This window comes from Mediterraneibacter sp. 210702-DFI.3.120, assembly GCF_020561005.1.
Taxonomy (GTDB): domain Bacteria; phylum Bacillota; class Clostridia; order Lachnospirales; family Lachnospiraceae; genus Mediterraneibacter; species Mediterraneibacter faecis.
This window is the reverse complement of sequence record NZ_JAJCNG010000009.1, coordinates 1-57,671: the sequence shown is the minus strand read 5'-3', so window position 1 is coordinate 57,671 and position 57,671 is coordinate 1. Positions and strand designations below refer to the sequence as shown.

At 37.1% G+C, this 57,671-nt stretch carries 51 protein-coding genes and 2 pseudogenes (1 of these 53 running past the window's edge); 46 read left to right on the top strand and 7 right to left on the bottom strand.

Annotated elements, in window-relative coordinates:
• The 22 genes from LI162_RS06530 to LI162_RS06420 form a co-directional block, all read left to right on the top strand.
• Positions 1 to 1,113 carry the 3' portion of an NAD(P)/FAD-dependent oxidoreductase gene (locus LI162_RS06530; RefSeq protein ID WP_227156104.1) on the top strand. It extends 813 nt beyond the left edge of the window, so 1,113 of the gene's 1,926 nt are visible here — the last part of the coding sequence; the start codon falls outside the window, past its left edge; the stop codon is at positions 1,111 to 1,113.
• A gap of 105 nt (positions 1,114 to 1,218) precedes the next feature.
• Positions 1,219 to 3,225, top strand: a complete 2,007-nt coding sequence (gene bilR / locus LI162_RS06525) for a bilirubin reductase, long form (RefSeq protein ID WP_227156103.1) — start codon at positions 1,219 to 1,221, stop codon at positions 3,223 to 3,225.
• A 141-nt stretch (positions 3,226 to 3,366) separates the two neighbouring features.
• Positions 3,367 to 3,909 (top strand): hypothetical protein, encoded by a 543-nt coding sequence (locus LI162_RS06520; protein WP_227156101.1) that lies wholly within the window; start codon positions 3,367 to 3,369, stop codon positions 3,907 to 3,909.
• Between the two features lie 171 nt (positions 3,910 to 4,080).
• The gene (locus LI162_RS06515; RefSeq protein WP_015529793.1) at positions 4,081 to 5,178 is read left to right on the top strand and encodes a glycerol dehydrogenase; all 1,098 of its coding nucleotides are present in this window, start codon (positions 4,081 to 4,083) and stop codon (positions 5,176 to 5,178) included.
• Between the two features lie 285 nt (positions 5,179 to 5,463).
• On the top strand, positions 5,464 to 5,886 hold the full coding sequence (queD, locus tag LI162_RS06510; protein ID WP_227156099.1) for a 6-carboxytetrahydropterin synthase QueD: 423 nt from the start codon (positions 5,464 to 5,466) through the stop codon (positions 5,884 to 5,886).
• On the top strand, positions 5,887 to 6,537 hold the full coding sequence (gene queE / locus LI162_RS06505; protein WP_227156098.1) for a putative 7-carboxy-7-deazaguanine synthase QueE: 651 nt from the start codon (positions 5,887 to 5,889) through the stop codon (positions 6,535 to 6,537).
• Positions 6,538 to 6,558: 21 nt separating this feature from the next.
• Positions 6,559 to 7,242: a 7-cyano-7-deazaguanine synthase QueC gene (queC, locus tag LI162_RS06500; protein ID WP_227156088.1), complete on the top strand. Its 684-nt coding sequence runs from the start codon at positions 6,559 to 6,561 to the stop codon at positions 7,240 to 7,242.
• An 11-nt stretch (positions 7,243 to 7,253) separates the two neighbouring features.
• Positions 7,254 to 7,736, top strand: coding sequence for a preQ(1) synthase (queF, locus tag LI162_RS06495; protein WP_015529797.1), 483 nt, complete (start codon positions 7,254 to 7,256; stop codon positions 7,734 to 7,736).
• Positions 7,737 to 7,972: 236 nt separating this feature from the next.
• A complete protein-coding gene (locus tag LI162_RS06490; protein WP_015529802.1) occupies positions 7,973 to 8,170 on the top strand; it encodes a helix-turn-helix domain-containing protein in 198 nt (65 codons plus the stop codon).
• A 70-nt stretch (positions 8,171 to 8,240) separates the two neighbouring features.
• Entirely contained in the window at positions 8,241 to 8,780 is a 540-nt protein-coding gene (locus LI162_RS06485; RefSeq protein ID WP_117497163.1) for a hypothetical protein, read from the top strand.
• A gap of 216 nt (positions 8,781 to 8,996) precedes the next feature.
• Complete coding sequence (locus tag LI162_RS06480; RefSeq protein WP_227156087.1) at positions 8,997 to 11,918, top strand: DUF3427 domain-containing protein; 2,922 nt, start codon at positions 8,997 to 8,999, stop codon at positions 11,916 to 11,918.
• Positions 11,919 to 11,928: 10 nt separating this feature from the next.
• Positions 11,929 to 12,330: a (deoxy)nucleoside triphosphate pyrophosphohydrolase gene (locus tag LI162_RS06475; protein ID WP_117497159.1), complete on the top strand. Its 402-nt coding sequence runs from the start codon at positions 11,929 to 11,931 to the stop codon at positions 12,328 to 12,330.
• 537 nt (positions 12,331 to 12,867) lie between these two features.
• A complete protein-coding gene (locus LI162_RS06465) occupies positions 12,868 to 13,482 on the top strand; it encodes a M48 family metallopeptidase (RefSeq protein WP_227156085.1) in 615 nt (204 codons plus the stop codon).
• Positions 13,479 to 14,075: an SAM-dependent methyltransferase gene (locus LI162_RS06460; protein WP_227156083.1), complete on the top strand. Its 597-nt coding sequence runs from the start codon at positions 13,479 to 13,481 to the stop codon at positions 14,073 to 14,075. Before LI162_RS06465 ends, LI162_RS06460 begins: the two co-directional genes overlap by 4 nt.
• 90 nt (positions 14,076 to 14,165) lie before the next feature.
• Entirely contained in the window at positions 14,166 to 15,695 is a 1,530-nt protein-coding gene (locus LI162_RS06455) for a putative DNA modification/repair radical SAM protein (protein ID WP_227156081.1), read from the top strand.
• Positions 15,695 to 16,462 (top strand): TIGR03915 family putative DNA repair protein, encoded by a 768-nt coding sequence (locus tag LI162_RS06450; protein ID WP_227156078.1) that lies wholly within the window; start codon positions 15,695 to 15,697, stop codon positions 16,460 to 16,462. Before LI162_RS06455 ends, LI162_RS06450 begins: the two co-directional genes overlap by 1 nt.
• 103 nt (positions 16,463 to 16,565) lie before the next feature.
• Complete coding sequence (locus LI162_RS06445; RefSeq protein WP_227156076.1) at positions 16,566 to 17,483, top strand: 5'-nucleotidase; 918 nt, start codon at positions 16,566 to 16,568, stop codon at positions 17,481 to 17,483.
• 38 nt (positions 17,484 to 17,521) lie between these two features.
• Positions 17,522 to 18,556: an alcohol dehydrogenase gene (locus LI162_RS06440; protein WP_015529808.1), complete on the top strand. Its 1,035-nt coding sequence runs from the start codon at positions 17,522 to 17,524 to the stop codon at positions 18,554 to 18,556.
• Between the two features lie 319 nt (positions 18,557 to 18,875).
• Positions 18,876 to 20,396: a putative basic amino acid antiporter YfcC gene (yfcC, locus tag LI162_RS06435; RefSeq protein WP_054751303.1), complete on the top strand. Its 1,521-nt coding sequence runs from the start codon at positions 18,876 to 18,878 to the stop codon at positions 20,394 to 20,396.
• A 32-nt stretch (positions 20,397 to 20,428) separates the two neighbouring features.
• On the top strand, positions 20,429 to 21,577 hold the full coding sequence (gene iadA / locus LI162_RS06430; RefSeq protein ID WP_227156074.1) for a beta-aspartyl-peptidase: 1,149 nt from the start codon (positions 20,429 to 20,431) through the stop codon (positions 21,575 to 21,577).
• Positions 21,578 to 21,718: 141 nt separating this feature from the next.
• On the top strand, positions 21,719 to 22,669 hold the full coding sequence (locus tag LI162_RS06425; protein ID WP_055165207.1) for an alpha/beta hydrolase: 951 nt from the start codon (positions 21,719 to 21,721) through the stop codon (positions 22,667 to 22,669).
• On the top strand, positions 22,666 to 24,483 hold the full coding sequence (locus LI162_RS06420) for a DUF6320 domain-containing protein (RefSeq protein ID WP_227156072.1): 1,818 nt from the start codon (positions 22,666 to 22,668) through the stop codon (positions 24,481 to 24,483). The genes LI162_RS06425 and LI162_RS06420 overlap by 4 nt, the downstream gene beginning before the upstream one ends.
• Positions 24,484 to 24,607: 124 nt before the next feature.
• Here LI162_RS06420 and pepT read toward each other — a convergent pair whose 3' ends face one another.
• Positions 24,608 to 25,834 carry a peptidase T gene (gene pepT, locus LI162_RS06415; protein ID WP_227156070.1) on the bottom strand — a complete coding sequence of 409 codons (1,227 nt, stop codon included), beginning with the start codon at positions 25,832 to 25,834 and terminating at the stop codon, positions 24,608 to 24,610.
• Positions 25,835 to 26,037: 203 nt separating this feature from the next.
• Between pepT and LI162_RS06410 the strand changes: the two genes are divergently transcribed.
• On the top strand, positions 26,038 to 26,508 hold the full coding sequence (locus LI162_RS06410; protein ID WP_117826920.1) for a GNAT family N-acetyltransferase: 471 nt from the start codon (positions 26,038 to 26,040) through the stop codon (positions 26,506 to 26,508).
• 129 nt (positions 26,509 to 26,637) lie between these two features.
• Here the strand turns inward: LI162_RS06410 and hcp are convergent, their stop codons facing one another.
• Both hcp and LI162_RS06400 read right to left on the bottom strand, forming a co-directional pair.
• Positions 26,638 to 28,242: a hydroxylamine reductase gene (gene hcp / locus LI162_RS06405; RefSeq protein WP_227156068.1), complete on the bottom strand. Its 1,605-nt coding sequence runs from the start codon at positions 28,240 to 28,242 to the stop codon at positions 26,638 to 26,640.
• A gap of 21 nt (positions 28,243 to 28,263) precedes the next feature.
• Complete coding sequence (locus LI162_RS06400; RefSeq protein ID WP_227156066.1) at positions 28,264 to 28,983, bottom strand: ATP-binding protein; 720 nt, start codon at positions 28,981 to 28,983, stop codon at positions 28,264 to 28,266.
• A gap of 98 nt (positions 28,984 to 29,081) precedes the next feature.
• Here LI162_RS06400 and LI162_RS06395 point away from each other — a divergent pair, with 98 nt between their 5' ends.
• From LI162_RS06395 to LI162_RS06330, 14 genes and pseudogenes are all read left to right on the top strand, one after another.
• The gene (locus LI162_RS06395) at positions 29,082 to 29,774 is read left to right on the top strand and encodes a Crp/Fnr family transcriptional regulator (RefSeq protein ID WP_118143074.1); all 693 of its coding nucleotides are present in this window, start codon (positions 29,082 to 29,084) and stop codon (positions 29,772 to 29,774) included.
• Positions 29,775 to 29,842: 68 nt separating this feature from the next.
• Complete coding sequence (locus LI162_RS06390; RefSeq protein WP_227156064.1) at positions 29,843 to 30,334, top strand: HD domain-containing protein; 492 nt, start codon at positions 29,843 to 29,845, stop codon at positions 30,332 to 30,334.
• A gap of 81 nt (positions 30,335 to 30,415) precedes the next feature.
• On the top strand, positions 30,416 to 31,288 hold the full coding sequence (locus tag LI162_RS06385; RefSeq protein ID WP_227156062.1) for a damage-control phosphatase ARMT1 family protein: 873 nt from the start codon (positions 30,416 to 30,418) through the stop codon (positions 31,286 to 31,288).
• A gap of 336 nt (positions 31,289 to 31,624) precedes the next feature.
• Entirely contained in the window at positions 31,625 to 32,293 is a 669-nt protein-coding gene (locus tag LI162_RS06380; RefSeq protein ID WP_227156060.1) for a class I SAM-dependent methyltransferase, read from the top strand.
• Positions 32,283 to 32,984, top strand: a complete 702-nt coding sequence (locus tag LI162_RS06375) for a transglutaminase-like domain-containing protein (protein ID WP_227156058.1) — start codon at positions 32,283 to 32,285, stop codon at positions 32,982 to 32,984. The genes LI162_RS06380 and LI162_RS06375 overlap by 11 nt, the downstream gene beginning before the upstream one ends.
• Before the next feature lie 42 nt (positions 32,985 to 33,026).
• Positions 33,027 to 33,908 (top strand): LysR family transcriptional regulator, encoded by an 882-nt coding sequence (locus LI162_RS06370; protein WP_227156056.1) that lies wholly within the window; start codon positions 33,027 to 33,029, stop codon positions 33,906 to 33,908.
• 125 nt (positions 33,909 to 34,033) lie between these two features.
• The gene (locus tag LI162_RS06365; protein ID WP_155203121.1) at positions 34,034 to 34,504 is read left to right on the top strand and encodes a flavodoxin; all 471 of its coding nucleotides are present in this window, start codon (positions 34,034 to 34,036) and stop codon (positions 34,502 to 34,504) included.
• Between the two features lie 28 nt (positions 34,505 to 34,532).
• Positions 34,533 to 35,299, top strand: a pseudogene (locus LI162_RS15915) (carboxymuconolactone decarboxylase family protein).
• A 53-nt stretch (positions 35,300 to 35,352) separates the two neighbouring features.
• Positions 35,353 to 36,351: an alpha/beta hydrolase gene (locus tag LI162_RS06355; protein ID WP_015529826.1), complete on the top strand. Its 999-nt coding sequence runs from the start codon at positions 35,353 to 35,355 to the stop codon at positions 36,349 to 36,351.
• A 17-nt stretch (positions 36,352 to 36,368) separates the two neighbouring features.
• On the top strand, positions 36,369 to 36,899 hold the full coding sequence (locus tag LI162_RS06350) for a flavodoxin family protein (protein ID WP_198425544.1): 531 nt from the start codon (positions 36,369 to 36,371) through the stop codon (positions 36,897 to 36,899).
• Between the two features lie 176 nt (positions 36,900 to 37,075).
• Positions 37,076 to 37,312, top strand: coding sequence for a toprim domain-containing protein (locus LI162_RS06345; protein WP_227080247.1), 237 nt, complete (start codon positions 37,076 to 37,078; stop codon positions 37,310 to 37,312).
• A gap of 105 nt (positions 37,313 to 37,417) precedes the next feature.
• Positions 37,418 to 37,753 (top strand): hypothetical protein, encoded by a 336-nt coding sequence (locus LI162_RS15755; protein ID WP_319017048.1) that lies wholly within the window; start codon positions 37,418 to 37,420, stop codon positions 37,751 to 37,753.
• A gap of 45 nt (positions 37,754 to 37,798) precedes the next feature.
• Positions 37,799 to 38,887 (top strand): hypothetical protein, encoded by a 1,089-nt coding sequence (locus LI162_RS06335; RefSeq protein ID WP_196021830.1) that lies wholly within the window; start codon positions 37,799 to 37,801, stop codon positions 38,885 to 38,887.
• A 20-nt stretch (positions 38,888 to 38,907) separates the two neighbouring features.
• Complete coding sequence (locus LI162_RS06330; RefSeq protein ID WP_196021832.1) at positions 38,908 to 39,441, top strand: hypothetical protein; 534 nt, start codon at positions 38,908 to 38,910, stop codon at positions 39,439 to 39,441.
• Positions 39,442 to 40,040: 599 nt separating this feature from the next.
• Here the strand turns inward: LI162_RS06330 and LI162_RS06325 are convergent.
• The gene (locus tag LI162_RS06325) at positions 40,041 to 41,357 is read right to left on the bottom strand and encodes an IS110 family transposase (protein WP_196021834.1); all 1,317 of its coding nucleotides are present in this window, start codon (positions 41,355 to 41,357) and stop codon (positions 40,041 to 40,043) included.
• A 369-nt stretch (positions 41,358 to 41,726) separates the two neighbouring features.
• Between LI162_RS06325 and LI162_RS06320 the strand changes: the two genes are divergently transcribed.
• From LI162_RS06320 to LI162_RS06280, 9 genes are all read left to right on the top strand, one after another.
• Positions 41,727 to 45,332, top strand: coding sequence for a hypothetical protein (locus LI162_RS06320; protein ID WP_226900556.1), 3,606 nt, complete (start codon positions 41,727 to 41,729; stop codon positions 45,330 to 45,332).
• An 89-nt stretch (positions 45,333 to 45,421) separates the two neighbouring features.
• Positions 45,422 to 47,881 (top strand): NACHT domain-containing protein, encoded by a 2,460-nt coding sequence (locus LI162_RS06315; protein WP_226900554.1) that lies wholly within the window; start codon positions 45,422 to 45,424, stop codon positions 47,879 to 47,881.
• Positions 47,874 to 48,293: a hypothetical protein gene (locus tag LI162_RS06310; protein WP_118001177.1), complete on the top strand. Its 420-nt coding sequence runs from the start codon at positions 47,874 to 47,876 to the stop codon at positions 48,291 to 48,293. The genes LI162_RS06315 and LI162_RS06310 overlap by 8 nt, the downstream gene beginning before the upstream one ends.
• Positions 48,262 to 48,654 (top strand): hypothetical protein, encoded by a 393-nt coding sequence (locus LI162_RS06305; protein ID WP_118001178.1) that lies wholly within the window; start codon positions 48,262 to 48,264, stop codon positions 48,652 to 48,654. Before LI162_RS06310 ends, LI162_RS06305 begins: the two co-directional genes overlap by 32 nt.
• Before the next feature lie 2 nt (positions 48,655 to 48,656).
• Positions 48,657 to 49,709 carry a radical SAM/SPASM domain-containing protein gene (locus LI162_RS06300; RefSeq protein ID WP_196021923.1) on the top strand — a complete coding sequence of 351 codons (1,053 nt, stop codon included), beginning with the start codon at positions 48,657 to 48,659 and terminating at the stop codon, positions 49,707 to 49,709.
• A 152-nt stretch (positions 49,710 to 49,861) separates the two neighbouring features.
• Positions 49,862 to 50,029 (top strand): type II toxin -antitoxin system TacA 1-like antitoxin, encoded by a 168-nt coding sequence (locus LI162_RS06295; RefSeq protein ID WP_118001180.1) that lies wholly within the window; start codon positions 49,862 to 49,864, stop codon positions 50,027 to 50,029.
• A 4-nt stretch (positions 50,030 to 50,033) separates the two neighbouring features.
• Entirely contained in the window at positions 50,034 to 52,052 is a 2,019-nt protein-coding gene (locus LI162_RS06290) for a HaeIII family restriction endonuclease (protein WP_156734041.1), read from the top strand.
• A gap of 13 nt (positions 52,053 to 52,065) precedes the next feature.
• On the top strand, positions 52,066 to 52,530 hold the full coding sequence (locus LI162_RS06285; RefSeq protein WP_156734038.1) for a hypothetical protein: 465 nt from the start codon (positions 52,066 to 52,068) through the stop codon (positions 52,528 to 52,530).
• Positions 52,531 to 53,198: 668 nt separating this feature from the next.
• The gene (locus LI162_RS06280; RefSeq protein WP_227156054.1) at positions 53,199 to 54,575 is read left to right on the top strand and encodes an Abi family protein; all 1,377 of its coding nucleotides are present in this window, start codon (positions 53,199 to 53,201) and stop codon (positions 54,573 to 54,575) included.
• A 134-nt stretch (positions 54,576 to 54,709) separates the two neighbouring features.
• On the opposite strand, the gene LI162_RS06275 is transcribed toward LI162_RS06280, so the two are convergent.
• From LI162_RS06275 to LI162_RS15910, 3 genes and pseudogenes are all read right to left on the bottom strand, one after another.
• The gene (locus LI162_RS06275) at positions 54,710 to 55,495 is read right to left on the bottom strand and encodes a DUF3800 domain-containing protein (protein ID WP_226900697.1); all 786 of its coding nucleotides are present in this window, start codon (positions 55,493 to 55,495) and stop codon (positions 54,710 to 54,712) included.
• A gap of 82 nt (positions 55,496 to 55,577) precedes the next feature.
• Complete coding sequence (locus tag LI162_RS06270; protein WP_227156052.1) at positions 55,578 to 56,873, bottom strand: relaxase/mobilization nuclease domain-containing protein; 1,296 nt, start codon at positions 56,871 to 56,873, stop codon at positions 55,578 to 55,580.
• A pseudogene (locus tag LI162_RS15910) lies at positions 56,822 to 57,163 on the bottom strand (MobC family plasmid mobilization relaxosome protein). The gene LI162_RS06270 and the pseudogene LI162_RS15910 overlap by 52 nt, the downstream one beginning before the upstream one ends.
• Positions 57,164 to 57,671: the final 508 nt, after the last annotated feature.

Below are 57,671 nucleotides of genomic sequence, written 5' to 3'. Positions count from 1 at the left end.
ACATCACCGGCACCGCATGCACACGCAAGTGAGGAGATCAGAGAGCATGTGAACATTCCGGTATCTACAGTTGCAAGAATCAATGAACCATGGGTAGCGGAAGAACTTATCGCAAACGGAAAGACAGATATCTGTATGATCGGTCGTCCGAACCTGTGTGACAGTGAATTTGTTAATAAAGCTGCAGAAGGAAAAACAGATGATATCCGTCCATGTATCGGATGTGGACGTTGCCTGACAGGAATCATGTTCGGTAATCCGATCAGCTGTACAGTGAATCCATCAGTAGAGTCTGACGAGATCAAAGAAGCAGACGAGAAGAAGAAAGTTCTTGTGATCGGTGCAGGTCCGGCAGGAATGGAAGCGGCTTATGTTGCCAAGAAACGCGGACATGAGGTTGTTCTCTGCGAAAAGAGTGGTGAGTTCGGAGGACTCTTAAAACTTGCAGCAGTTCCAATCGCCAAGCAGGAACTTTGTAAAGTAATCAAATTCATGGCACGTCGTCTGAAAAACGAAGGAATTGAAGTTCGTATGAACTGCGAAGTAACACCGGAAATGCTTGCGGGAGAATTTAAGGATTATGAGGTTGTCTGTTCTACAGGAGCAGTTCCGAAAGAAATCCCTCCATTCAAAGTATTTAAGCAGACAATGACAGCTGATGACGTTCTTGCCGGAAGAAAATATCCGGGAAGAAAGATTGTTATTCTTGGAGGCGGATCGGTCGGATGTGAGACAGCAGATTATCTTGCACCACTGATTGATGACATGTTCCCTGCAAACCGTGACATTACAGTGATCGAGATGACGCCATCACTGATGCCGGGTGAAGGCGGAGCAGCTAAGAGCCAGCTTACAATGAGACTCAAGAGAAAAGGTGTGAAGATTGAACTGAACAGTCAGGTGACAAAGGTTGATGAGACTACGATCACTTATGAGAAAGACGGACAGGAATATCATATCACAGATGCGGATACACTGATCTTTGCAGTCGGTTATGCACCGAACAAGGTAGAGACTACAGAAGAGAGAGTTCATTTTATCGGAGACTGTGATAAAGTCGGAACTCTGAAAGATGCAATTGCTGCAGGACATAAACTTGCAGAAGAATTATAATTGCTACTAAAAGAGGTGTCAGCAAATGCTGACAAAAATTATGCATGAAGTCTCAAGTATGTTAATTTGAAAGACATTAAAAATAAAGCAGAACGGAGAAAAAAGATGGGGAATAAATTATCAGAACCAATTAAAGTTGGAAATCTTACTTTTAAAAACAGAATCATGTTTCCACCGCTCACAACAGGATATGAAGAAAGAGATGGATCGATTGGGGAGAGAAGTCTGAATTTCTATGAAAGACTTGCGAAAGGTGGAGCAGCATATGTTGTTATCGGAGATGTAGCTCCTGTAAGAACAGCTTCACCGACACCAAAGCTTTATGATGACAGTCAGATTCCAGTATATAAAAATCTGGCAGATACATTACATAAGTATGACTGTAAGCTTGCACTTCAGTTATTCCATCCGGAGTATGATGTTCCTGGAGTTGGACGCATGATCATGGAGGCAGGTATTGCAAGACAGGCTGCGGCAAAAGCACAGGCAGAGGGAAATGCGGAAGAAGCAAAGAAACAGATGGAAGAATGCGACAGACTTACGAAAGGCGCTTATGCAAAACTTCATCATGATATGCAGCATTTTGTAACAGAGGCAACTGTTGAGCAGTTAGAAGATATTAAAAACAGTATCGCTGCATGTGCAGCAAAGGCGCAGAAAGCAGGAATCGATGCGATTGAAGTACATGGAGATCGTCTTCTTGGTTCCCTTTGTTCAAAAATTCTGAACCATAGAGAAGATCAGTATGGAGGAAGTCTTGAGAACCGTACAAGATATGCACTCGAAGTAGTAGCAGCAATCAAAGAAGCTGCACCGGATCTTATGATTGAGTATAAACTGCCAATCATTACAGTAAATCCTGATGGATCACTTCGTGGAAAAGGCGGACTTGAGGCAGAAGAAGGAATCCGGTTTGCAAAGATGCTTGATGAGGCTGGAATCGATATGATTCAGGTTGCTCAGGCGAACCATACAGGAAACATGGGAGATACAATCCCGCCGATGGGAGATGTTCCGTATAACTGGACACTTCCGGTAGCCAGAGAAGTGAAAAAACTGGTATCCGTTCCGGTTGCAACAGTTGGTCGCGTTGTCAGCTTAGAAGCAGGAGAGAAGATCCTCGAAGACGGAGATGCCGATATCGTAGCTTATGGACGTTCCATGCTTGCAGATGCAGATATTGCCAATAAAGCTATATCCGGAGAGTGCATCAGAGAATGCTTGAACTGTAATAAAGGATGCGTAGATGCAATTCAGGGACGTAAATACATTTCCTGCGTATTAAATGCAGAGAACGGAAACGAAGGAACTATATTTATCAAACCTGCAGACGAGAAGAAAAAGGTTGCAGTTGTAGGTGCAGGAATCGCCGGACTTGAGGCAGCAAGAGTTGCAGCAAAACGTGGACATGAAGTAACCGTATTTGAGAAATCAGATAAGATTGGTGGACAGATCCATCTGGCAGCAGTTCCGCCAAGAAAGAGCGAGATTTTAAGATCTATTGAATATTATGAGAAGATTCTACCAGAACTCTCTGTGGATGTGAAATTAAATACAGAAGCAGATAGCGAAGAACTCAATAAGTTTGATCATGTAATTCTTGCCATCGGTGCGCATAACATGGATCTTCCAATGTCTGTTACAGACAGCAATGTTGTTTCTGCCTGGGATGTTCTTGCAGGATGCGAAGTGAGTGGAGCATGTGCAGTACTTGGCGGAGGATTAGTTGGAACTGAAACAGCAGAATTCCTTGCACAGAAAGGTCTCAAAGTAAGCATTGTCGAGATGCTGGATCAGATTGCAACAGGAGAATCCGAGACAGTAATGCCACTGATCAAAAAAGACTTTGAAGAACACGATGTAAAAGAGTATGTGAATACAAGAGTGAATTCCATCGAGAATAATGTGATTCATGCTGTGAATACAAAAGACGAGTCAGAGGTTACAATTGAAGCTGATACAATTGTGAATGCACTCGGGTCTAAGAAGAATCTCTTCGACGACAGTAAGCTGACAGTTCCATTTGTATATGTTGGAGACTGCAGCGGTGAGAGAACAGCAGATATCTCAGCAGCAATCCGCAGCGGATATCAGGCTGGAAATGAAATCTGAGAATTTTTAAATTTTATTCAGTGAGAAAATAAGTAAAATACAGGGTGATGCTGTAAACAGAAAATCTGTAGACAGTATCACCCTGTTTCAGTTATAATAAAATAAAATTTTTGTTATAAAAAATGAAAATGGAGCAAGGCTATGATAAACAAAGAACTATTTTATAAAGTAACATTAATTGATTGTAACGGAAAAGAATTGGAAGTTGCTAAATTTCTGCAGATTTTAACAGGAATGGAAAAAACAGAAACAAGAAGAATTGTAGCGAGTTTACCGTGTGTTTTGTATGAAGAGCTTGACGGAGAGGCGTGTTCTTATATTGAGGAGGCACTGGATTTCTATACAGCAAAATATAAGTTTGAATCAGTCGGTGATGAAAAAGAAGTGTATGAAGTAGATCCATCGGTGTATCCTTCAAAACAGGTGGTCGCGCTTGGAAGTATGGTTGATTACATCGGAAAGAGGTCAGAGTTTGTAAGCATCGCGAGAAAATATGACTTCCCGAAGAATGTGAGCCTGAATGATACGCCATTCTTAGTAAAAGATGGTTTGGCAGAAGAACAGGCAGTGAACCTGCGGCAGGATCTTCGCAATATGGGAATGTTTGCGCTGATTATGAGAAGTGGGGCAGAAGTCCAGCAGGTGAAGAAGAGGGGATTTTTAGCAGGGGTGTTTGCACGTTGAGATGAATAAAAGGGTTGTTTGATACAGACAGCTGTGAGTAGTGATTATATAGCCGATTTCTTACAGAAAATTCAATTGGATTTTATTGACACTTTTGCTGAGAAGGACTACAATATCTTTAGATTGTTAATTTAATAACATACAAATAAGGAGTTTAGGAGGCAGACAAAAATGGCAAATATTTTATGTAGTCCAAGCAAATATGTTCAAGGTGCAGGTGAGATGAAAAAGCTGGGTGAATATGCTCAGAAGTATGGTAAAAAAGCACTTGTACTGATCACAGAGTCGGGGTATAAACGTATTGAAGACGTTCTCAAAGTTGGATTTGAAGGATATGATATTGAACCAGTGTACGAGTATTTCAACAGAGAATGTAGCAAGACAGAAATTAATCGTTTGGTAGCCGTTATGAATGAAAAGGGCTGTGATGTTGTTATTGGTATTGGCGGAGGAAAGATCCTTGATACTGCGAAAGCAGTTGCTTATTACAAAGAAGTACCGGTACTGATCTGTCCGACAATTGCATCTACAGATGCGCCATGCAGTGCACTTTCTGTTATTTATACTGATGAAGGCGTATTCGAAGAATACTTATTCCTCCCAGCTAATCCAAACATGGTTCTGATGGACACAGAAATCATTGCAAAATCACCAGTCAGACTGACAGTTTCCGGAATGGGTGATGCACTTGCAACTTATTTTGAAGCAAGAGCCTGTCAGGCTAGCGAAGCAACAACTTGTGCTGGTGGAAATGTTACTATGGCAGCGATGTCACTCGCAAAACTGTGCTTTGATACATTGATGAATGAAGGTGTGAAGGCAAAACTTGCTCTGGAAGCAGGAGCCTGCACAAAAGCTGTTGAGAAGGTAATTGAAGCTAATACATTGCTTAGTGGGATCGGATTTGAGAGTGGCGGTCTTGCAGGAGCACATGCAATCCATAATGGATTCACAGTTTTGGACGAGTGTCATCATATGTATCATGGAGAGAAAGTTGCATTTGGAACAATCACACAGCTTGTTCTGGAAGACATTCCGGCAGAAGAACTGGAAGACATTATAGATTGGTGCATTGAACTGGGACTTCCTGTTACATTAAAAGAACTTGGTATTACAGAAGTGACAGACGAGAAGCTTATGGCAGTTGCGACAGCAGCCTGTGCAGAGAATGATACACTTCATAACATGCCATTTGAGGTGACACCTGAGACTGTATGCGCAGCAATTAAAGCAGCAGATGCTTACGGAAGATATTTCCTGGGAGAATAGAATATAGGAAATAGGACACCATTTCGTTAAAATAGAAAAACCAATTTGACAAACTGATTTTCTGTGGTATAATTTTCATGCTGTGAAAAACAGCCGACAGTTCATTTGTACCTTCCTGTCGAAAAACAAAACCAGGGCTAGTTAAGAAGATTCTAGGCTCTGCGTGCAAAGAAGTACGCAGAGCTTTTTATATTCAGGAAATATTTTCCATATATATAAAACGCTCCGCTTAGGATACACAGCTCTTAAAAGGTACATACATTTCAAATACAGGAGAGTTGAAATATGTATTATTTGCAAACAAAAGCCAGTTTTGACGCAGCGCATTTTTTATGGAAATACGAAGGAAAATGCAGAAATATCCACGGACATCGTTGGAATGTTGTTGCAAAAATCAAAAGTCAGGAGCTGGAGCAAGAAGGACAGACACGAGGAATGGTAGTGGACTTTGGTAATCTGAAAAAGGATCTGAAAAAACTTTGCGATTCCTTTGATCATAGTCTGATTTACGAGACAGGATCACTGAAAGCAAAAACAGTAGCTGCACTTCAGAATGAGGACTTTCATCTGGAGAAAGTTTCTTTTCGTCCTACGGCAGAGAATTTCGCATATTATTTCTACAAGGAATTAACGGAATTGGGATATGAGGTTCATTGTGTGGAAGTATATGAGACACCGAATAATTGTGCGGTTTATGAGGAAGAGTAGATGAAAGTAGTAGAAAAATTCACCAGTATTAATGGGGAAGGCACACGGGCGGGAGAATTGGCAGTCTTTGTTCGTTTCAAAGGATGCAATCTGCGTTGTAGCTATTGTGATACTATGTGGGCCAATGAACCGGATTGCCCATATGAAGAGGAACCCCCGGAAGAGATTTTAAATTATGTTTTAGGAACCGAAATTCGCAATGTGACACTTACAGGTGGAGAACCGTTACTGCAAAAAGACATTAGAGAATTGATCCACCTTCTTTTACAAGCCGGCTTACAGGTCGAAATTGAGACAAATGGCGCAGTTGATTTGTCGGCATTTTGCGAAGAACGACCGATATTTACAATGGATTATAAGTTACCGTCAAGTGGGTGCGAAGAATATATGATACCAGAGAACATGGAACTGCTAGGAAAAGATGATACTGTAAAATTTGTGTGCGGCAGCCAGGAGGATCTGTTAAAAGCATTGGACGTGATTCAGACTTATGATCTGACAAACAGGTGTCATGTGTATCTTAGTCCTGTTTTTGGATCCATAGAACCAGTGCAAATTGTAGAATTTATGCTGAAACATCGGTTGAATGGTGTGCGTCTGCAGATTCAGATGCATAAAGTAATCTGGGATCCCAATGAACGGGGCGTATAAATAAGTAGTGAGGTGATGGAGATGAAAGCATTAGTTCTCTTTAGTGGAGGAATTGATTCAACAACGGCATTAGGACTGGCAATCAAAAAGTACGGGAAAGACCAGGTGATTGCACTCTCGGTTTCCTATGGACAGAAGCACGATAAAGAAATCAGGGCTGCAATAGCAGTTGCCGAATATTATGGCGTGGAGCATCTGTTCCTGGATTTAAGCAAGATATTTCAATATAGCAACTGTTCACTGCTTCAACGGTCTACGGAAGAAATTCCGGAGGAGAGTTACGCAGAGCAGATTTCAAAAACAAATGGCGATAAGCCTGTAAGTACATATGTACCGTTCCGGAACGGATTATTTCTTTCTTCGGCAGCAAGTATTGCACTGAGCAAGGACTGTGGAGTGATTTATTATGGAGCTCATGCAGATGATTCTGCTGGTTTTGCTTATCCGGATTGCTCACCGGTATTCAATCAGGCAATGAATGAAGCAATTTGGGAAGGTTCCGGACATCAACTGAAAATAGAAGCTCCTTTTGTAAATGTATCCAAAGCCGAAGTAGTACGGATTGGATTAGAACTGGGAGTTCCGTATGAATTGACATGGTCCTGTTACGAAGGTGGAGAGAAGCCTTGCGGAAAATGCGGAACATGCATTGATCGCACAGCAGCATTTCAGGCGAATCACGTAGAAGACCCTGCGTTGAGATAGAGGAGGAAGCAATGAGAGAAAAGGAAAATTTAACATTATTGGGAAATCAGCAAACAGAATACCGTATGGATTATGATCCGTCTGTATTGGAGGCATTTCAGAATAAACATCCTGAAAACGATTACTTCGTCAAGTTCAACTGCCCGGAATTCACAAGTCTGTGCCCAATCACCGGACAGCCAGATTTTGCAACGATCACGATTTCCTATGTTCCAGACGAACGTCTTGTGGAGAGTAAATCCTTGAAATTGTATTTGTTCTCATTCCGAAACCATGGAGATTTTCATGAAGATGTGATCAATATAATTATGAAAGATCTTGTCAAGCTTCTTGAACCAAAATATATAGAAGTCTGGGGGAAATTCCTTCCACGTGGAGGTTTGTCCATCGATCCGTATTGTAATTATGGAAAGCCAGGTACCAACTGGGAGCAGGTTGCCTGGAATCGTATGAGTAATCATGATATGTTTCCGGAGAAAATTGATAATCGATAAAAGATAACGGAGCAGAGGAAACGTGCTTTGCTGATATCAGTTACAGGAGCACATGTTATATTAATGACAGGACGAAAAGCCTTGATTTACAAGGAGTTCGGGCCTGTCTTTTCTATTTCATAAAAACATATGGGCGAAAATATGATGAGAGGTGAGATGGTAGTTGATTGACAACATAGCATATATTTGGTACTATCAAGTAACGCAGTGCGTTATTTAAATGGGAGGGTTCAATCATGAGCAGAGGAAAAGAAGTAAAAGAATTAAGAGAAAAAATGGGAATGAACAGACGTGAATTTAGTGACTACTATGGGATTCCGTATCGTACCGTTCAAGATTGGGAAGCAGAGAAAAGAGAACTTCCAGAATATCTGTTACGTTTATTAAAGTATAGAGCAGAAACGGAATGTCGAATAAAACGAATGGATGATTAGGACTGAATATTATTTTTTTAATAATAAATAACGCATTGCGTGTATTTGAGTGAAGCAGAAGGAGGTAGACGTGGAAAGAAAAGTAAATGTAATCGAGGATATAGATGGAAAGAAAACGGTATTTATTCATGACATCATATTCAAAGGGAAAAGATCTGTAAAATGGGAGGATGTTGAAAAATATCTAAAACAATATGTAGGAGATATCTACACAATTGATGACAGCAATGATGCAGTTTATATTGGAACAGATTTACCGGATGAGTATACTCATTCAAATTATACACATATTTTAAAAGGAGCAAATGCGAAGGCAAAAGCTAATGCCGCACAGGGATTACCAGAATTGATTGAAATTGCAGCCGGAAAGAAATTTACTGAAAATTATAAAGAAAAACATACTATAGATGCAATGTATGGTTGGTATCGTTATGAGTCAAGATTTGCTTTGCCAGTGTTTAATGAAGTTGGGGAAATTGAAAGATATAATGTTTTTAATGTAATAATGGTTATTCGACATGCAAAAGATGGTAAAATGTATCTGTATGATATAATGAACATAAAAAAAGAAACGAGCACCCTTTTCCAGTCCGAAGACATTACTCAGTAAAAAACCCATTTCTTAGCTACGATTGTACCCCCATAGTAGCAAAAAGTCAATAAAAAGAAACGAATATATTTTGGAAATCATTTCACAATTAAATAATCTACCCATTCTAATCCATGCACTTTATTTCCACAGATAAACGTATGTATGATATAATTTGAGTTAGTACGTTAAATGATATTGTTGAAATTATAAACGATTACAGTGGAGGTGATTCAGATGGCAGTAAAGGCTAATCACGATATTTCTTCAGGTTTAGATACGGCTTTTATTAATTCAGCAATCAACTCAAATTTGGCATATAGGCCTGAGTTTGTTTCTAATGACTACACGCAGGGGAAAAAAGTATCTGTTGCAATTGAGCGAGAGCTTCGCCATTGTGATGCTTTTTATATTAGCGTGGCATTTATTACCGAAGGTGGACTGGCACCGTTAAAGCAGGTACTTGCTGAATTACGCGATAAAGGTATACCGGGAAAGATATTAACGACAAGTTATCTGACATTTACAGAACCGAAAGCATTAAAAACTTTAGCGGATCTATCGAATGTTGAAGTGCGAGTATATGATTCTACAGATGAAGGTGCATCTGGGTTTCATACGAAAGGATATATTTTTAAAGAAGAAGAGATTTACCGTTTTATCGTAGGAAGTTCCAATATGACAGCGTCTGCATTTTCAGTGAATAAAGAGTGGAATACGAAACTTGTTTCAACTTCTGATGGTGAACTACTGAAGCAAATGATGACGGAATTTAATGCTCTTTGGAATAGTAAACATACACTTGCAGTAAAAGACTTCATTGAGGATTATGAAGTAAGATATAGACTTATAAAAGAACAGAAGAAAAATGCTGCTAAAGAGCAAATGGTTGATCTTCAAGCATATAAGTTACAGCCGAATAAAATGCAGGCACGATTTGTAAGCAATTTTCGTAAATTATTAGAGAGCAATGAACACAGAGGACTTTTAGTCAGTTCATGTGGTAGCGGAAAAACCTATGCATCTGCCTTTGCACTTAGAGAAACAAAACAGAAAAAAGTGTTGTTTTTGGTGCATAGAGAACAAATTGCAAAACAAGCTTTGAAGAGTTATAAGCGTGTGTTTGGTAGTAATAGAACTTACGGATTATTATCTGGTACAGAAAAGAGTTTTGCACAGGATAATATTTTTTCTACGATGCAAACAATGGCTAAAGATGAGATTATGCAGAAATTTTCACCGGACCATTTTGATACAATCGTAGTCGATGAAGTGCATAGGGCCGGTGCAAATAGTTATCAGAAAATCATGAGTTATTTCAAGCCTAATTTTTATCTGGGCATGACCGCATCTCCTGAACGTATGGACGGATTTGATATATTTGCATTGTTTGATCATAATATTGCATATGAAATTCGACTCCAACAAGCATTAGAGCAGAATCTTTTATGTCCTTTCCATTATTATGGAATTACCGATCTGATTATTGATGGCGAGACGATTAATGAAAAAGAGGACTTTAATCAATTAACCTGTTCTGCAAGAGTAGATCATATCTTAAAGCAAGCAAATTATTATGGTTATAATGGAGATCGTGTAAAAGGTTTGATTTTCGTAAGCCGTAGAGATGAGGGGAAAGAATTATCTAGATTATTTAATGAACGCGGATTACGTACATTGTTTTTGTCCGGTGATGATTCACAGGAAAAACGTGAGCGCGCTATTGAACGTTTGGAGCAGGATGACTACGAGGGAGGATTAGATTACATTTTTTCTGTAGATATTATGAATGAGGGTATTGATGCACCACGTGTAAACCAAGTAATTATGCTTCGTCCGACACAGTCACCGGTAATATTTGTTCAGCAGTTGGGGCGTGGACTTAGAAAAGCTGATAATAAAGAATATGTTGTAATATTGGATTTTATTGGTAATTACACGAATAATTTTATGATTCCAATTGCTTTGTCGGGTGACCGCAGTTACAATAAAGATTCCATTCGTAGATATGTATCAGAAGGTACGCGCGTGATTCCTGGAGAATCTACAATTCATTTTGACGCGATTTCCAGAGAACGCATCTACCATTCTATAGATCTGGCAAGAACCAATGATGTAAAATTACTTAGAGAATCTTTCGATAATTTGAGATATCGTTTGGGAAGAATCCCGACCGTTTTGGATTTTAAGGAGTATGGCTCTATTGATGTGCGTAAATATTTTGAGAAGTTTGGATCTTATTATGCGTTCTTAAAGAAATACTATTCAGATGACTATACTGTTACCTTAAATACGCAAGAAGAGTTAATTATTGAATTCCTTTCTAAGAAAGTTACAAATATGAAGAGGATTCACGAATTATTAGTACTGAAACATTTGATTAATCAAAATCAGAGAATTCTTGCATATATGGAAAAATTGTTGCCTGAACAGTATAAAGCGACTTATTCCAAGATAGTAGAGGAATCCGTTATACGTAATTTGACAAACGAATTTGCGAAAGAAGAGGAACGAAAAAAATATGCTTCTTGTGTATTAATTAAAAAAGTCGATGAAGGATATGAATTGCATCCGGAATTCAAGGCATTGCTGATACGTGATTCTGAATTTTCAAAAATGGTCAAGGAACTTATAGAATATGGTATAGAGACTATTGAAGAAAGATATGCACAACCGTATAAAGATACGAACTTTCAGTTGTATCAAAAGTATACTTATGAAGACGTGTGTAGATTACTGAACTGGAAAAAGAATTTGAATGCGCAAAATATTGGCGGATATTTTTATGATACTGCTACGAAAACGCTTCCAGTCTTTATTAACTATGATAAGACAGAAGATGCGATTGCATATGAAGATCGTTTTGTTTCACAGCAGAACTTAATAGCATTATCCAAACATCCAAGAAAAGTAGATTCCAGTGATGCAGATCATTTTTATAAGAGAACAGTAAAGGATCGAGACAATAGAATTTTTCTTTTTGTTCGTAAAAACAAGAATGATAAAGAAGCAAAAGAATTCTACTTTTTAGGCGAAATCTATGCAAAGGGATCTCCAATCCCGATTAAGATGGAAAAAACGAAGGACGATGCATTCGAGATCAATTATACTTTGGATGTACCGGTTCGAGATGATATTTATGAATATATGACAAGTTAGGAGTTTATTTATGAAAACAATACATGTTGTAGCAGCAGTTATTTGCGATTCTTTTAATGAAAAATCAAAGATATTTGCAACAGCTCGAGGCTACGGAGATCTAAAAGGTGGCTGGGAGTTTCCGGGTGGAAAGGTTGAGGCCGGAGAAACACCGCAGGAAGCATTAAAGCGAGAAATCATGGAGGAACTGGATACAGAGATTTCTGTTGGTGAGCTTATTGATACTATCGAATACGACTATCCAACATTCCATCTTTCTATGGATTGTTTCTGGTGTGAAGTTGTCGCAGGACATCTGGAATTGAAAGAAGCGGAAGCTGCAAAATGGCTTATGAAGGAACAACTGGATAGCGTTGCATGGCTTCCGGCGGATGTCACGTTGATTGATGTGATTCGTGCTTGTATGAAATAGCGTTTACAATAGATAAACCAATAAAAGAAAAGCGAGTTGGTTGGATATAATATTTTTAAGGGAAGACTTGTAATAAGACATGCCCAGGATGGTAAGCTTTATTTATATGATATTTTGAGAATAAAAAAAGAAACGAGTAAGCCGCCTGAGTCATAAGACTGTACGGTTGTAAAACTCATTTCCTATTTGTTATAATATAATAGAACTGTTTTGTTGTCAATCCGAATGTTCAAAAAGTTTTCGTATATAGTAACTATAAACTGATTACTTTATTGGATATTCTAAAAGTGATACGTGTCTGACAGTACAAGATAAATACGGAAATATCTTTCTGTATCCGGAAAGCAGAAGAAACTGTCCATAACTGGACTTAAAAATCTAGAAATAATAAAAGTAGCTGCATAGTCAAAAGGTAAGCGGTATTGGTATCATGGACGCACCCTGAAAAAAGGCGGTATCCCGCCAGATTTCAGATGCCCTAGCAACTTAGTTGCCGAGTAGTTCACGACTATATATTAAAAGATAAAGGGACAATTTATGGAAGTTACAGTAATTAAATCCCGAAGAAAAACTATAGCTATTCAGGTAAATTCTGATCTAAGTGTCACTGTAAGGGCTCCGTATGGTGTCACAGAGAAATACATTGAGGAATTTCTTAATAAGAATGAAGCTTGGATAAGCAAACAGATGAATGAAATAAAAGTAAAGAAGAAAAGTGTTGAATCGGGAAATGTAGAAAACGTGACACTTGATAAAATCAAGGCACTTGCAGACCAGGCTCTTGAGACAATTCCAACCAGAGTAGAATATTTCGCAAGAATAATCGGAGTCACTTACGGGAATATAACCATCAGAAATCAGAAAACAAGATGGGGAAGTTGCAGCAGCAAAGGGAATTTGAATTTTAACTGTCTGTTAATGCTTGCACCTCCTGAGGTGTTGGATTATGTTGTGGTTCATGAATTATGCCATAGAAAACAGATGAATCATTCGAAAGCATTTTGGACAGAAGTAGAGAAGGTGTTCCCAGATTATAAAAAGTCAATTAAGTGGTTGAAAGAAGAAGGAAGCCAGATTATGTACATGGTAACAGAACTGGGGAAAATACCGGGGGATATTTCAAACATAAAAATGAAGGATCGAAAGAAATGAATCAAAATGAAACACAATGGGATAAACTCCTGAAGATAAAGACAACCGGGCGGGATGATTCTCACTCAGATCAGTATCGATATCCTTATGAACCAACGTCTTATATGGTATTGGAGCGCCTGGCAAACAGTGGACTGATCAGGAAAAATAATACTCTAATTGACTATGGAACCGGAAAAGGGCGGGTATGTTTTTATCTTTCGTATCAAACAAGATGCAAGACAATAGGCGTAGGGTATGATGAACGGATTTATAAAGGAGCAGCAGATAATAAAGAAGTATCCGTTTCCGCATCACGCACGGAGTTTGTATTATGTAGTGCAGAAAATTATGAAGTTCCGTCGGAAGTGGATCGCTGTTACTTTTTTAATCCTTTTTCTGTAGAGATATTACAGTCAGTTTTAGCGAGAATTTACGAATCTTATTATGAAAATCCGAGAGATATATTATTATTTTTCTATTATCCTTCAGAAGAATATATCAGTATTTTAATGACTCAGGAACAGTTGATTTTTTATGATGAGATTAATACTTCAGATCTGTTTCCGGGTGAGGATAATAGAGAAAGAATCTTGATTTTTCAGGTACTTTAAGAATGCTCAAAACATATTGAGCAGTTACAAAAAGAACGCCTGTTCGAAATAATACTTGCATTATCGAACAACTGTTTGTATAATGAAAATATGAATACAGAAATTAGAAATAGTAATTATACAACACAGGAAAAGCTGCAGATTCTTGCTGACGCAGCAAAATATGACGTTGCATGTACTTCAAGTGGATCCAGCCGGCGGGGAAAGAAAGGAGAGCTCGGCAATGCAGAGGCATGCGGCATTTGTCATAGCTTTGCAGCAGATGGAAGATGTATTTCGCTGCTTAAGATTTTGATGACGAACCATTGTGCTTATGATTGCAAGTATTGTATCAATCGCAGAAGCAATGACGTAAAGCGGGCTACTTTTACTCCGGAAGAAATCTGTGACTTAACAGTAGAGTTTTATAAGCGTAATTATATCGAAGGCTTGTTTTTAAGTTCCGGAATCTTAAGAAATCCGATGTATACGATGGAGAAGATGTGCGAGACATTATTGCTGCTTCGCACGAAATATCATTTCAATGGGTATATTCATATCAAGACGATTCCCGGAGCTTCGGACGAGCTACTTGCGGCAGCAGGATATCTTGCGGATCGTATCAGTGTCAACCTTGAATTGCCCACGGAAGAAGGATTGCATACATTGGCTCCAAACAAGACCATGCAGAACATTCTGAATCCTATGGGTAAGGTGCAGAGTACGATTGCATCTCACAGAATGGCAATCGGAAAGTCAGCTTATATGGAGCGAAGTGGCGGGAATAAGTTTTTGAATGCAGGTATTTTTTCTGATGCTTCGAAAAAGCATTTTTCTGAGTGCTTGAATGTTCAGAAGAAGGATAAAGCCATTTCTCAGAATTCTCAGATGAATCGATTAGAATCTTATAAAAAATACACGTCACTGGATCATGCACTTACCTGGGAGAATGCGAACCAGTTGGCACCTCGTGATATGTCGCGCTTGAAGCGTAGTTTTGCTCCGGCAGGACAAAGCACGCAGATGATCATTGGTGCGACCGGAGAGAGTGATTATACATTATTGCAGACGACACAGGCATTGTATCAAGGCTTTGATCTGAAGCGTGTCTTCTATTCAGCATACATTCCATTGAACGAAGATAATGTGTTGCCGGAGATAGGAACGCCACCACCGCTTTTACGTGAACACAGACTGTATCAGGCTGATTGGCTATTGCGGTTCTATGGATTTCAGGCAGGAGAACTATTATCTTCAGAACAGCCGAATTTTAATGAAATGATTGATCCAAAGTGTGATTGGGCATTACGCCATTTGGAGCAGTTCCCAGTAGAAGTAGAGAAAGCGAATTATGCAACACTGCTTCGTGTTCCGGGAATCGGACCGAAATCAGCAAGTCGTATCACTTATGCAAGACGTTATGGCAGACTTGATTATGCAAGCATGAAGAAGATGGGAGTAGTATTAAAGCGTGCGCATTATTTCATCACGTGTGGTGGAAAACAGATGTACCATACTCCTATTGAGGCATCTTATATTACGCGACAACTAATAAGTGTAGACAAGAAAGATCTATGGAACACACAACATGCGAATGAATCATTTACCCAGATGACATTGACAGATTTTGGAGTATGCTGATGAAGATATTTACTTGTAAAGACCGTCTGGAAGATATCATGACCTGTATCTATGATGCATGGTCTGAAGCTTTACTGATTGGTCATGACCAGATACAATTAAAAAAAGAACCTGTATTTCAGCAAACGATATTTGATGAATATATTCATGTAGACCAAGATCTTTCCAAAGCAGAAAAAGTAATTCGCTCGATTCGGAGAGATATTTCGGATGAAGCATATCTGAATATCTATTTGGTGACTTTATCTGTCGAGGAAGATGCACTGCAGGCAATTTATAATTTCCTTCGTGTCGGATTCAAAATTGGAGAGAGTGTACTACAGCAATATGCGAATCCACGTGTGATGCGAACATTAGAATTGCGTCGTAAAGTGTCTAACGAAAGCCATCATTTCAGAGAGTTCGCACGATTTGAACGATTGAATTCAAGTAACGTCTATGTCAGCCATCTGGAGCCAAAAAGTGATGTCATTATGTTGGTTGGCAGACATTTTGCAGACCGCATGCCTTCAGAACAGTGGATGATTATAGATGATAATCGCAAAACAGCTTGTGTTCATCCGAAAGATAGTGAGAACTATCTCCGATATCTGACAGATGAAGAATTTCAGACATTGAGAAAGACAGAAGAGTACGAAGATGAGTATACGGATCTGTGGAAGACATTCTTTCATGCGATTGCGATAGATGAACGAAAGAATTACGTATGTCAGCGTAACTTATTTCCACTGTGGAAGAGAAAACACGCAGTGGAATTCAAAAAATAATCTTTTCTTATATATTCTTACTCGTATCTCATAGTATGGAAACGTATAATGTAAGAAAGATGTGATTGATACGTGATTCTTTTTTTGATCGGAGGCGATAAAAATGCCATATGATTTATCAAAACCTCTTGTAATAGGGATTAGTTCGAGAGCTTTATTTAATCTTGAGCAGGAAAATAAAATATTCGAAGAACAAGGTGTCGAAGCATATGAGGCTTACCAGGTAGCACATGAGAATGAGATTCTTCAGAAGGGTGCTGCTTTCCAATTGATCAAAGCATTCTTGGAATTGAACAACACAGAGCTGGGAAGACTGGTGGAAGTGATCATTATGTCGCGGAATAATGCGAACACATGTCTTCGTATTTTTAATTCTATACAGTATTATGGCCTGGATATTACAAGGGCGACTTTGACAAGTGGTGCAGAGATAGCTCCTTATCTAAAGGCTTTTAAGACAGATTTATTTTTGTCGGCGAATTCAGATGACGTACAGTCTGCTATTAATGATGGAATTGCCGCAGGACGTATTCTTACAGGTGATGCGCATGCGGATGCAAAGCAAAAGATTGATCAGATCCGTATTGCTTTTGATGGAGATGCGGTACTCTTTTCTGCTGAATCTGAAAAGATCTTTCAGAAAAACGGAATACAGGCATTTGAAGAACATGAGAAGGCAAATGCGAATACACCGATGGCGAAAGGACCGTTTGCTAATTTCCTGACAAAGCTGTCTTATGTACAACAGATGTTTAAGGAAAAAGAGATTCAGCCAATCCGAACAGCACTTGTCACATCAAGAAATGCTCCGGCGCATGAACGCGCAGTCAAAACACTCCGCAACTGGGGTGTATCAATCAATGAAGCGTTCTTCTTAGGCGGTGTCAGCAAGACGGAAGTGCTTGCAGCATTTGGAGCACATATCTTCTTTGACGATCAGGATATCCATACGGAGTCGGCTTCAGCGGTTGTTCCGGCAGCTACTGTGCCTTATCGTGATGGAGATAATCCAAAAGAATAAGCAGCTTTATATTATTTTGAAGATGATAGGGGAAAACGATGCAGACATATACATATGTTTCAAAAGGAAAATTTGAATTAACAGAAAAACCTAAACCGGTGATTATGCATGAAAGGGATGCGATTGTAAAGGTTACACTTGCCAGTATCTGTTCCAGTGATTTACATATTAAGCATGGAAGTGTTCCTCGTGCAGTTCCAGGAATTACAGTTGGTCATGAGATGGTTGGAATTGTTGAAGAAGTTGGCGAAGCTGTAACTCATGTGAAGCCGGGAGACAGAGTAACTGTAAATGTTGAGACATTTTGTGGAGAATGTTATTTCTGTAAAAAAGGTTATGTGAACAATTGTACAGATCAAAACGGCGGATGGGCTCTTGGGTGTCGTATTGATGGCGGTCAGGCTGAGTATGTGCGTGTACCGTTCGCGGATCAGGGATTAAACAAGATTCCGGATGAAGTTACCGATCGACAGGCATTATTTGTAGGAGATGTACTGGCTACGGGTTACTGGGCAACTCGTATCTCTGAAATCACAGAAGATGATACGGTGTTGATCATCGGTGCAGGACCGACTGGTATCTGTACATTACTTTGTGTTATGCTAAAGCATCCGAAACACATTATTATGTGTGAAAAAGATGAGGAACGTATACATTTTATCAATGAACATTACCCAGATGTACTTACTATTTCTCCGGAAGAATGTGAGACTTTTGTTAAGAATACAAGTGACCATGGCGGTGCAGATGTTGTCCTGGAAGTTGCAGGTGCAGAGTCTACATTTCGTTTAGCCTGGGAATGCGCAAGACCGAATGCGATTGTGACAGTTGTTGCACTTTACGATAAAGCACAAAGCTTACCACTTCCAGACATGTATGGCAAGAATCTCATCTTCAAAACCGGTGGAGTAGACGGATGTGACTGCGAAGAGACGTTAAAACTGATTGCCGAAGGAAAAATCAATACTGAACCACTTATCACGCATACCTATCCTCTCAGTAAGATTGAAGAGGCTTATGATCTCTTTGAGAATAAGAGAGATGGTGTTATAAAAGTAGCTGTTGAATGTTGAGATAGCACAAGTATTCGAAAAGAGCGAAGTGAAAGTTTATGCTTATTGTAATCTTAATGCATTATGGAAAGCATAATCATAGTCTGATTGGACATTTGTAATTTCATACTCGTAATAATTGATTTTATATCATAACGCTTTTGTTTTTATGGCAGAAGCGTTAATTTTTTGCATTATCACAGATTTATTTACGGTTAAAATGTATAAAAATAAAAAAATGACAAAAAAATTGATATAATATATAAATTTTTGGTTACTTTTCAAACATTCTGTGGTAAACTAATGTGGTATATCAAAAAATGTGGGAGGAGACTCAAAAATGAGCAAAAAAGAAGGAAAAGGGTTAAAGTCTTTTAACAAGGGATTTCAAGTGCCTGACACCTACATCATTATCTTTTTAGTAGTTGTTGTAGCAGCACTTCTGACATTTCTTGTACCAAAGGGATTTTACGAAACACAGGACATTTCATACATGATTAATGGTGTTGAGAAAACCCGTACAGTAATTAAAGACGGAAGTTTCCAGTATCTGACAGATGATGCAGGGAACGTAGTAACAGAAGGAGTAGCACTCTTTAGTGGAGATGGTGGAACAGGATTCTTCAACTATATGTATAACGGAATCGTAAGTAGTTCTGCGATCGAGATTATCGCATTCCTTATGGTAGTAGGTGGTGCATTTGGTATCATGATCCGTACCGGTGCGATCGAATCCGGATTGATTGGATTGATCCGTAAGGCAAAGGGAGCCGAAAAACTGTTGATTCCAGTACTTTTCGTACTGTTTTCTCTTGGTGGAGCAGTTTTCGGAATGGGAGAAGAAGCACTTCCATTTACTATGATTCTTTGTCCATTATTTGTAGCAGTTGGATATGACTCCGTTATTGCAGTTCTTGTTACTTATGTTGCAACACAGATCGGTTTCGGTTCATCCTGGATGAATCCATTCTCTGTAGGTATTGCACAGGGTATTGCAGGGATTGACGTATTCTCAGGAGCAGGATTCCGTATGGTAATGTGGGTTGTATTTACAGCTCTTGGCTGTGGAATGACGATGTTCTATGCGTCAAAGGTTAAAAAGGCTCCGACAATCTCAATCGCATATGAGACGGATGCGTATTTCCGTGAACAGAACGAAAAAACAGGTATTGACGAAGGACATTCCTTTGGTCTTGGACACATTTTAGTTCTTCTGACACTGGCTGCTACAGTAGTCTGGGTGATCTGGGGAGTTATGACTCAGGGATATTACATGCCAGAGATCGCGACACAGTTCTTTATTATGGGAATTGTTTCCGGTGTGATCGGAGTTATCTTTAAGCTGAACGATATGAGATTGAATGATATTGCAACTTCTTTCAAAGATGGAGCAAAAGATCTGATTGGTGCAGCGCTTGTTGTTGCTATGGCTCAGGGTATCATGCAGGTTCTTGGTGGATCTGATCCGACTACACCTACAGTTATCAACACAATTATGTATAATATTTCAAATGCACTGTCAGGAGTATCCGGAGCAGTTGCAGCAGTACTTATGTATCTGTTCCAGTCCGTATTCAACTTTTTCGTTGTATCCGGAACAGGACAGGCTGCAATCACAATGCCGATTATGGCTCCACTGTCAGACCTGTTAGGTGTATCACGTCAGACAGCTGTAGTTGCATTCCAGCTTGGTGATGCATTTACAAACCTGATCGTTCCTACATCAGGATGTCTGATCGGATCTCTTGCAATTGCTAAGATCGAGTGGTCTAACTGGATCAAATTCATGTGGAAATTCCTCGGCGTATTGATGATTGGTGCAATTATTACAGTTCTGATCGCTGTCGGAATTGGATTCTAAAACAGGCATTTGATAATTGAAAGTGATTTAAGATGAAATTAATTCAGAGTATTGATGTTTATGCCCCGCAGCATCTGGGGAAAAAAGATGTATTGACGATCAATGACAAGATTGTCAAGATTAAAGATGCAGGTTCTATGTCAGCAGACGGATTTCTTTCTGATGCAGAAGTGATCGATGGAGAGGGGTTACTTTTAACTCCGGGATTCATTGATAGTCATGTTCATGTACTCGGAGGCGGTGGCGAAGGTGGATTCGCCAACCGTACTCCAGAAGCAACTATAGAAGGACTTACGAAGTTTGGAGTAACAACAGTTGTTGGCTGCCTTGGAACAGATGGAATCGGTCGTGATATGTGTGCACTGGTTGCAAAGACAAAAGGCTTGAATGAGCAGGGGATGTCTGCATATTGCTATACAGGTAGTTATCAGATTCCGGTCCGCACACTGACGGACAGTATTGTAAAAGACATTATGATGATTCAGGAAATTGTTGGAACAGGAGAAATCGCAATTTCTGATCATCGTTCTTCACAGCCGACTTTTGAAGAATTTGCACGTGTCGTTGCTGATACAAGACTTGGTGGCGTTCTTTCCGGGAAAGCTGGTATTGTAAATGTTCATCTTGGCGACAGTCCGAGATGTTTAGATCTTATTGAACGGGTGGTAGATGAGACAGAGATACCGGCTTCTCAAATACTTCCAACACATATCAACCGGAATGAGATGCTTTTCTGTAAGTCAATTGAGTATGCGCTGAAGGGTGGAGCAGTAGATTTTACCGGAAATGAAGATATTGACTATTGGGAAACTATCTGTGATGAAGTACGTGTATGCAATGGTATCAAACGTATGTTGGATGCAGGAGTAAATCCTGATCGTATGACAATTTCCTCCGATGGACAGGGAAGCCTTCCGATGTACAGTAGTGATGGTGAATTCCTTGGAATGGGCGTTGGACAGTCCAGCTGCCTTCTGAAAGAAGTAAAGGAATGTGTATTCAAAACAAAAATTCCATTAGAAATAGCTATTTCTACGATTACATCTAATCCGGCAGAGATTCTTCGCCTCAAAGGAAAAGGTAAGATTGAAGAAGGCTATGATGCGGATCTTTGTATTCTTGATCAGGGACTTCAGCTTATTGAAGTGATTGCAAGAGGCAACACAGTTTATAAAAAGTAAAGTATCTTGATGTCAGAAGCATCAGTCATTCAGTTGGCTGGTGCTTTTTTCAACATTAAATTTATTTTTCAGAGCACTTTATGATATAATGGACTCGTAGTCTTTTACAGACATAAGAACGGATATAAGGAGAATGTACTATTGATCAATCAGACAGCAAAGAAAATTTTGAAAGCATTATCTTTTGATGGAGTAGAAGTGGAAGCATTTCGTCATATGGCGGATTTAAAACGACTGGATCCAATGAAGATTTTTTATAAGAAAGTAGACGAGAAAATATATAACGGAAGTCATGCAGTTCCGATTCGAATATTTTTTCCAAGCGAGAAAAGCTTTCGAGAAAGTGAAGAAAAGAAGCATGATATTCAGGATAAAAAATTGCTTTTGTTCATACATGGCGGTGGATGGGTTACAGAAAGTATTGATAATTATGAAAGAATTTGCGCTCAGCTTGCGAATGCAACCGGACAATATGTAGTTGCAGTTGAATACAGACTGGCACCGGAAGATAAATTCCCGGCAGGTCTGGAAGATTGTTATGCTGTTGCAAAAGCGGTATATTCTGGAGATTTTATGTTAAATATAAGACCAGAAAACATTACTTTGATTGGAGACAGTGCCGGTGGAAATCTCTGCGCAGCATTATCTTTGATGGCAAGAGACCGCGGAGAATTCATGCCAAACAGACAGATTCTGATCTATCCGGCTACCTATAATGATTATACAGAGAATTCACCATTTGTATCTGTTAAGGAAAATGGATCCGATTATCTTTTGACTGCCGGAAAAATGCAGGATTATATTGATCTTTATGCGAGAAATGAGGAGGATAAGAAGAATCCTTATTTTGCACCATATATAGCTGAAGATTTAACAAATCAGCCGGATACATTGATCCTTACATGTGAATTTGATCCACTTCGAGATGAAGGGGAAGCGTATGGGGAACGCTTGAAAGAGGCTGGAAATCATGTGGAGATACATCGGATTAAAGATGCATTACATGGATACTTCGCGTTGGGAATCAAGCAGCTTCATGTACAGGAAAGTTTCACCTATATTAATGAATTTTTGAAAGGGGAAACACAGTGAGTAAGAAAAACGCACGCTGGAGGAAATTAGACAACGCAGCGAAATTATATTCTGCTGCCAGTAACAAAAAAGATACAAGAGTATTTCGATTTTACTGTGAATTAAAAGAAGAAGTAAATCCTAAAGCTTTACAGGAAGCACTGAATCAGACGATAGAAACATTTCCTACGTTTTTAATGGTACTTCGTAAGGGATTCTTTTGGCATTATCTTGAACCGTGTAATCTACGGCCGATTGTTAAAGAAGAATATAAAGAGCCATGCAGCAGACTCTATATAAGAGATAAGAAGACCCTACTATTTGAAGTAACTTATTATAAAAAACGAATCAATTTTGAAGTGTTTCATGTGTTGACAGACGGTACAGGGGCAACAGAATTCTTAAAAGAACTGGTAAAGAATTATTTATACCTTGTGCATAAAGAAGAAGGATTAGAACAGATTACATTACTGCCGGAAGATATGACTGTACAAGATCAGGAAGATGACAGTTTCTTAAAATATTATTCAAAAAATCAAAAACGACCGAAAAAAAGAAAACTAAATGCTTTTCAGATACGAAGGAAAAAGAAAGATGGAAATCATCTGCATGTCCATGAATCTGTTGTCTCAGTACAGGCAGTATTAAAGCGAAGCAGAGAACTCGGAGTATCCATGACGATCTTTTTGACAGCATTATTTATGATGGCAATAAACGAAGAAATGTCTAAGATGCAGAAGAAAAAGCCGGTTGTGTTAATGGTTCCGGTTAACCTAAGAAAGTTTTTTCCGTCTTCATCGATGTTGAATTTTTTTAACTGGATCGAACCGGGATATAATTTTACAACACAAGATCAAAGCTTTGAAGCAGTTCTGAAATATACGAAAGAATTTTTTGAGACAGAATTAACGAAAGAAAAAATGTCAGCACATATCAGCGAGTTACTAGCACTGGAATTGCATCCGATTTTGAGACTTGCGCCATTGGAACTTAAAAACCTTTGTATTCAGGCAGGCGCAAAATATTCGGAGAAGAATACAACAGCAATCTTTTCTAATATGAGCGCAGTTAAAATGCCTGCAAGTTATGTACCTTATATTGAACGATTTGGCGTATATACAAATACCCCGAAGCTTGAATTATGTTTGTGTTCCTTCCAGGATAAATTATCATTTGCATTTACATCCAGATACGACACAGTGAACATTGAACGCAACTTTTATCGCTTGTTAAAAGAACAGGGAATCATATCTGAAAAAGTAAAGCCTGAATTTCCAAAGACAGGTAAGCCAAGCGAACAGGAAATGAAAGTCTATAAGATCTATAGTTTTCTGTGTATTGCGATTGTTGCGGCAATGCTTGTTACGGATTTGAATTTCCACCCAAGAATTCGATGGACTTTATTTACAGCAGGAGGCGTTGTGACGATGTGGATTGCCTCGTCAATCGGATTTTTCAAACGTCATAATCTGCTGAAAAATGCGATGTGGCAGCTTATTATCGGTACAATCATCTGTTTTATATGGGATGCACTGACCGGATGGCACAGCTGGTCTGTAGATCTTGTGTTGCCGATCATGAGTGTATCTACACTTGCAGCAATGTTTGTAACTGCTAAAGTGCAGAAAAGTCCGGTGCGAGAGTATCTTATTTATGAAATTATGGCCGCTGGATATGGATTAATCCTTCCGGTAATCTTGCTTTTATGCGGGGTGGTGAAAAATCCAACAGTGAGTATGTTTGGAGCATTGACGTGTTTCTTATTCCTTGTAGCAGTGATTTTGTTCAAGGGAAGAGAATTTAAAGAAGAGATGCAGAAAAATCTGCATGTATAAAATAAGCAGAAGAGAAGAGCGTAAAAGTTAAAAGAGAAATAAATTGCTAAAGTAAAAAGCACAAGCTGGACATCAATTATCCCTTGTGCTTTTTACATCTAGAACCTATAAATCGGATTCACCATTATACTGAAAATGTAGAATATATCTTTACAAGTTCAATCATCATATCAACTACTTTATCCATACTCTGAACAGAAATGTGTTCATAAGGGCCATGATATCCATGACCTCCTGTACCAATATCCGGGCATGGAAGACCACGAAAACTCAGCTGGCATCCGTCAGTACCGCCTCGGATCGGTGAGACAATTGGAGTGAGTCCGGTTCTTTCACAGGCAAGCTTTGCATTATCGATCAGGTGCATATGTTCTTCAATAATATTTTTCATATTAAAGTACTGATCTTTTATATGCAGTTCAACTGTATTTTCTCCCCATTTTTTATTCAACTCATTAGTGATATCAGCGAGTTTGTCTTTTCTACGTTGAAAATTGTCTGTGTCATGGTCTCGGACGATATAATTTAGAGTAGCATGTCCACAATCTCCACTCATATGTATCAAATGATAGAAACCTTCATATCCTTCCGTGTCACGAGGTGTCTCGTGTAAAGGCAACAGACTATTGATTTCCATAGCCAGAAGACAAGCATTGACCATTGTATCCTTGGAAGAGCCCGGATGCACACTTACCCCATGAATATCAAAAGAAGCACTGCATGCATTAAAGTTCTCATACTCCAGTTCGCCCTCTGTAGAACCGTCTAATGTGTAGGCAAAATCTGCACCAAACAACCCCACGTCAAAATGAGAAGCACCGGTACCAATTTCTTCATCAGGAGTAAAGGCGATACAAATCGGACCATGAGGAATGGATTCCGCCTGCAGATGTTCAACCATAGTCAGGATTTCTGCAATTCCGGCTTTGTCATCAGCTCCTAAGATCGTGTTTCCATCTGTGGTAATAAGTGTATGTCCCTTTAATGATTCCAAATGCGGGAACATCTCAGGGCTTAAAATTAATCCACTATTACCAAGAGCAAGTTCTTTACCATCATAATGTTCTGTGATAATCGGACGAATCGGCTGCTCACAGTAATCGGCTACAGTGTCCATATGTGCGATAAAGCCAATAGCAGGTGCATTCTCATATCCTTTTGTTGCGGGAAGTTTCCCGTAGAGGAAACAATTATCAGTCAGCTGAATATTTGAAACCACAAGTTCTTCCATTTCTTTCTTTAAAAGATTGGCCAGATCAAACTGGCATGCAGAAGAAGGTGTTGAATCGCTGGATTCATCAGAAGGTGTTTTTATAACTGCATATTTTAGTAAACGTTCATAGGCTTTCATATAAAATCTCCTTAAAATGTAATTTGTTAGGTATATCGTATCATATTTGGCAGGAAGTGTATATTTGAAATCTGAAAAAGTACGTTTTTATTCGTATAGGAAGAATGGTATTCTTAACAGTGATGTGGTATACTGGACAATAGATTGACGTTGTTTTTTCACAAGTAGATGGAGAAAACAAATATGATAATGGGAGAGTAAAAATGATTATCAGAAAAGCAGAAGAAAAAGATATTCCAAGAATTTTAGAGCTATTAAAACAGGTATTACAAATTCATGCAGACATAAGACCTGATATTTTTATTCCGGGTACGACAAAATATACGATAGATGAATTGGCAGAGCTTCTGAAAAATAAAGAAAAGCCGATATATGTTGCAGTAGATGAGAATGATGTTTGCAGGGGATATGCATTTTGTCAATTACAGGAGCAGCCCTTTTCAAATAATATGGTGCAGTTTAAGTCTCTTTTTATTGATGATCTATGTGTCGATCAAGAGGCTCGAGGCCAGCATATTGGCGAAAGTCTGTTTGAATATGTAAAAAGTGAAGCGAAACAGCTGGGATGTTATGAAGTAACATTAAATGTATGGGCAGGAAATACTCCTGCTGAGAAATTTTATGAAAAAATGGGAATGCGAACAAAAGAAAGACAAATGGAGTACATATTATAAGATAGTTTTCACTTCGGGGATTACAATCAATAAAGCCGGTGGAGGATTTTGAATCCCGCATCGGCTTTGTTGAATTTATAGATAACTCGAAAGCTTATGCAACTGTAAAGGTGCTGAACCGTTAAAACTTTATTTGCTATGGTTCAGCAGTGCTTTAATGTCTTCTTCCGGTGTGGTAATAGGTGCAATGCCATAATTCTCCACTAGAAAATTCAGAATATTAGGAGACAAAAACGCCGGAAGAGAAGGACCAAGACGAATGTTTTTGATACCTAAATGCAGAAGCGTTAACAAGATGCAGACAGCCTTCTGTTCGTACCAGGAGAGAACAAAGGAGAGTGGAAGTTCATTTACGGAACATCCAAATGCATCTGCAAGTGCCACAGCAACCTGAATCGCACCATAAGCATCATTGCACTGCCCCATATCCATCAGCCGTGGCAGACCACCGATTTCTCCCAGCTCAAGATCATTAAAACGAAATTTTCCACATGCCAGGGTGAGGACAATACTGTCAGAAGGTGTCTGTTTTACGAATTCTGTGTAATAGTTTCGGCCCGGTTTGGCACCATCACAGCCGGCAACCAGGAAGAAATGACGGATTGCTCCTGATTTTACAGCTTCTACTACAGTACCTGCATGAGACAGGATAGCCGCATGACCAAAACCGGTTGTCACTTTTGTACCGCCATTGATGCCTGTGAGTATCTGATCTTCCTTGTAACCACCCAGTTCCAGTGCCTTTTCAATAACCGGCGTAAAATCTTTCTTTTCATTGATATGAACAGCACCTGGGAAAGCAACCATTTCTGTTGTAAATACTCTGTCAGCATAGCTGCTTTTTGGCGGCATCAGACAGTTGGTAGTGTAGAGAATCGGAGCTGGAAGATGATCGAACTCTTTCTGCTGATTCTGCCATGCGGTTCCAAAATTCCCTTTTAAATGAGAGAATTTTTTTAAGAACGGATAGGCATGGGCAGGGAGCATTTCACCATGAGTATAGATGTTGATTCCTGTTCCCTCTGTTTGTTCAAGCAAAAGCTGCAGGTCTCTCAGATCATGTCCGGTTACGACAATAAAAGGCCCCTTTTCTATTGTAAGTGTCACATCGGTTGGTTCTGGTATTCCATAGGTTTCTGTATTTGCCTTGTCAAGAAGTGCCATACACTTCAGATTGATTTCTCCTACTTTGAGCACTGTGGGAAGCAGAGTTTCCACACTCTCTCCATAACCAATCATAAACAATGCTTCGCAGAAGAATCGATTCACCTCGGCATCTTCATAATTCAGAACATTTGCATGATAGGCATAGGCTGCCATCCCACGAATCCCGAAAAGAATAAGAGACTTCAGAGAACGGATATCTTCGTTGGCATCCCACAGTTGTTGCATATCGTATTCATCTGTTTTACCGCATGGTGACTGACATTTGCTGCAGTCAGGAACCAGTCTTTCTTTTTCAGCTCTGACTTTTTGTATCATGTTTTCAATTGATGCATCGTCAAAATTCACATTTGTAACTGTAGTAAACAATCCTTCAATTATGATTTGCCCGGTTCTTTTAGAAATAGCAGTTGAACCGTCAACAGCTCTTGCAAGGCTGATCAACGCACCTGTCAGTTCATCCTGTAATCTGGCTGTATCTGCTTTTTTCCCACAGGCGCCGGCATTTCCTGTGCAGCCGGTACATCCGACTGTCTGTTCACACTGAAAACAAAACATTTTCTTATCCATTATTGCATTCTCCTTCTTTTTTTATTCTATAGTTTTCCCATCAATACCTATCGTTATAACCTGCCATGGTAAGAATTTTCCACTATTTTGAAGCGCTTTTTTTGCTGCCATCTCAAGACCACCACAGCAAGGAACTTCCATCCTTACGATCGTTACGCTTTGGATGTTGTTATTTTGAATGATTGCAGTTAATTTCTCACTATAATCCACCTGATCTAATTTAGGACAGCCGATTAATGTTACCTTATTCTGAATAAAATCCTTATGAAAACTTGCATAAGCGTAAGCAGTGCAATCGGCTGCGATTAAAAGCTTTGCACCGTCAAAATATGGTGCACTGACTGGTGCAAGTTTAATCTGGACTGGCCAGTTCTGAAGTTTTGATACAGAATCTACGGTTGAAGATGATTTTACAGACTCAGGTGTTTCTGTCCGCCGAATCTGCATGATTTTAGAACCAGGACAACCGGTGTGCGTAGACATTGCCTGATTTTGAGCAATTTTCTTATTCTGAGCTTCTTTTACGGCTTCTTCGTCATATGCAGGAGCTTCCCTTTCTTCAAAAGAAATGGCACCTGTAGGACATTCCGGAAGACAATCACCAAGTCCGTCACAGAAATGTTCTCTCACCAATTCTGCTTTTCCGTTAATGATGTCAATGGCACCTTCATGACAGGCATTCGCACAAGCACCGCATCCATTACATTTTTCTTTATCGATTCGAATAATCTTTCTTATCATTTTTACCCTCCATTTATAACATTTCACTTTTGTTTCTGCTAGAATCATAGTATAATAAATACAACTTGTATGTTTGATTTCCAACAGGAGGAACGATTTTGAAAAAATATTTGCCTATTCTAAGAAACAGTCCATTCTTCAAAGGCCTTACAGATAACGAGATATTATCCATATTGCATTGTGTAAATGCAACAATAATTTCCAAAGAACGAAATTCTTATATTTTCAGAGCGGGAGATTCTACCGAGGTAATGGGACTTGTGCTGTCAGGCTGTGTTCTTGTGATTCAGGAAGATCTCTGGGGACATCGAAATATTCTGTCAAAATGCCATACCGGTGATTTCTTTGGTGAGCCATATGCAGCAAGCCCGGGAGCTGTTTTAAATATCAGTGTGATAGCAGATGAGGATTGTGAAATTATTTCCCTGAATGTCCAGAGACTTCTTGTTTCCTGCCCGACGGCATGCGAGCATCATCAGAAACTGATCCGTAACCTTGTCAGTGTCCTGGCGAATAAGATACTGATCCTGAACGATAAGATCACCCATGTCGGGAAACGAACAACCAGAGATAAACTATTGTCGTATCTGTCAGCAGAATCTATCAGACATTCGTCGTTATCTTTTGATATTCCTTTTGACCGGCAGCAGCTGGCAGATTATCTTTGTATAGATCGTGCGGCAATGTCTACAGAGATATCAAAGTTACAAAAAGAAGGCTATCTAAAAACAAATAGAAAACATTTTGAATTGACCGTTTCTAATGACACAGATTCAAGAATAAAAATGTGACATATGTCACGGAAAATAGAGAATCAATTCAAAAGCTATTATATAGTGCAAGAGGAGGAAGCATTAAAATGATAAATAAATTACATTTGGCAATGATTGAATTATACAGAGGAGATGCAAAGAGGATTCAACATTTTTGTAAAGTACATAGTTATGCAAAATTGATCGCAGAAACAGAAAATGTAGATAAGGAATGCTTGTTTATCATTGAAGCAGCAGCTTTAACACATGATATTGGAATTCATTTCTGCGAAGAAAAATATGGGAACTGCAATGGAAAATTACAAGAAAAAGAAGGTCCTGCAATTGCAGATAAGATGCTCAAAGAATTAGGCTTTGATCAAGATGTATCTGATCGTGTCCAGTATCTGATTGCACATCACCATACATATAATAAGATTGATGAAATTGATTATCAGATATTGGTAGAGGCTGATTTCCTGGTTAATATTATGGAGGATAGTTTATCGAAAGAAGCTGCTTTAAAAGCTTATGAAAGTATTTTCAAAACAACATGCGGGAAAATGATTTGCAGGGAGATGTTTGATTTTTGCAGTTGATAATCAGACGAATACTGAGACCAGCTGTGAAGATAAAGCAGCATTTAAATACGGCAAAAGTGGAGGTTATTAACGGAAGTTATGATAATAAATGAAGAATGTAAAAAATGTCAGATAAAACGAAATATTAATAAATATCCTATTGATGCAACAGAAGGAAAGATAACAGAATATCAATATAAGGTGAAGGAGATTGTAAAGAATAGTGATGGGTTATCTACACCACAGGTTGCAGAAAAAATGGATAATCTTCGTCAGGAACTATTTGGAAATGTGATGGATTATACAGAAATCAAACAGCATTACAATCAATTAATGCTTGATCACTTTCCGTATATGAAAAATAAAGTTGATACATCTGAAAATCATTTAAAAATAGCAATACAGTATGCAATGGTTGGAAACTATATTGATTTTGGAGCTTTAGAAAATGTAAATGAAGGTGAGCTGAAAGCTCAATTAGATGAAGTAATAAATATAAATATAGATTCTAAGCTGTTGGATGTTTTTAAAAACGACTTGGTCAATGCGAAAAGGCTGGTTTATTTTACGGATAACTGCGGAGAAATTGTAACAGATAAGTTATTGATTTCAACGCTTCGCGATGTTAATCCTAATTTACATATAACTGTGATTGTAAGAGGCAAACCAGTTTTAAATGATGCTACACTAGAAGATGCAAAATACATTCACATGGAAGATGTTGCGCAAAAGGTAATTGGAAACGGTACCGGATTACCAGGTAATGTGGTTGGAGCAATCTCTAAGGAATCAATGGATGAGGTTGAGATTGCTGATCTGTTGATTTCTAAGGGACAGGGAAATTATGAAGGACTAAGTGGATGCGGATTAAATATTTACTATTTATTCCTGTGTAAATGTGAAATGTTTATGAGACGTTTCGGTGTCGAACAATTTACAGGAATTATGGCAAGAGAAAATAATAAAAAGTAATACTTGTGTGAAAGAGTAAATTCCACCGCTTAGTTTTGTAAATTGTTGAAAGAAATATATTGTTATATGATTACGCAAGTGATATACTTAAGCATAAGAAAACCGTGTGAAATTACAGTTTGCTTTTTGCACGGTTTTCTTTATACTAGATAGTTAGTTAAAACTAACGCAGTGAAAGATTATAGAATAACAGATATTAGGCAATATAATCAATAAGCTATAGAACTAATACTATACCGCTGAAGATAATTATTTTTGCCAATGAATTTTTTCGAACATATCAATGAAGAAATGCGGATGCAAGACGAAAAAGGTACAGTGATTGGAGAAAAAAGCATGAAAAATGAAGAATATAAAAAATTGTCAATTAAAGAATTTACAAAAGCAGCAGGAAGATATGAAAGTAGCCATGCTGGTATTTACGAAATGTGCAAGAAAGATTATCCGGATATTCTGGAAGAATTAGAGAAGGAGCCATTTAGAGATTTATTAGATGCAGGCTGCGGGCCTGCTCCGATGATTTCTTTATTAGTAGAAAAATATCCAGACCGACATTATACAGGACTGGATCTGACTCCGGCCATGATTGAACAGGCAAAAAAGAAAAATATTTCAAATGCAACATTTGTTGTAGGAGACTGTGAGAACTTTCCTTTTGAAAAGGATTCATTTGATGCAATTATTTGTTCTATGAGTTTCCATCATTATCCGAATCCACAGGCATTTTTTGACAGTGTGAAGAGATGTCTTCGCCCAAATGGAAGGTTGGTTCTTAGAGATGTGACCAGTGACAACAAAGTATTGGTATGGCTAATGAATACATTGGAAATGCCGTTGGCAAATATATGCGGACATGGAGATGTCCAGGTGCCAACAAGAGATGTGGTCATAAAATGTTGCAAAAAAGCAGGATTAAAAGTAGAAAAATTTGAAATTCGTAAAGGTATGCGAATGCATTGTGTTGTGAGAAAACCTATGGGAAAGGCGATAGGAAATGAAAGATAAGTATCTTAAGGAAACACGAATGGTTGATTTTTCTAATCCGGCAATTCAAAAACTTATTCAAAATATGAAATGGAAGGAAATGGGTGAATTTGAAAGGATTAAGGCAATCTACAACTATGTAAGAGATGATATTTTATTTGGATATAATATTGATGACGGAATTTCGGCTTCAAAAGTACTTGCAGATGGTTATGGACAATGTAATACTAAAGGAACTTTATTCATGGCACTTTTACGTGCCTGCAATATTCCATGCAGAGTACATGGTTTTACGATTGATAAAAGCCTGCAGAAAGGAGCTATGACCGGGTTTGTTTACCGTAATGCTCCAAAAAATATTTTCCATAGCTGGGTAGAAATTAATTTTGAAAATCAGTGGTATGAACTGGAAGCTTTCATTTTGGATAAAACCTATATAAAGAAGTTACAGGAACGAAATCCGGAATGTAAAGGTGCATTTTGCGGTTATGGAGTAGCAGTCAAGGATTTCAGAAATCTCATTATCGAATTTGATAGGAACAATACTTATATTCAGAGCGAGGGAATCAATCAGGATTTTGGTGTTTATGATTGTCCAGATGAACTGTTGAAGGAACATCATCAAGAAATTTCAGCCTTTAAGGCATTTGTTTATAGACATATTGGAAGACACCTCATGAATCGTAATGTCAGGAAGATTAGAGAACGATAGTTTTAAACTTTTAGAATTAAAAATTTGTAGGAATATAAAGACATGGAATTAAGATTATTACGTTATTTTTTAACAGTAGCAAAAGAACAGAGCTTTACAAAAGCAGCAGAACAATTGCATATTACCCAGCCAACGCTATCCAGACAAATGGCGGCATTTGAAGAGGAACTGGGAATAACATTATTTATTCGAAACGGGAAGAAAATATCGCTTACTGATGAGGGAATTTTATTAAAAAGGCGTGCCTTAGAGATTCTTAATCTTGAGGAAAGAACGCTTGAGGAACTGAAAGGAAAAGAAGAGGTTGTAGAGGGCACGATAACCATTGGATGCGGTGAATTTGCAGCAGTGGAGACATTGGCGAAGATATGTAAAACATATAAAGAAAAATATCCGCTGGTTCAGATTGTATTGCATACTGCAACAGCAGATGCAGTGTATGAGATGATGAACAAAGGACTTGTAGATATTGCATTATTCATGGAGCCGGTGGACACCGAAGGGCTGGATTATATCCGGATCACAGATTGCGATCACTGGTGTGTCGGAATGCGGCCGGATGATCCGCTGGCAGAAAAAGAGTTTATAAGAAAAGAAGATCTTATTGGAAAACCATTGATCCTGCCGGAAAGAGTAAATGTTCAAAGTGAACTTGCCAATTGGTTTGGAAAAGACTTTTCGAAACTGCAGATTGCTTTTACAAGTAATCTTGGAACGAATGCCGGAGTTATGGCAGCAAATGGACTGGGGTATCCAATTTCAATTGAGGGTGCTGCAACAAAGTATTGGCGAGAGGATATTCTTGTACAGCGAAGAATTTCTCCTGAAATCACGACCAGTACGGTGATTGCCTGGCGACGGAATATCCCATATTCTTTGGCAGTCCGTAAAATGATCGAGGAGATTAATGCTTTTCAGGCATAAAACAAAATTCAATATAAGCATTAGACATAATGAAGCGATAGAGCTTAAAATAGATGTGTAAGATGAATGTAAATCTTATACATCTATTTTTTGTGAAAAATACGTATAGAAAGGGGCTTTTTATTATGAGTAAAAAATTAGTGGCATTTTTCAGTGCAAGCGGAACAACAAAAAAAGTAGCACAGATGATCGCAGAGGAAGCAAAAGCGGATTTGTTTGAGATTGAGCCGAAGATTCCATATACAAAGGCAGATCTTGACTGGATGAATAAAAAATCCCGAAGCAGTGTGGAAATGAGTGATAAGAAATACAGACCGGAGATTATGGAAAAAGAGATCGATATGAGTTCTTATGACGAGATCTTTCTGGGATTCCCAATCTGGTGGTATGTGGCTCCGACAATCATCAATACATTTTTGGAAACTTATGATTTCAGCGGCAAAAAGATCGTGCTTTTTGCAACATCCGGTGGAAGTGGATTTGGTAATACTGTAAAGGAATTGCAGACATCCGCACCAGATGCGGTGATCACAGAAGGCAGTCTGTTAAATCGTGGAACAAAACAGGAAATCAGTGAGTGGGTAAAATCTTTATAAATAACAGTGCTATGGAGGTATACAGAATATGGAAAAAATAGTACAGACAGCAGGAAAAAATGCACTTGGTGAATTTGCACCGGAGTTTGCACATTTTAACGATGATGTACTTTTCGGTGAAAACTGGAATAACCAGGATATCGATGTAAAAACAAGAAGTATTATTACCGTGGTTGCTCTGATGGCTTCCGGAATTACGGATTCTTCTTTAAAATATCATCTTCAAAATGCAAAAAATCATGGTGTGACACAAAAAGAGATTGCTGCAGTGATCACACATGCCGCATTCTATGCAGGTTGGCCAAAAGCATGGGCTGTTTTCAATCTTGCAAAGGAAGTGTGGGAAACAGGCGAAGGAGATTTGCCATACGAAGAGGAAGCGATGCGCGCGCATGCAAAAGAGATGGTATTTCCAATCGGTGCACCAAATGATGGTTTTGCACAGTATTTTCCGGCAGAAGTTTTCTTGCACCGATCTCTACCTCTCAGGTTGGAATTTTCAATGTGACATTTGAACCTGGATGCAGAAATAACTGGCATATTCATCATGCAAAAAGTGGCGGTGGACAGATTCTGGTATGCGTTGCCGGAAGAGGATATTATCAGGAAGAATGTAAAGAAGCTATAGAAATGAAGCCAGGCGACTGCATCAATATTCCGGCAGAAGTAAAACACTGGCATGGCGCAGCACCGGATGAATGGTTTTCACATCTGGCAATAGAAGTTCCGGGCGAAAATAGTTCCAATGAATGGCTTGAACCGGTAAGTGATGAAGAATATAGAAAACTAAAATAGGAAGGTTGAAAAAAGTATATTTATAAGACAATTTGCATATGGAGGTTATATTTATGTTGAAAGCAGAAGAATTAAAACTAGTATCTGAATGGGATAAAACTTTTCCAAAAAGTGAAAAAGTAGATCATGAGAAAGTGACATTTGTAAATCGTTATGGAATCACACTTGCTGCAGATTTGTATAAGCCGAAAAATGCATTTGGCAAATATCCAGCGATTGCTGTAAGTGGACCATTTGGTGCAGTCAAAGAACAGTGTTCCGGACTGTATGCACAGACGATGGCTGAAAAAGGATACCTTACTATTGCATTTGATCCTTCTTTTACGGGGGAAAGTGGAGGCAATCCAAGATACATGGCTTCTCCGGATATTAATACAGAAGATTTCATGGCTGCTGTTGATTTCCTTTCTGTTCGGGAAGAGGTAGATCAAGATAGAATAGGAATCATTGGAATCTGTGGCTGGGGTGGGATGGCTCTTAACGCAGCTGCACTCGATACAAGAATAAAAGCAACGGTTGCATCTACCATGTATGATATGACAAGGGTAAATGCGAATGGGTACTTTGATTCTGAGGACAGTGAAGAAGCACGTTATGCGAAGAAGCAGTCGCTGAATACACTCAGAACACAAGAATACTGTAAAGGCGAATATTCCAGAGCTGGTGGTTGTGTTTCTCTTCCGGTTCCAGAGGATGCCCCTTTCTTTGTAAAAGATTACAGTGAGTATTATAAAGGCAGATGTTATCATAAAAGAAGCCTGAATTCCAATGATGGATGGAACAGTATTGGATGTATGTCATTTATGAATCAGCCAATATTAAAGTACAGTAATGAAATCAGAAGTGCAGTCCTCATTGTTCACGGAGAAAAAGCACACAGCTATTATTTTGGAAAAGATGCTTATGAAAATATGATTAAGGACAGCAAGTACACATCCAATAAAGAGCTGCTAACAATTCCAGGGGCTGTTCATACAGATCTTTACGATAATCTGGATGTAATCCCATTTGATAAAATCCAGAAATTTTTTGAAGAAAACGGAGTTGGTTAATTAGGGTAAAAAAAGTATTGATCATATCGACAAGTCTTCGAGGAGGGAGCAATTCTGATATACTTGCAAATGAGTGTGCAAAGAGAGCAAAAGAAGTGGGGCATGATGTGGAACTTCTTTCTTTGAAAGGAAAAGATATAAAATATTGTATTGGTTGTCTATCATGCCAGAGGACTGGGATGTGTGTACAGAAGGATGATATTGCAGATATTATGGCAAAGGTAAAGAATGCAGAAGTTATTGTCTATGCAACCCCAATTTATTATTATGAGATGTGCGGTCAGATGAAAACACTTCTTGATAGATTGAATCCTTTATATTCGGCAGATTATTTATTCAGAGATATTTATTATATGATTGCAACTGCGGCAGAGAATGATGAAAGTGCATTTGAGAAAGCCTATAATGGGCTGCAAGGCTGGGTAGATTGTTTTGAAAAGGCTTCCTTAAAAGGCATGGTCGGTGGCGGTGGAATTGATACAGCAAATACAGCTGAGGATCATGTGGATATAATGAAGAAGGCATATGAACTTGGAAAAAATTTATAAGTTGATAAAATAATTCTAATTATTAAAACTAATAGTAACTCAATATTATCAATAGCAAAGCTATAAGATTTCAAAAAATGGAGTCTTATAGCTATTTTTTTGCGCAAAAATAAAAAAATTTCTCCAACACCCTGTAGGAAAATGGCACAGGAGATGAATGGGAAACACATCACTATATTTCATTGAGCGGGGTAAGCGAAAGGGTGTTGATGCAGTATCTTGCAAATCATAAAAATATCCGAAAGATTTATCTCTGCCTTGATAATGATACTGCCGGAAATGCCGCCTGTGAGAATCTTGCAGAAAAAATCCCAAACGATAAGGTGGTAATGCGATTAAGACCAGTAAAGAAAGACTGGAATGAATGTCTGACAGCAGGAATTATCTGCTTTGGTTTTTTCAATAATTTCTAAGATTAAGGTTGCTTTGAGAGTGCGATTGGTGGAAGTATTGCTTATACACGGAGAACCACTTGTTTTGCAAGATTCATCGATTTTTAAAGAGAAAAAACGGTATTTGTGAAAATTGCCCTTACTGCAACTCCGGCATTACATACAACAGAAATTTTTGGTCAGCCAGTATTCAAATACACTTACCGAGAAGATGTTATAGAGGGATATCTTGTTGATCATGATGCGCCACATCATTTGGAAACAAAACTCAGTACAGGGGATATTCATTATAAATCTGGTGACACTGTGACTGTATCGGTCACAATGAATGTGTACACGCATATCGGATTCGATGATGCAGAGGAAGAACTGAAACGAATGGAAGAGTTTAGGAAAGTGCAGGCGGAGGTTGAACAGAAGAAAGAGAAACCTATGTCGCAGAAGATGTTTAAGGTAGTTTAATATGGAAAAGAGATGACGCTCCGGCTTATGGTGGGGCGTTTTTAAATGGTAGAAATTTTGTTAATATGTCGTTATAATAAAAATGATATAAAGAAAGGAGATGTGGTTATGAGAGCCCATACAGTAATATTAGGTGCTGGTGCTACGATGGCAGCAATTCCTAATGGTGACAAGAACGGGAAGAAGTCTTCTGTTATGAATGGAATGATTTCTAAACTTGGTTTGGATGATTTGTTAGCAGATGTGAAGCTTGATACAAAAAGTGAGAATATCGAAGATATATATTCAGAACTCTATATGAAACCAGAATATGCAGAGGTAGTTAAAGAACTTGAAAAAAGATTATATGATTACTTTGATTCTTTTGAAATTCCAGATACTCCTACAGTGTATGATTTTTTGATACTCAGTTTAACGGAGAAGGATGTCATTGCAACATTTAATTGGGATCCACTTTTGGTGCAGGCATATGTTAGATGTTATGAAATAACAGATAATCTCCCGCATTTGCTTTGTTTGCATGGAAATGTGGGTATGGGATACTGTGAAGAACACAGAGAATTTGGTACGAAAGATGCAGTATGTCCTGTATGCAAGAAACAGCTTCCGCCTACAAGATTATTGTATCCGGTAAAAAATAAGGAATATAATAAAGATGATTACATTGCAGGTTGTTGGGATGCGATAAACTATATCATCAATAATTCATATATGATTACTATTTTTGGTTATAGTGCGCCATCAAGTGACATAGAAGCTGTAAATTTGTTAAAAAAAGCTTGGGGAAAAAAGGAAGATAGACAATTAGAAGAAGTGTCAGTTATTGATATAATAGACGAAGCAGAAATGCTTGAAAAGTGGGATGATTTTATATATTCTCATCACTATCGATACACTAATAATTTTTTTGATTCCTATCTAGGGATGTTTCCACGGAGAAGTTGTGAAACAGTTTTTGCGATGTATTCGCTTAATGTTCCAGCTGATGGACGTAGAGGATTTAAGCCATTAATGAAATGGTCAGACCTTTACGATTTTGTATATGATCTGGTATTAGATGAACAGAATACACCAGAAGGTAAAAATCTACCGTTGTATTACACTGCAGATAGTTTCAAGAATAGAGATAAATAGAATTGAGAGGAGACGGTGGTGTGGCATCAGAGTTATTTTGGACTGCATTTGCTGCAATAGGACAAGCTGTCGGAGCAATAGCTACAGCGGCTGCAGTTATTGTTACGTTATGGCAAGTACGTTATTCAAATAAGAAAAAGTTAAAAATGAAATTTACAGATAAAAATGTAGTGTTTTCTGAACGTGGTGATAGTAGATATTTTTTTGTTAATCTATCTGTCACAAATATAGGTAACAGAAATGTGATTGTTAGAAATTGGGGGATGAAGGTCCCTAAAAAATCAAATTATTTACTTGTTCAAGATATGACGAATCTAATGCTTAAATTATTGCAAAAGTCATTACCTTATACATTGGAACCGGAATACACACTTGATTTAGTTTTTGATTTAAAACTCTTTTTGAAGAATCTAAAAGAGCAAACTGCACAAGGCACCTTTGCTATGAATGATAAACTCACATTTTATGTTGTAGATACAACTGGTAAAGAGTATGCTTTAAAAATCAAAAAGACAATAAAGCAGCTTATTGAGGATAATGAAAAGAATGTGTAAAATCCCTTAGTAATCTGCTACCCCATTTGACTACTAAGTTGACTACTAAGAGGCGGTAATAACTTGCTATATTTTGTTATATTCTGCCTCTACGACACACTAACAAAAGATATGAAATATAGCCAAGAAACCCCGCAAAACTGGGCATTTCACGGTATTTTAAGGAGATTAAAATCTATGATTAAAGTATTATTTGTTTGCCACGGCAATGTTTAATGGATGCCGTGAAAACCTTGATTTTAAAGGATTTCTTGGGAATTAACCAATAATTTACACCTTATTTATACCTTTGGAAGGCTGAATCGGAATAATAGAGAAAATAAAGAAATAGATAAATACAACAGGAACAGATTTTGTCATATTGGAAATATTGATACAAACTGCGAAGTGTTAGGATAAGCACTTCGCCATTTTTATGGTATAATATTCTGGAAGAAGAGTTAATATCTAAATTTGCTATTTGATGAAGTCCAGCTAATAAATGTCAATAGTTAAATGAAAAAAATTGCTATTATTTTCTGGCTAAAAAAGGGTAGACGTCCCCCTTGGTGAAAATGTCGTTCTTTTGAAAGATATTGATTCGTTGGATGTACAGTATTTTATGCAGCCATGTCGCATTTGGAAGCATTGTATTGTTTGATATGCTCCTGTGGAGTGATGATTTCAAAAGGCTTGTTGTCTCTGAGTATTGCAAATATCATATTGCATACCTTATGTGAAACAGCTCCCATTGCTACGAGCTTTGGTTTTGAGTCACATTTCTTGAGGTAGTACTCATGAAGAACTGGATTTTTAGCTTCTCCATTACGGGAGATACTGATGCTTTGTAAGGTTAACGTGTGAATAACACGTCTAGCTATGGCAGAACCACGCTTAGACATTCGAACCTTGGTACCTTCAAATTTTCCGGATTGTTTTACTGCCGGATTAAGATCGAAATAAGCGAAAAGTTGTTTTGGTTTTGAAAATGCTGAAAAGTCACCAATCTCACCCATGATGGATACAGCAGACAAGAAACCAGCACCTTTAAATGTTTCAATCAAATGAATCTGCTTGACAAAGTCGGCATCTTCATTAGCATCAACAAGCTCATGGAGCGATTCAAGAATGTTGTTGATTCCTTCATCATATTTACGTATGAAGCTGATATAAAGGCGAATACGCTTGATGTTGCTGTCTATGATGTAACCAAACTGATTTGCATCAGTTGCCGCCTGAATTATGGCATTATACTTATTTTGAGCATATGTAAGCCCAAAGCGAGCTGTTGATTTGATGATATCAATAATCTCTTGCTTGTCAGCTTCAAGAAAAGCGGAGGGAGATGTATAAGTCTCCAACAGTGTAAGAGAAGTGTTGATTGTAACCTTGGAAAAGATGCCGAGATACTGTGGAAACGCCATGCGTAATTCACCCTGAAGCTTATTCACATAGGCACTGCGATTATCCATTAAATCGTAGTATTCACGGCATAGGTTACGGCAGTTTAGAGCAAGGGCTGAAGGTATAAGTGAAACCTTTAAATCAGGTTTCAAACCAACCAAAGCAGCTTTTTTAGAATCAAAACGATCATTATGTACTTTTCGTATGTTGATGTTTGTGCTATTCTTAGTGATGATAGGATTAATAACAGAGCAGTTAAAACCCTTATCACGAAGATAGCAGAAGAGTGGGTAATGATAAATTCCCGTGGATTCGAGGAAAATGCGACTTTCCAAAGAATACAACTCTTCTGCTTCTTTTATTTTAGAAACAGCGGTTGTAAGGGAATCAATACTGTTATGTAGGATTTTGTAAGGTTTTCCTACGAATTGTTGGTTTGGAAATGCTATAGACATCCAGGAGAAATCAGCACCGACATCAATACCAACAGAGATGAATAAATCATCGAGATTAAAGATAACTTTGTTTGACATGAGCAATAGCTCCTTTCTGATAGGAATCCATTTCCAATCTGGCAGGTACACAACCTAGCGCGTTATTCGGGTATGGTCTTCCGGCTCCCAACCAGCTAAAACATAAAACCCTGTCGAATGGACTAATTGACTTCATTGTAGGTATCAGTCACAAGAGTGACTTCCCAAGGAGATGAACATTCTTTGTCCTATCCTAAGAGATAATACCTTATGTTTTATCTGGTGTCTATCAGGAACCGTCAGACATGATCATTATTACGGATAACATCTGATGAAGGAAGAACTCCTTCTTCTGTTATCTGATTTTAGAAACTTATTAACCAAGTAGTCTTGATTGACTACATCATTATTATACTAGGTGATGACAAAATGGTAAAAACAGAAGCGTTTCCAACTATTCGAATGAAAATTGACAGATTATTAAAAATTACAAATGAATATCAGTTTAATGATCTTGTGAAGGCGGTATATTGTATTAATCTGTGTATCAACAACAGATCAGTTTTGGAATCTTGTTTGGCATTAAATGCCTGTCTGATTGAATATGAAGAAAAAGGCAGTAAGAGGATTGGAACATATGATGAATTCAAAGGGTTCTTTGGTAAAATATATGATGTTATGAAACCAGGGATAGCAGACGATTACACGGTAGAAGATTTTGGTGAAGTCCAGCTTAGATATAATGATAAGTTTTACCGTGTAATAATCGGAACTGGTCATAATAATGTTTATGCTTGTCTCAATTTTTTACCTACTTTAGCAAGAAATATTTCGCGGGAAGAGGAATTATGCCTGGCTTTAGAGTATGTATCTGGAACGATTGATTATTTTATAGAAGAAAATAAGAATGATGGCGTTGTAGAAAAAAGGTTTGTTCTTCCGACTGAAATATTATTTTATAAAGTACAGAAATTCTTTAAGGAGGAAGTAAAGAAATATGATATTCTTGAACTTGATTCTTTAATGATGAGTGAAGGAACTACTATTGAAAAAAGCCATTTTGTATGCAGGGAAGATAATATTTATCCTTTGTACAATGTTTCTTTGTTAATTGATTTATATGATATATGGGAAAATAAAATTGATTTCAAAGAACAGATTTCAGTTGCGAATGAGGGAATCATTGACAGAATTTATAGTTTGTTTAAAATGGATCGGTCAAGAAGTTGTTCAATATTTGCACCTGCTATGATATTTCCAGAGCAAAAATATGATTCAAGCCAGAGAACATATACATTTATAGCAAAGGCTTCTCGTGGAGTAGTTGTCGCGCTTAATGCAGATGAATATGAGGAGGGACAGTTAGAAAAGGAAATTGCTAATATAGAGAAATATCATAAAAGCGGAACACTTCATATTGCGGAAGCATTTAACCGTTTTGATAAAAGTGGATTAAGGGGGATTCATATTCCTGCCGATATGCCAATAGAATATTTAATTTATGATAGTTTTATGAATCCGAATCAAATGCACATGTCTTTGGGCGAGGAAGGGAAGAAGAGAAAAACTTGTACAGCGCTAGATGTTATATATTATCTAAATTTCATGGATGACATAGATGAATTATTCGAGTATCTATCTTATTCAAATGAGAAAGATTATGAAAGTTCGTTTGGTTTTGGAAGTGATGCTGCTTTATATTTTACATGGAAAAATCAAGGTCGGTATATTGCAAAGGGTGCAATTATATTTAATATGGTTGATGTAGGATATGATACAGAGAATGAAGCTGTTGTTGACTATTTTAAAGAGGAATTGAAAGATTATCCATTCCATATGAGGGATTATCTTTTCCGTGAACCATTTTCGTGGAAAATTGAAAAAAGAGATTTTGATACATATGAATATACAGTAAAACATGGAATGGGATTTGGTGGTATATATCTTCCACTGCCTCAAAAAAATTATGTTTTTTTGACGAACAATGTGGAGTTCTACAAAGATGTAAAAGATTTTGGAGAATATCGTCAGTGGATTCAATTGTTGGAAGAGATTATAACAGAAGGATTTAATTCAATAAAATGTGTATTTGAGGACAATAAGGCAATTAGTAACACCGGAATACAGATTGCTTTTATGCCTATTGAGTATGCTGTTCATGCAGGGCATGAATCTTTTTTATATGAAGATAGGATATATGTATATAGTGATGCTCAATACTATAGTCATAAATGGATTATCAGATATGTTGTAAAAGATATTAATCGGATTTATGAAGATATTCAAGAGGCAAAAAATAGAAGTACAGAATTCAATATATTGCGCGAAATATTGATTCCATTGCTAGATAGGATGCCTGATTTGAATGAGCTATTTGAATCAAAAAGAAAAAAAGTTTCTCTTGAAAAAAAGAAAGTGGGAGTTTTTTCGACATCTGTAGAGTATAAATGGGACAATAATGTACAGAATTTTTCTCCTGAGGATTATCACTATCATGAAGTTCGAAAAAGAATAGCAAATGTTTGTTATGGTAATATGATAAAACCAGGAATTTACCGTGGACAAGAAGCAAATCAAATTATACGTGCCATGCAAAAGGCTATAATTGAAGATTTCGAGGGTGAAGTTTCAAAATATTCATGGAGTGAATTGCATTATTTGTTGTTGGATTATCATTCAACATTGTTGCATGATATAGATATTAATTGGAAAAGATATGGCTCGTATTCTGGTTTAGATGAGAAGAAAGATAAAGAAGTCAGAGACCGAATTATAGACCAAAGAGAAAAAGCAAAGCATGATGATAGAAATACACTTTATCTAATAGAAACAAATTTGTATTTGCATTGTGAATCAGAAACACTTGCAACCATAGATGATATAAATCTTTTATTAGCATATGCGAATTGGCTAGTTGTTTTAAATGATGTAGCAGATATGTGCCATTTTGCAGATAACGAAGCCTATATAGAAATAACAGATGAGTATGTAGTGGATACTTTAGCAGATGATCAAGATGCTGAGGCATTAAGTGGTTTGCATCATAGGATATATTCATATTCAGGGGGATTAAAGCGAGATCATGAAACAGATTTCAAATATCTTGAAAAGGTGAAGGAAACATTTAAGGAAGATATGGGATTTGACCTCACAGACTTCTTAGATATCTTATCGTATTTTAGTAATTCTTTTTCAGAGACAATCGTTAAAAAGATTGGCAATAATGTATTCAGAGCACCTATGAAAGAATTATTGAGAGATTTCCTGGAGCAAATGAATAATGTTATTACAGAAGAAGATGCCGCAACTCTTTTTAACTATTTAGTGGTCTCTTCTCAAAATCTTAAGACAGAAAATGGTAAGATCAATTTTTATCTTCCAATCGGTAAAAGAAGAACAAGAGATACCAGGTTTGAATTAATGCCCCTTGTAAGTATTAATGGCGACATTATATTTTCACCTATTACAATGGATCGTTTGAAAAAAGATTGGCTTAACGGAATAATGGATTTTATTTTACCATATGAAGTGCGTATGAATAAAACAAAACAGTTAATAGTGGAGTGGAAAAAATCGTATGAGAAACAGATTGTCTATGATATAGCGAATTCATTTAAGAAAAATAAATTTGATATCATAAAGCAAAATTTTGAATTAATGAAATTAAATAAATCTCATCCGCAGTGGCTTGGAGACTATGATGTGTTTGCTGTAGATATTAATAATAAGTCTATCTGGATTGTAGAATGCAAAGTAATTGAAAAAGTAGCTACTTTCTATGATATGTATCGTCAGCAGAATAGATTTTTTAATGAACATAAGGAAGATGAGAAGTTCCAAAGAAGAATTGATTATTTACGTGAGAATGCTGATCAAGTGATCCAACAATTGGGATGCACAGACTATATCGGCTATAAAGTAATACCGTATATGTGTATGAATAAGGTACTGGTTTCAAGATATAAAAAAGTTACTTTCCCTATTGTGTCGTATCCGGAATTAGTAGAAATTATTTCTGGTGCTACAAGAGAATGATATATATAAAGTAGGGCATGGAGTACAGGGGGAGCGTTGGAATTTCAAGAGTACAAAAAATATAATGTTGTGTAAGAGAGGAAGTACTTATGAAAAAAATAAAGGCAATTATGTTTTTGGGATTAGTAGTTGCATTGCTTGTTATAGGTTTTTCTCCAATATCAGAAGCTGCAAGTATAGAAGGAAAGCGGGAAAAAGCAACAATACAAAAGCAAAATGTTGAGGAGCAGGATACGGAAGAAATAGCTTGTTCATCCGAAGGGGAAAATATAATAGAAAACGAGAAAGAACAGAATTTTATATCGACTCAAAATATGTCTTCTGCAACGGAGAATGAGTGTACAGAAGGCGCATCTTTTTCAAGGATAATAAATTTACTTAGTAATTTTAGTGATATAATACAAAATATATGGTGGCTTATTACACTAGTGGTTGCGATTTTTGTACTTATGAATTCTCTTTTTTCAATACGAAAAAAAGCAAATAAGTATACTGGTGAACAAGTTAAGAAATTGATTCAGGACGGAAAATATATTCCGGGTGTTTTTGTGGAGCTTAATAACAGTAAAGAAGTATTACGATATTTTGTATATGGCAAGAAGTGGAGAAAGAGGCTGATTAAAAATTTTAACTATGTATATGATAATTCATATGGTGAGATTCTAAAAAAAGCTTGTGATAATCAAAATGTGTGCTTTCGTCTTAACAGAATGGCATCCACAAAGAAAATTTTGGAGACAGTGAATTCGGCATACGAATTTCATAATAATTTTCGGAACTCAGGTATAGAATTTAAACAAGATTATAAAGAATCACAGATCCTTTTTGAAATAATACAGTATCCGTATAACGAAATACTTGGAAGTTTGCTAAAATATAGTAAAGTTGCTAATGGAAAGTATCTTATACTTACTGGAAGTGCTGGAAATGGGAAGACAAATTTGTTGTGTAGTATTAGTGAACTTTTAGTTAACCTTAAGCAAACGACAATATTTTTGAATGCTAGAGAGATTGAGGGTGATATTTTAGATTTTATATTCGATGAATTGGGGCTTCCAGATTTATATAAGAAGCATAAAGAGATTTATCTTTATTTGGTAAACTTACTGTTAACTGTTCAGAATAAGTTTCTATTTATAATTGTTGATGCTATTAATGAAAATGACAGTGATGGGTTTGGAAACCAGATTAGCGCATTTATCAATAAAATTGCTGACTATAGTAGAGCGAAGATAGTTGTATCTTGTAGAAACGAATACTATAAAGAACGTTTTAGAAAATATCTTGTAGAAAAAGTTAATATACCAGTATTTGAGTTTGATTTAAAGGAGCAACATTATACGTCTACAGCAATTAATCGTATTATTAAGACATACAGTAATCATTTTAATTATAGTGGAAATATCTCCCTTGCGGTGAAAAGCGTACTTAGTGAGCAATTACTTTTACTACGAATATTTTTCGAAGTTAATAAGGATAGTAATGCAGATGTGTATTCCATTCGAAAGCATGAAATATTTGCACAGTATATCGAAAAACTAAAACAAAATAACAGAGAATATCTCGAAACTGTGCTCGACACAGTGACTGATTTCATGATACACAGTGATAATTATGATGAAATCAGTATAACTGACTTGGAAAAGACAGGAATTACCTCCGGTGATATACGGAAGACAGTAAATAGTGGCATTCTTCTTAGTAAAAAATTGGTTTTCCATAAAGGTACAATTGCAAGAAATGAAAAGGAAGTCGTGTATTTTGTTTTTGATGAAATGAGAGATTATTGTTTAGCACGGCAAATTTTATTAAATAATATATCGGCATATAATGTGGATGGAGAATCCGTTATCGAAAAATTAAAACAATTAAAAGCAACAGGTGCATCTTGTACAGAGGGAGTTATTCATTATTGCTATGTCTTTTTTAAAACAGATGAATTGGTTTCAAAATTAGGGCAGACAGAAAAAATGTGTAATTCAATTCTTGATTTATACCGTATTCCGGAAGGTGGAGAAAGAAAGTCATATTGGAGTATGCGTTACAAGGAAGAATTTCAAAATCTAGGATTAAGGATTATCTTAACATCTGGTCTCGAATTGACTGATTTTGAAATTACGTATATTCAAGACTGTTTAAGAAAAGATCCATATGAAGATGGTGGAATGTTTTTTGATACAATGTTAGATGGAACACTTTATGGAGGAATATATAATTTAGATATATATTTAGGAATCTTATTTGGATTGAAAAATAAAGATGCCATACTTAATACATTTCACACGATTAGTGCACGTAATAATATGGATGACAGGTTTATTCCAGAAGATTTCATCAAATATTATAATGAACTATCAGATTCAGAACGAAAATTACAGATTCAAAAAATAGCTGAATTATTTTTATTGTGCTTTAAATTACATGATAAAGATAAGCAGGAAGAACTTGAAGATTTTTTCTACAATTTGCCTACACATGATAAAGTACAAAATGATATGATTTTAGAAATGAGGATAGCCTGTGGTTTAGAGGTAAAAGATTATGAATGAAACATCGTGTTATAAGATAAATGGAAGAATATTTTTTAAGCATAAAGATGTACCGTGTAAAAGGCGAGTAATGAAAACGCTGGGAGTAAAGAAAAATACGTTTGCCGGAAATATGATTTCCAGAGTTTATGATTATTATTTTCAAGGAGCGATAAATTTAAAAAAAGAATATAGAAAGTACTATCGGAAAGAATTTTGCTCTGTAGAAAAGTTCATAGAAGAACATTTTAATATTGAATTAGATGATGCTAAAAAATTGGCTGAAGGAAATTATTCTATGAAAGAGTGTTCACGTTGTTCAGTTGAAAGAAATATAGAAACACTTAATTATGATGAAAGTTTTAAAAAAGCTTTTTCAAAAGCGGTAGGAGGATTGGAAGATGAAGATCAGGATGGGATTTATTACGAATAGTTCTTCTACTAATTTCCTTATTATATCGAAAGAGGAATTAACAGAAGAGTATTTGTTTGAAAAATTAGGTTTTATAAAGGATGGTATGCTTGAAAAACAAGGCCGAGAATTATGCAGAAGCATAATATATGCTTTAGATGGAGGTTTAAGATATCACAACTATGAAATACCGGATTATGAATCAATAAAAAAAGTTTTCGGAGAGAAATCTGCAAGATTGTTTGTTAAAAACAAGGGGTATCATGCTTATTGGGGATATACAAGTAGCGATGATTCGCCTATAACACAGTTTTTTACTACTGATAGTTTTGAAATAGAGGACAAGGATTTCTATCTTAATGGTAGAGCTTGCGTGTGGTAAAGATGATTATTTATAAAGATGAAGTGTTTGGTTTTTTTGAAATTTTTAACGAAGAAAATGGAACCTTATTTCGCAGTGATATCAATGGCGTTGATCCAGTAATGAGATCGTTTCCTGAATTGCTTGATGTGGGAATCATGGGACATTGCAATGGTGGACAATATTGTAGGAACGCTGGGATTGATTGTTACCAAAAAGGTTTTACAACATATGCTCCACATATGTCATATGAGAATTTTATGGAAATTGTAAAACAAGCAGCAGGTAAAACTTTCCAAATTGCATTAGGTGGGGCTGGAGATCCTAATAAACATCCACAAATTGAGGATATACTGGAATCATGTAGAGCATATCGAATTATTCCGAATATGACAACAAGTGGTTTTCTTATAACAGATAATGAAGTTGGTTTGATAAAGCAATATTGTGGTGCCGTTGCAGTGTCCTGGTATTCACGTTTCATGGATGGAAAAGAAAGTAATCAGGAAACAATAGATGCTGTAGAACGATTGGTGAAAAGTGGTTGTACTACAAATATTCATTATGTGGTATCGAAAGATACTATTAATGAAGCAATCACAAGATTGGAGATGGATTCATTTCCTAAAGGAGTGAATGCAGTTATATTTATTTTGTACAAGCCTGTGGGGAATGGTATTATAGAAAAGGTATTAAAAAATACGGATTCTCGAATTGAAAGATTTATATCTCTTGCAACAAAGGTTAAACATCCGTACAGAGTTGGATTTGATACATGTTTTACACCCGCATTATTGCGATGGGGAGATACAGTACCAGCAGTTAGCATAGATGCTTGTGAAGCGGCCACTTTTTCAATGTACATAGACAGTCAAATGAATTGTTATCCGTGTTCATTTGGTATATGGGACAAAAGTATATCCGAATCAATGAATTCGAAAACATTAAGAGAAATATGGCAGGGAGATAAATTTGTTGCTTTCAGGGAACAAAGAAAAGAAAAATGCTCTAGTTGCAGACAAACGGAACTTTGTCGAGGTGGTTGTAGACTTGGGATTGATATAGATATGTGTTAGGATAGTTTTAATATAGAAGAAATGATAAGAAAATCTGGTGTAGAATAGTACATCAGATTTTCTTATGTAAAGGAACGTTTGTTTGTGCTACAAAGTATTGACATTGACATACTGCATGAGATAAAATAATAGGTAGTTGGAGGTGTTCAAAAGTGAAAAAATCAATATCAATAAGCATACGAGTGAGCGAAGAAGAATTAGATAAATTCAAGCAGGCAGCCAGATTAGAGGCATATGCTTCTTATAGTGAATTTGTGCGGAGAACAGCACTTATTGAAGCTGCAAAAATAATAAAAAAGAACGAGAATGAAGGAGCATAATTTAATGAATGTAATTAGTTTGTTTAGTGGATGTGGGGGACTTGATTTAGGTTTTGAGAGAGCTGGATTTAATATACCTGTAGCAAATGAATTTGACAAAACAATATGGGAAACCTACAAGGTTAATCATCCTAATACACATTTAATTGAGGGTGATATCAGGCAAGTTACAAAGGATGATATAGCCCAATATATAGACGGAGAAGTGGATGGTATCATAGGTGGTCCACCATGTCAGTCATGGTCAGAAGCAGGTTCTCTTAAAGGAATTAAGGATGCAAGAGGTCAGTTATTTTTTGATTACATAAGAATATTAAAGGAATTTCAGCCAAAGTTTTTTTTAGCAGAAAATGTGAGTGGAATGCTTGCCAATAGACATTCAATTGCCGTTCAAAATATTTTGGAATTATTTGATGAAGCAGGATATGATGTTTCTTTTACGTTGGTTAATGCTAAAGATTATGGTGTTGCAGAAGAGAGAAAAAGAGTATTTTATATAGGATTCAGAAAAGATTTAAATATAGAATTTGGTTTTCCTAAAGGTTCAACAAAGGATGATTCTAAAAAAATTACCTTGCGTGACATAATTTGGGATTTACAAGATACTGCAATTCCTTCCGGGGAAAAGAACCGACACAATCCAGAAGCAATAAATAATAATGAATATTTTACAGGTGCATATTCGCCTATTTTTATGAGCCGTAATCGTGTGAAGAGTTGGGATGAACAGGCATATACAGTTCAAGCATCTGGACGTCAATGTCAATTACATCCACAAGCTCCTAAAATGGTAAAAGTTGGAACTAATGACTGTAGATTTGTGGAAGGCAAAGAGCATCTTTATAGAAGAATGACAATTCGCGAAGTTGCGAGAGTGCAGGGTTTTCCGGATGATTTTAAATTTATATATAACGATACCAATACCGCATATAAGATGATCGGTAATGCGGTTCCTGTGAATTTAGCGTATGAGATTGCGATAGCAATTAAATTGTATCTTGAAGGAAAAGGCTCTTCTGTTGAAATCGACAGAGAGGTTATTGATGCAAAGGAGGTTAATGAGAAGAAAGTGAGCACAAAGAGTAATGATCAAGGTAGAGCATATGAATATGCTTGGATGCAAACTTTATATAAAGCAATAGCTGAGTTAAGAAAAACAAGAATTGTTGAGAATTCCAGTTTGGTAGCAAATGAAAAAGCATGGTCTTTAATGGATGAAGATATGCAGGAAATATTTATGACATCTGCTGGAGCTGCTATTGATATGGTATTAGAACTTGAGCCGAGAATGGCAGAAGTTGATAGTGACGAGCTTACTCTTGAATTTCAAAAAGATGGTCAAGGTGTAAAAGGTGATGTTAGAGATATTGTTATAAAGAGAAAAAATATTGAATGGGAAATTGGTTTAAGTATTAAGCACAATCATGATGCAGTTAAGCATAGTAGATTAAGTCATAAGTTAGATTTTGGGAATGAATGGTTTGGAATGCCTTGTTCTGACGAATATTGGGAGGCGGTTGAGCCTGTATTTGATTTGTTGAAACAGGAAAAAAATTATGGTACAAAATGGTCTGAAATTGCAGACAAGAGTCAGAAAGTATACATTCCATTATTACAAGCATTTATTGATGAAATAAATCGAGCAAATGAAAAAGATCAGACGATGCCGAGAAAAATGATTGAGTATTTAATTGGTATTGAAGATTATTATAAAGTCGTGAGCAAAGATAGTAAGAGACTTACGATGATTCATACATTTAATATGCATGATACATTGAATAAGCCAGCGAAGAATAAAGTATCTGCAATCACAGTACCCATTGTAAAGTTGCCTACAAGACTTGTGGCACTTGAGTTTAAACCTGGCAGTGATAATACAGTAGAAATGTATCTTGATAATGGTTGGCAACTCAGCTTTAGAATTCACAATGCAAGCACAAAGGTCGAACCAAGCCTTAAGTTTGATGTTCAATTTGTTAGTATGCCGATGGAAGTTCTTAATATCGAATGTAGATGGAATTAAGGTGGTGTCATAAGTGAGAAAAATGCTTTTAAGTTTTAAACCGGAAGTATATGAGAAAATAAAATCAGGAAAGAAAAAATTTGAACATAGAAGAAACTTTCCAGATGAACCAATTATGGCATATATGTATGTGAGTGCACCAATTAAGGCAATTAAAGGCATAGTATATCTAGGTAAGCGACATTTGTTATCTGACTGGAGAGAAGAGTTTAAAAATGATAAAGCGGCTGTTGTTCGTATTGAGAAGTATCAAGAATTATATCGATACGCTATGGAAATCAATGAATTTCAAGAAACTACGGAAATTTCACTCGGTGCTTTAAGACGTGATGTTTCGGGATTTGTTGCTCCACAGATGTATATATATTTGGATGGGACAGAGTTGCTAGATTATATTGAGAATAAGATAGAAAATCTTGATGGATGCACAGTCCATGATTATTCTGTTATAAAATCAAATGAAGTTTGTGTACATTAGAAGATGGAAGGACTAAGGATGGGCGGTGTAATTAGATCCTTATCTGAAACGAATTCGCTCAGAGTATGAATTAATTATCTTGATGATTTCTACGATATGCGATCGTTTGTTCAAAATGATGATTTATCTAATTTGATGAGTCAGTAGTGTTTGAACAAAATCAATTCTACGATAAAAACATACCGTCTAGGCAGCTACTTTTTAATCTATTATCCAAAAGACATATAATATAGGCTCGAATGGTGAAAGTGCCCATTTGGGCCTATTATTGCATAAATGAACATGTTACAACTAGAGCAAGATCCACCCGTGTATTACAGTATTGTCATTTTGACAATTTTGTATTACTTACGAGTAGCAGAATTGATGGGGATTACGTCCCCATACCCACGTGAAAATATAATTGCTGGCAATTACATTTTAGCAGATACACAAGCGTTTCTGAGTAAGCGTCACAGACAACAAAATAATGAAATTTTGATAAGGCATTCACCTGGAATAGGTGAGTGTTTTTTGTTTTTAAGTATTCAATTAACCGAAAAAAATAAAAAAATCTCCTCAGGGGGCTGTAAAAGTGCCTCTTAGCGTTTCGTTTTATGTAAGGGTGTTTTTGACAGGAAAAAATAAAAGAATTTCATCAATACCATGTGGAAAGGAGTGGGAATAGTATGCCAAGAGAAAGAATACTGGAGCTAAAAAATAATTATGGAATAATTGATACAGACGCATATAAAGTTGAACATGAATGGATACCGTTTAGAATAGAAAAATCTATGTTGGAAGAAAAAGAAGGAAAACAATATATTAAATACACAGATGAGGTTGAGTTTTCCTTAAGTCAAAGTCAGGGAGTAAGAGACCGAGATATCAAAGAAGCCACAGATATTAGGTTTATAGGAGATGAATGGAAATATCAAGAACGAATTATTGAGAATAATGCCATTCAAAATATTAGAAAAAGGTTAAGTGAATACAATTTCTATTATCCGGTATTGGATGATAAGGAATTTGTCGATTGGCTTGAAGGTAATAACTTTCAACCAAGAAGGTTGGAATACTTATCACCGGGAATATTTACTTGCAAAGAAATCATAAAAATACAAGCAGGAAAGCATATTGACCTTGATTGTATTGATGCTAAGTTTAAAATAGGTTTGCTTTTTGTAATAGATAGAATAGATATTGAGTTTAGGAAAAACATTTTGTCATGGATTACTGGCATAGAAAATGCTTATAAAACATATTTCAATAGAATAAGGATTGCTGATGACGGACATGATGTAGGAGCAGAAGTAATATCAGAATGGGTAGCCAAGAAACCTAAAATTGCGAAGTTGATTAAGCGGGCAAGAGATAAAAGAAGATACAGGGGCAGCTCGGATGAGTTTGACTACTTAACGGATGAGAATGCTGTGCCATTGTTGGATTTGATGGAACAGTTAGAGTTAAACGAGTTGTCAGAACTTATAACTATTTTTTATGATGTTTGTTCTAGGAAAGACAGCATTCCAGATATTTTACATAAAATGAAAGAATGTATAGGATTTATCAGTGATTTGTGCGCCATAAGGAATGCAGCAGCTCATGGACGGTCAATTCTACCTACATTTATGGATCCTGATTATAACGGAAATTGGGATTTAGAATTTGATAATGTTGAAGGAAGATGTAGTGTGGAAAAGTGGATACTGTATGATTTGCTAAAGAAGAAGTGGGAGAGAATGGGACTTGGAGATTACTCCAAGCAAATAGTAAATACTTTATATGGAAATCCGCTTCGTAGAGCGTGGATAGAGCTTAATTACATATACTTCTACATAATTCGGGAAATAGAGAAAATGAGTTTCAAATTATTTGTGACCGAAGCAGAATGGTTTCTTAGCAAGGAAGAAGATATAAGGCAACAAATGAGCGGTGTAAATTTGTGCAGTTTAAGACTTTCTGATATGGGAAATACAACTTTAGGCGTTACAGCACCGCCTTATGATGAGATAGCACAAGAGGCTTTTTCTGTATGGGAATTGTTTGAAGGTAAATATAGATAATACAAAAATCGCACTCGCTAAACTGCAGGTGCGATACTTTTGTCAATATTACGAGTCCTACGCAGCTCCAAGACGGAACAACATATAACTCTAGTAATATTATACACCATATTTGTATGAAGTCAAACAAAAAATTATTCACTTAGAAGGCTTTCATCATTATCAGAAGTAGTAAATTTCTCGCTTACAGGATAGGAGAAGTTTTTGCCCATTTTCTGAAAGCCATATTCCAGATAATGTGATTTGGGGATAGAGTTATTTTCCGTAAGATTATGTAGTTTGGTGAAAAGCTCTACAAGCCATTCCTGAAATTCTGTTCCTGGTTCTTTTTGGTCAAGCTCATTTTCGTAATAATGTCTCACGATACCAGCAAATATATCGGCGAACTGTACTGCAGGAGTTACAGCAGAACTGACAAACAAAGGCATTTCTAATATGTGATGGAAAGAACGCCCAAACTTCGTTTTGAAAAGAAAACCTGTAATTGCCTCAGCAATTTTTCGGTCAATATCCTCATGCACCTCATCAAATATCATCATAGCTTTGCCATAGTGATGATGATTACAGTAAAACTCAACTTTTTTAAAAAGAAGGTAATACTGCTTTGGAAGATGATGCTCCGGAACAATAATTGGTTCATCTGGCTTGTCCATAATTATGGCAAAAATAGCAGCGTCATAAGAGGTAATGATGTCCACCATGCCTTCAACATACGCTTTATTATTTGTACGATTCTTAGTAATAGTTGCTTCACGAATTAGTTTTGTAGACTTTATTTCGTCCTGTTTTCTGTAAATGGAATCTTTTAATTTGTATATCTGATTTATGATTGGTTTAATATCATTCTCATGGATCCGGACACCAAGCAGGATAGGATTCTTGGTTGAATCTGTAGGGCGAGGGTATCCACTTTCGTCTATGAATGTAAGTATATGAATAGAGTGCTTCTTTGTTAAGTAGTGAATTCATTATACTATAAAATGGGTTAACATACTACCAAATTTATAGAGATTGCTGCCTGTTCTTTATGTCTTGAGTAGTGGGCATATTTTTCCCAAGATGCTGATTGAGATTTTTCTGTTTCATCAGTTCTTGATATTCTGCTTTTAGCTCATCAACATTCAATCCTTTTAAGTTTATCCCAGTCTGCTCAAGTACACGCCTTGTACCGCCATATAGAATGAGCTGGCTTTCGTATCTGCGGAAATATGCGTCCGGGTTCTTGGCTTTTTTGTAGCCGATATGATAGGAGCGGTTGTCTTTGTACTGCTGTGCATATTTGATGATTTCCGCAAGGTCTTTGATACGGTGTTCCAGTTCCACCACGCTCTGCTTTGCAGACTTTCCGGCTTCGGTTTTTACCGCAATTTTGTGTTCCAGTTCTGCAAGCGAACCAACCTCATTATAGCTCTGTGCGGCGATCTTTAAATTCTCAATGGTAACCCACCTTTGCAGTCTCGGACTGTTCTGAAATTTCTCGTCAGAGGTGTCAATAAGTCTGCGGGCAGAGTAGTCTTTTTTGGGGATAATTGCCTTTCGTTCCCGTTTTCTTTCAATGCGTTCCCTGATCCGTTCCTTTGTGCATTCCTTTCCTAAAGACTTCGCACTGCCACGCACAAAACGCTCTTTATCCAGAGGGCGGAATGAGATGTATTTGGCAGCTCCTTCTTCAAAAATTTCCCCTTTGATTTCATAACCTTTGGCTCTCATCAGAAGCAGAAATTCTTCGTAAGTGGAAGCCGACTTGATGCAGAAATTGATGTTCTTTCTGATCTGCGTTTTCCATGCAGAACCGTTCTGCTCGGAATGCCATTCTTTGTATTTTCTGCCACGCTGCGCACCCGGAATGATGACGGAAAGATTGTGTTCCTTGCACAGTTCATCACTCAGTTTCCGGGTGTGGTAATAGGACTGTTTACAGTCGTGATATTTGTTATGTTCGATGTTATCAGCGACGCAAAAAATGATGTGATTATGGACGTGTCCTTTATCAATATGGGTGGTAACAATATACGAATATTTTCCCTCTAAAAGTTTATCTGCAAGCTCCTTTCCAATGCGGTGCGCTTCTTCAAAACCAACCTCTCCCGGAGCAAAAGCTTGTATCAGATGATAGGATTTGTTAGGACTGTTTTCCCGGCAGTGGTCGAGGGTATATTTGAAGTCATAAGCTGCGATTTCTGGAGAACAGGCATAAGAGGAAACAAACATTTTTTCATCGGTCTTTTCGGGGTTGCAGATGTAGTCTATCGCTTTATCAACGGTTGCTTTGATAGCATGGATTTTTGTGTACGCCATACTTTATTCATCAACTCCTTTACTTCGTTTATATCCTCTTGATAAATGTTTCCAGTGCTGTTTACCCTCTTTGCGATCTGGTTTAAATTGGAGCTGATACGTCCCAACTCCGTATTATAATTTCGCAGGTAACTGTAATCAACATCATACACCTATCCATATAAGATCAGCTTGCGCAGGAACGCAGACATACTCTTCATGCCGGATGCTTTGAATTTGGTGTTGAGGATGTACTGCTCATCATCGCTGAGATAAAATTGCACCGGATTGGCGCGGTTTCGATTTGTCATTTCTGCCACTTCCTTTCTGATTTTGGGTACAAAAAAACTGCTGTAAAATGTTCGATTTTTACAACAGTTCGTTTCAGGTTTTATTCAGTGTTGGGCACAATCACCCACAGCAAATTGTAGCAAAGAAGGTAGGAACGGTCAATACATTTCGACGGTAAAATGAAGAATAACCGAAGAAAAATCGAGAGAGGGTTAGGGATACTTCCCTATGGAAATTCGACCACACAGACGATAGGAAAGTGTGGGAGATTTCGCCTGTGTCATGACACAGGCAGAGCTTCCGGTGCAGGATTGTGTGGTGTGGGAAGTATTACTCTAAGCGGAGAAAAAGGTAGTGTTTGATTTATTTGATATTTCTGAAAGGGGTTGAGATAAAATATTGGTTTAATCGTTTCATTCGTTTTAAGAAAAAATGAGGAATCTTTTAATCATTTTAAGTGCATAACTCGTTATTATATATATACAGATATTCAATGGAAAGGAGTCTGATGCGTGTTGAGTGATGACG

Bases quoted from the DNA above. Each gene is read 5' to 3' on its own strand.
- bilR (WP_227156103.1), top strand. From the start codon at position 1,219: ATGGGGAATAAATTATCAGAACCAATTAAAGTTGGAAATCTTACTTTT.
- LI162_RS06520 (WP_227156101.1), top strand. From the start codon at position 3,367: ATGATAAACAAAGAACTATTTTATAAAGTAACATTAATTGATTGTAAC.
- LI162_RS06515 (WP_015529793.1), top strand. From the start codon at position 4,081: ATGGCAAATATTTTATGTAGTCCAAGCAAATATGTTCAAGGTGCAGGT.
- queD (WP_227156099.1), top strand. From the start codon at position 5,464: ATGTATTATTTGCAAACAAAAGCCAGTTTTGACGCAGCGCATTTTTTA.
- queE (WP_227156098.1), top strand. From the start codon at position 5,887: ATGAAAGTAGTAGAAAAATTCACCAGTATTAATGGGGAAGGCACACGG.
- queC (WP_227156088.1), top strand. From the start codon at position 6,559: ATGAAAGCATTAGTTCTCTTTAGTGGAGGAATTGATTCAACAACGGCA.
- queF (WP_015529797.1), top strand. From the start codon at position 7,254: ATGAGAGAAAAGGAAAATTTAACATTATTGGGAAATCAGCAAACAGAA.
- LI162_RS06490 (WP_015529802.1), top strand. From the start codon at position 7,973: ATGAGCAGAGGAAAAGAAGTAAAAGAATTAAGAGAAAAAATGGGAATG.
- LI162_RS06480 (WP_227156087.1), top strand. From the start codon at position 8,997: ATGGCAGTAAAGGCTAATCACGATATTTCTTCAGGTTTAGATACGGCT.
- LI162_RS06475 (WP_117497159.1), top strand. From the start codon at position 11,929: ATGAAAACAATACATGTTGTAGCAGCAGTTATTTGCGATTCTTTTAAT.
- LI162_RS06465 (WP_227156085.1), top strand. From the start codon at position 12,868: ATGGAAGTTACAGTAATTAAATCCCGAAGAAAAACTATAGCTATTCAG.
- LI162_RS06460 (WP_227156083.1), top strand. From the start codon at position 13,479: ATGAATCAAAATGAAACACAATGGGATAAACTCCTGAAGATAAAGACA.
- LI162_RS06455 (WP_227156081.1), top strand. From the start codon at position 14,166: ATGAATACAGAAATTAGAAATAGTAATTATACAACACAGGAAAAGCTG.
- LI162_RS06450 (WP_227156078.1), top strand. From the start codon at position 15,695: ATGAAGATATTTACTTGTAAAGACCGTCTGGAAGATATCATGACCTGT.
- LI162_RS06445 (WP_227156076.1), top strand. From the start codon at position 16,566: ATGCCATATGATTTATCAAAACCTCTTGTAATAGGGATTAGTTCGAGA.
- LI162_RS06440 (WP_015529808.1), top strand. From the start codon at position 17,522: ATGCAGACATATACATATGTTTCAAAAGGAAAATTTGAATTAACAGAA.
- yfcC (WP_054751303.1), top strand. From the start codon at position 18,876: ATGAGCAAAAAAGAAGGAAAAGGGTTAAAGTCTTTTAACAAGGGATTT.
- iadA (WP_227156074.1), top strand. From the start codon at position 20,429: ATGAAATTAATTCAGAGTATTGATGTTTATGCCCCGCAGCATCTGGGG.
- pepT (WP_227156070.1), bottom strand. From the start codon at position 25,834: ATGAAAGCCTATGAACGTTTACTAAAATATGCAGTTATAAAAACACCT.
- LI162_RS06410 (WP_117826920.1), top strand. From the start codon at position 26,038: ATGATTATCAGAAAAGCAGAAGAAAAAGATATTCCAAGAATTTTAGAG.
- hcp (WP_227156068.1), bottom strand. From the start codon at position 28,242: ATGGATAAGAAAATGTTTTGTTTTCAGTGTGAACAGACAGTCGGATGT.
- LI162_RS06400 (WP_227156066.1), bottom strand. From the start codon at position 28,983: ATGATAAGAAAGATTATTCGAATCGATAAAGAAAAATGTAATGGATGC.
- LI162_RS06390 (WP_227156064.1), top strand. From the start codon at position 29,843: ATGATAAATAAATTACATTTGGCAATGATTGAATTATACAGAGGAGAT.
- LI162_RS06385 (WP_227156062.1), top strand. From the start codon at position 30,416: ATGATAATAAATGAAGAATGTAAAAAATGTCAGATAAAACGAAATATT.
- LI162_RS06380 (WP_227156060.1), top strand. From the start codon at position 31,625: ATGAAAAATGAAGAATATAAAAAATTGTCAATTAAAGAATTTACAAAA.
- LI162_RS06375 (WP_227156058.1), top strand. From the start codon at position 32,283: ATGAAAGATAAGTATCTTAAGGAAACACGAATGGTTGATTTTTCTAAT.
- LI162_RS06370 (WP_227156056.1), top strand. From the start codon at position 33,027: ATGGAATTAAGATTATTACGTTATTTTTTAACAGTAGCAAAAGAACAG.
- LI162_RS06365 (WP_155203121.1), top strand. From the start codon at position 34,034: ATGAGTAAAAAATTAGTGGCATTTTTCAGTGCAAGCGGAACAACAAAA.
- LI162_RS06355 (WP_015529826.1), top strand. From the start codon at position 35,353: ATGTTGAAAGCAGAAGAATTAAAACTAGTATCTGAATGGGATAAAACT.
- LI162_RS06335 (WP_196021830.1), top strand. From the start codon at position 37,799: ATGGTAGAAATTTTGTTAATATGTCGTTATAATAAAAATGATATAAAG.
- LI162_RS06325 (WP_196021834.1), bottom strand. From the start codon at position 41,357: ATGTCAAACAAAGTTATCTTTAATCTCGATGATTTATTCATCTCTGTT.
- LI162_RS06320 (WP_226900556.1), top strand. From the start codon at position 41,727: ATGGTAAAAACAGAAGCGTTTCCAACTATTCGAATGAAAATTGACAGA.
- LI162_RS06315 (WP_226900554.1), top strand. From the start codon at position 45,422: ATGAAAAAAATAAAGGCAATTATGTTTTTGGGATTAGTAGTTGCATTG.
- LI162_RS06310 (WP_118001177.1), top strand. From the start codon at position 47,874: ATGAATGAAACATCGTGTTATAAGATAAATGGAAGAATATTTTTTAAG.
- LI162_RS06305 (WP_118001178.1), top strand. From the start codon at position 48,262: ATGAAGATCAGGATGGGATTTATTACGAATAGTTCTTCTACTAATTTC.
- LI162_RS06300 (WP_196021923.1), top strand. From the start codon at position 48,657: ATGATTATTTATAAAGATGAAGTGTTTGGTTTTTTTGAAATTTTTAAC.
- LI162_RS06290 (WP_156734041.1), top strand. From the start codon at position 50,034: ATGAATGTAATTAGTTTGTTTAGTGGATGTGGGGGACTTGATTTAGGT.
- LI162_RS06280 (WP_227156054.1), top strand. From the start codon at position 53,199: ATGCCAAGAGAAAGAATACTGGAGCTAAAAAATAATTATGGAATAATT.
- LI162_RS06270 (WP_227156052.1), bottom strand. From the start codon at position 56,873: ATGGCGTACACAAAAATCCATGCTATCAAAGCAACCGTTGATAAAGCG.